The following is a 57,671-nucleotide window of genomic DNA, read 5'->3' as shown; positions in this document are numbered from 1 at the left end:
TTATATTTGAATATAGTTTCTGAGAAACAAACAATAAATCAGGCAGTTTGGGAGAAAAAATGGAAGGATAGTATGATGATTAATAAAAAGCAAAATACTCCTGAATATTTAAATTTAGTTGATGTGTTAAATACAGAAACGAACTGGACTTGTAAAGAATTAGACTCATTAGTTTATAAATTTGACCAGATTATTTTAGACGATCCAGAATCTTCTGAAAAAATTGTTGAATTTATTTGTGGGCGTTATTTATTTGAAAGTATAAAAGTGCCTTATTTCGAGAAAATTACTTATTTCGAAAAAAAATATAACTCCGAGTATATTAAAAAATATCTAAATTTTTGCAGATATGGAATAAGAGAAGAGCCTAAAGATTATTAAAGCTTTATAAATAGCTCAAAATCCCATTAATATTTTCCAATTCCCATAAAGTTCGTTAATCCAAAGTGTATCGTCTGCATCAAAAGCAATGGTTATGATAGAATTGTTCATATTATGTTTACTTTAGTTTTTGTAATTTTCTGCCGACAAAATTCAGTATAAAAAATAAACCAGAAAAGGACATTTGTCCCAACGAATATGTTACGCACGAATCAACCATTTTTAGATTATTTAGAAAAGCTTTATAATAATCAGGATCATAAAGAAAATATTGTATTAAAATCTTTTGAAAAAGGAGATAAAATTCTGACACAAAATGAAATATCCACCAAAATAATGCTTATTAAGAGTGGAATTACAAAGTGTTATTTCGTGGAAGAAAATGACAAAGAATACATCGTTGAATTTCTGGGAAAAGGAGAGATCATCGGTGAAATTGAGGTAATTAAAAATGTTTCCTGTCTTTGCAGCATTGAAGCTATTACAGAAGTGACTGTTTATTCGATGACAATCCCATATTTTCAGTCTTTGATTAAAAGCGATCTTACTTTGAATAATTTATTGCTTGATGTTTTTGCAGAACGTATTGTTAATACTTCAAGCCGTGCATCTTACCAACAGCTTCATACGACAGAACATACACTTTCCCAGCTTTTGGAGGTGAAATCCAAAGAAATGGAAATCTCAAAAGAAGATATGGCGGCTTATCTGGGAATTACGGTGAGAAGCTTAAACAGAGCTTTAAAAGAGCTTGAACTGAAAGAAAATAACGAAGGATAATTCCTTAAAATAAAAAAAATCTTCATGTATCTTTGCAAAAATATTGTTGCAGAAATGTCAGAAATAAAATTCAGGAATGCAAACCTGGAAGATGTACCAAAAATTGTAGAAATTTATAACTCAACCATCCCTTCAAGAATGGTAACTGCCGATACGGAAAATATTTCTGTTGAAAGTAGAATTCAATGGTTTCACGAACATAATTCCGAAACCCGACCACTTTGGATCATTGAAGATCATCAAAACAATGTTTTGGGTTGGGTGAGTTTTTCATCATTTTACGGAAGGCCGGCTTATAACGGAACCGTAGAATTAAGCATTTACATGGATGAAAGCTGTCGTGGGAAGGGTTACGGCAAGAAGGTTCTGCAATATTGTATTGATAGTGCAGGGAAATTTGGAGTAAAAACGTTATTAGGTTTTATCTTTTTGCATAATGAGCCGAGCTTGAAACTATTCAGGCATTTTGGTTTTGAAGACTGGGGAATTTTTCCTGATGTTGCAGTTTTAGATGGTGTGGAAAGGACTTTGGTGATTTTGGGGAAGAGGATTGGCTAGTCGTTGCGAGGAAGCAATTTCAAATAAAGATTATTTATCACAAATATTTATTTTCAGGAGCTATTTCCCGCTTTCCGCTACAATCTTTTTTTTCAAAAAAGGATTTCCACTGCAATCGGGGCTAAGGTATTTGTCATTCTTTTAATGATATGCAATAATCACTCATTTTGTCATTCCGTAGGAATCCAGACAATGATTTTCTACAATCATTTCTAAAAAATAAGCCTAGATTCCTACGGAATGACAAAGTAATAATTAAAAAGACTGCTTCGTGACTTCGTTCCTCGCAATGACCAGATTGAGCTGTTTTTTTAAAAATAAATACTTGAAAATTAAATAGAAAAAAAGCGATCCAAAAAAGACCGCTTTCATATTATAAATTCTGTTTAATTCTCTTTGCAGACATATTCAAAAATCGCTTGACAAGCATCACGGCTGAAATTGTTAATCCCAATCCTAAAGCGATCCACATTCCGAAAGCTCCCATTTTCATGGTTACACAAAGGAAATATCCTAAAGGAACGGTAATCACCCAATAGGCAATAAATGTGTAAATAGAAGGAATTTTCACGTCCTGTAAACCTCTCAATGTTCCCAAAGCAGTTACCTGAATTCCGTCCGATAACTGGAATAGAGCAGCAATGATCATCAATTTTGAAGCTAAAGTTATCACTTCAATTTCTTCTTTTTTAGTAAAGAATGTCGGGAGAATATTTCGTCCTAAAATAAAGACAATCCCACAAATACACATGAATATAAAAGCTATTTTCAAATTGTTGATCCCGACTTTTCTTAATTCGACAAAATTCTGTTCGCCCAGTTTTCTGCCGATCATTACTGTTGAAGCCACACTGAAACCGATACATAAATTAAAGGTAAAAGAAGCCATACTTAGCGCAATTTGGTGTGAAGCAATATCATGAGCCGAAATTAATCCGCAAATAAAAGCTGCACCCGCAAAAGCTGTAACTTCAAAAAACATCTGTAAAGCGGTTGGAAACCCTAATCTTACCATTTTTTCAAACATTTTTTTTGTAAAAACCTGAATTTTCAATGAAAAATCTTTGATATACTGCTTTGTCTTTTTCTCATTCAAAAGAACAAAATATAAGAAAACAACCATGAAAATTCTTGCTATTAAACTTGCTAAAGCAGAACCTTTTACACCCATTTCAGGGAAAATCCAAAGTCCTTTAATGAAAACGTAATTTAAAATGATATTAATTATGTTTGCAATGATCGTTGCTTTCGTCACTCCAATTGTATAAGATAATCCTTCCGAAACTTCTCTCAACGTCTGAAACGCCATAAACGGAACAATGCTTATTGCCATTATCCCTAAAAAATCTACCGTATCAGGAATAATTTTGGCAGGCTGTCCTGAATGATAGAGTAGAGGCAGTCCTAAAAGTAGAATTCCCATTAAAATAATTCCTACTGTCATATTGATTACAAATCCATGACTGAAAACAGAGTTGATCGTTTTATGATCATTTTTAGAATGCGCTTCCGAAACCAATGGCGGAATTGCAAAAGAAAACCCCAATGCCAAAACAAACATGGAGAAAAATACCGCATTTCCCAGCGATACAGAAGCCAATGCGTCGGCTCCCAATAATTTTCCGACAATAATATTGTCGAACAGATTTACCGAGACTTGCCCCACCTGTGTCAACATGACCGGAAGAGCCAGAGTCAGGCATTCTTTGGTATAGTTTTTATTTAAAAAATTCATAATAGTTTAATTCATACAGTTCAAAAAAAAGATTTGCAGTGAGTACTGCAAATCTTTATATATTTAAAATAATAATAAAATTATTTCCTTACAAAACTTGCAACGTCTTCAGCAGAAACAGTGTTTCCTCCTAAAATAATCAGCCTTTCGACAACGTTTCTTAATTCTCTGATATTTCCGGTCCAGGAAAGAGCTTTTAAAGCCTCAATAGCCTTGTCATCAAATTTTTTAACAGCAGTACCATGTTCGTCAGAAATCATTCCTGCAAAGTGATCTACCAATAATTTGATGTCCTCTTTTCTTTCATCCAATGGCGGAACATAGATTTCAATCACAGAAAGTCTGTGATAAAGGTCTTCTCTGAATCTACCCGCTTCAATTTCCACCTGCATATTTTTATTTGTTGCTGCAAGAACTCTTACATCAACTTTAATTTCTTTATCGCTTCCTACAGGAGAAACTTTGCTTTCCTGAAGAGCTCTTAAAACCTTAGCCTGAGCGATTAAGCTCATATCTCCGATCTCATCCAGGAAAATAGTACCTCCGTTTGCCTGTTCGAATTTTCCTTGCTTATCCTTAATTGCTCCTGTGAAAGAACCTTTTACGTGTCCAAATAATTCAGATTCAATAAGTTCTGATGGGATTGCAGCACAGTTAACTTCTATCATCGGACCTCTTGCTCTGTCACTTTGATTGTGAATGGCATGAGCTACCAACTCTTTTCCTGCACCGTTCGGACCTGTGATTAAAACTCGCGCATCAGAAACAGCAACCTTTCCGATCATATCCTGAATCTTTTGCAAACCTGCTGATTCACCGATCATTTGGTATTTTTTGTTAACTTTTTTCTTTAACGTTTTATTTTCGGTTTGAAGATTTTTATTTTCTTTCTTCAAAGTTTCTTTAGCCAAAGCATTTTTTACGCTGGTAATCAATCTGTTGATATCGATAGGCTTGGAAATAAAGTCATATGCGCCATCTCTTAAGCAAGATACTGCTGAATCTATGTCTGCATGTCCCGAAATCATAATGAAAGTGGATTCCGGTTTTAAGACTAAACTTTGTTTTAATAGTTCAGTTCCTGAAAGTTTTGGCATTTTGATGTCTGAAATCACCAATGCGAAGTCTTCTTTTTCTATCTGTTTGTAACCTTCAAGTCCATCTTCGGCGATAACAAATTCATAGTCAGTTAGTTCATCAGAAAGAATACTTTGAAGTACCCCTGAGATTGCTTTTTCGTCTTCTACAATAAGGATTTTTTGCATAGTTGCAAATTTAGATTTTTTGATTGAATTATTAGCAAAAACTATACCTAAACCAACTATTTTGAATAATCTCTTCTTCCGAAAATTGCTGATCCCACTCTTACAGAATTAGCTCCACTTTCAATGGCGATAGGGAAATCATCACTCATGCCCATTGATAATGTTTCAAGTTTTTCTAATTGATTTAATTCATCAAAAAGCTTTTTTAGGAATAAAAATTCCTTCTTTACCTGAACTTTATCGTCTGTAAAAGTTGCCATTCCCATCAAACCGGTAATTTCTACATTCGGAAAGTTGCCATTAATGTATTTGTGAAATAAATCTTTTGCTTCTTCAATTTCCAATCCGAATTTGCTTTCTTCTTCGGCTATTTTCACTTGAAGTAAGATTTTAATTGTACGGTTGTGTTTTGCTGCTTCTTTATTGATTTCCAAAATTAATTTTTCAGAATCCACACTTTGAATGGTGTCAATAAATTCGGCAATATATTTTACTTTGTTGGTTTGTAAATGCCCGATCAGATGCCATTGAATATCTTTAGGAAGGAGAGGGTATTTTTCAATAACTTCCTGAACTTTATTTTCTCCAAAAACTCTTTGCCCCAGATCATAAATCTCCTGAATCGCAGAAACAGGATGCGTTTTTGAAACAGCAACCAATTGTACACTTGAAGAAATTTGACTTTTTATATCGTTATAATTTTCCTGAATACTCATAGTTGCAAATTTCTGAATTTTAAAAGCAAAAAACGAATAAAATGTGAATTTTAGTTAAAAAGCTGTTGATAGAAAATTTGTAAAGATGCTTCGACTTCGCTCAGCTTGATACCTCTGATAACGTTTTGTTTTACAGTAATTTTGTATTGATGTCATGCTGAGCGAAGTCGAAGCATCTAATATTTAAAAGTTTAAAATTAATTCAAAACCTCATTAATCTCCGGATATTCCGAAATTTTCCGGAAAACAAATCGATTACTTTTTTGTAATTTTTCAATAAATAAATCCAATTCATTCACAGAATCCGTATCCGTTAAATACTGATCGTGAGTAAGAAAAACCAGATGTCTTGAAGTTTTTTCGAGATCATTAAAGAAAATGCTGTCTACTTTTTTAAGCATAGCCTGATGATTTCCTTTCAGCTCCATTCTATTGGTAGGTTTCCACTCGAGATCCCAGCCGATTACTTTATAGCCCGCTTTTTTCAGGCTGTTTGCTGCTTCTGTAGAGCTTTTAAGGTCTGTCGCCGTAATATTATTTAGTCTCCAGATATTTCTTCCTGGAGTTCTTGCAATTTTGTCATAGAGTTTTAAACTGTCTTTTGCAGCATCAAAATCCTGAACTACCCCCATTGGATTTTTGTAAAAATCGGTGTATTTATTATTGGCATGAGTAAAACTGTGATTGGCAAGCTCTACCAATTGATCTTTTCTTAATAATTCTAAATCTTCCTGTTGTTTTTTGCTTCCATAAGCGTGTTTTCCGACAAGGAAAGCGGTTGCACAAATATTTCTTTTGTGTAAAATTTTCAGGAGATTTTCGGTTCCTCGATTGGGACCGTCATCAAAAGTGAGATAAATTACTCTTTTATCGGAAGGAACATTTTCATCATCAATTTTTGAGACAATTTTTGCGACGGGATGGTCTTTGGGAATCAGTTTTTCAGATTCTTTCTTGTCTTCTTTTTGACTACAGCTGTTAAATAAAATTGAAGTTGCACTCATCAATGCAAACATCCCGCGAAAAGTCTTGTTTCTAGACTTTCCGGCAAAAGTTTTTGTCATAAAGTTTAATGGAATTTAGTTGTTAAAAATTGTTAATTTTTCTAAATTATTCTTAACAAAAATTATACCGAATTTCATTAAATTTTATTTTTTAAGTTATTTTTAATAAATTTATTTTAAGAAGCTATAATGTCAAGAATTTTCTTTAAGTGCAGTGCGTTTTTAGTGGCTGCCGTTCCCCAAGTATTATTAAAAAAGATAAATGATTTATGTTGTGAATTTTTAATTTTAACAGCTAAATCATCAAGGAATTCTTCAGAATATTCTGATTTATAAAGAACAGGTTTACCATGAAGTCTGTAATATAAAATATCAGGATGACTTACAATAACAGCTTCCGGCAGATTTCCGGGAAAGCTTACACCTGAAAAAACTAAATTATTTTCTTTTAAAATATTAAAAATTTCATCTTGCCACCAGGATTCATGACGGAATTCAATGACATTTAAATAATTAAAATCAATGTTATTAAGAATTAAATCAATATTTTCCTGAGTATTTTTAAATGATGGGGGAAATTGATACAAAAATCCCGAAAGTTTTTCTTTTAAGTTAGACTGAATATGAATGCAAAATTCTGAAATTTCTTCTTTACAATCTTTCAAACGCTTTTCATGAGAAATTGTTTTTGGAATTTTAATGAAAAATTTAAAATCATCAGGCGTTTCATCAACCCATTTTATCAATGTTTTGACCGTTGGTTTTCTGTAAAATGTAGAATTTATCTCCACCGAATTAAATTCCTGAGAATATAAGGTGAGAAAATCTTTACTTTTGGCGTCTTCAGGATATAAAGATCCTTTCCAATCGTTGTTGTAAAAGCCTGAGCATCCGATATAAAGATTTTCTTTTTTCATATTTTTATTTTACATCCAAATCAACCGAATTCAATCGTAAAGAATTTAAAATCACAGATAAAGAACTGAAACTCATCGCAGCAGCAGCGATCATCGGGGATAATAAGATTCCAAAAAATGGATACAATAATCCTGCCGCAACCGGAATTCCCAAAACATTATAAATAAAAGCAAAAAACAGATTTTCCTTAATATTTTTCAGAAGCTTCTCGCTTAATAATTTGGCTTTTGCAACACCAATAATATCGCCTTTTAATAAAGTAATTTCTGCACTTTCAATGGCTGCATCAGTTCCTGTGCCCATTGCAATGCCGATATTAGCCTGAGCCAAAGCAGGGGAGTCATTGATTCCGTCACCGGTCATGGCTACAATTTTTCCTTGTTGTTGAAGTCTTTTTACTTCATTTAATTTATCTTCGGGAAGACAGTTTGCTTTAAAATGTTTAATGCCCAATTCGTCTGCGACAGCTTTTGCGGTATGCTCGTTGTCACCGGTCATCATGATGATGTCAATGCCTTCATTGAGAAGTTGTTGAACGGCTTTTTTAGAACTTTCTTTAATTTTATCAGTAAAACTTATAAAGCCTAAAACTTCTTGGTCCTGAGCGACATAAGAAATTGTGTGCGCTTTGGATTGTACTTCAACAGCTTTTTGTTTCAGACTATCAGGAATTGAAATTTGATGAGATGTCAGAAGATTTTCGTTTCCCAGATAGACTGTTTTTCCGTTGATATTTCCTTTTACCCCTTTACCCGAAATATTTTCAAAATTTTCTACTTTTTCACTCGAAATATTTTCACTTTTTGCTTTTTTGATAACTGCATTTGATAACGGATGTTCTGAGTTTTGATTTAAAGAATAGGCAAATTTTAAAATTAAATTTTGATCATTATTAATCGTTTCGATATGCTCAATTGATGGTTTTCCTTCTGTTAATGTTCCTGTTTTATCGGTGATTAGAACGTTTACTTTATTCATTTGTTCAAGTGCGTCGGCATTTTTAATTAAGATACCGTTTTTTGCACCTTTACCAATTCCGACCATCAAAGACATCGGCGTTGCCAATCCTAGCGCACACGGACAAGCCACGATCAAAACTGCAACGGCATTCACAAAAGCAAACAGACTTTTTTTACCTTCCGGTCCAAAAAACTGCCATAAAACAAAGGTCAGAACAGCAATTAAAATAACAGTTGGGACAAAAACTTTAGCCACTTTATCCGTCAGTTTTTGAATGGGAGCTTTGCTTCGACTTGCTTCATTGACCATTTTAATAATTTGAGAAAGCAAAGTTTCGTCGCCTACTTTTTCAGCTTTCATGATGAAAACCTGATTACCGTTTATAGTGCCGGAAGTCACTTTATCATCAATATTTTTTTCGACAGGAATGGGTTCTCCCGTGATCATACTTTCGTCAACGATAGAATTTCCTTCTGTAATTTTTCCGTCGACAGGAATTTTTTCACCCGGTTTTACTCTTAATAAATCTCCGATTTTAACTTGTGAAAGGAGAACTTTTTTTTCTTCACCATTAATGATCAAGTTGGCTTCATCAGGAGAAAGATTCATTAATTCTCTAATTGCGTTCCCCGTTTTTTTGTGAGCGGCAGCTTCCATTAACTGTCCTAAAATGACAAGCGTTAAAATCACACAGACAGCTTCAAAATATAATGGAATTTCATGATTATGACCACGAATTTCATGTGGAATAAGATCAGGAAAAATCAAAGAAACAATACTGAAAATAAATGCTGCTGCAACGCCCAAAACTATTAAACTGAACATATTTAAGTTCCATGTTTTGAAAGAAATCCAACCTCTTTTCATCAAAAACCATCCTGAATAAAATAAAACAGGAAGTGTCAAAATCAACTCAATAATTCCCTGAATCTGATGTGAAAAAGGAAAATTCATCAACATTCCGCCCATCGAAAGAATAAAAACAGGAATGGTAAATGCCAGTGAAATGATGAATTTTCGTTTTAGAATATTGTAGGTTTCATCTTCTTCACTGTCATCTTTTTCGGGCATTCTGACAAGATCCATTCCGCAGATCGGGCAATCTCCCGGCTCGTTCCGAACGATTTCAGGATGCATCGGACAGGTATATTTTGCTATTTTCTTTTCGGGATATTTCACCAAATCCATTCCGCAAACTGGGCAGCCAACATTGCTGTCATAAGTTTTGTCGCCTTCACAATACATCGGGCAATAATATTTTCCAGCAATTTCATCCGTAAGTTTCGGAGCTTCATGATGATGGTGATGGTTAGAATGATGGTGTGAATGTGTTGTTGAATTTTTAACCAAATCTTCTGTAATTTCCTCCAAATGCATATGGCAAACCGGGCAATCGCCTTTTTCATTATAGATTTTATCGCCTTCGCAAAACATTGGACAATAGTATTTTCCGACATTGTCTTTAAAATTTTCGGGAAGATTTGTTGAAGAAAAAGTAGGTTTATAATTCGGATCTTTGGCATGTTTTTCCTCAATCGGAACCAGATACATATTGCAAACCGGACATCTTTTGCCTTGTTGGAAGTAAACTTTATCGCCCTCACATTCCATCGGGCAATAATAAACTGAGGATGGTGAAACGCGATCTTGTGGTTTTACAAAAGCTTTTTCGGGATTATCGGGATCTTCCAGTTTGTAATTTCCGATTTCTTCTAAAGCTTTATTTAATGTTGTGAGTTCGATCGATTGATCGGAAGTTATTGTCGCTGTGTTGTTTTTAAGACTGATTTCAGCTGTAATTCCTTCTATATTATTGAGTTTTTCTGAGATTTTTTTCTGACAGCCGGAGCAGGTCATTCCCAGAATTTTATATTGTTGTTGCATGATCCTTTAATTTATACTACAAATTTCCAAAATGAAAGTGGAAGGTTGTTATAAATTTAAGGATAATGTTTATAGAATTTGGTTTGAAAGTTTTTTGGGTGGAGTGTTGGAGTGTATTAGGGTTTGAAAGTGAGAGCGTTACAGAGTATAAGAGTTTTGCGTAAAAGAGGATTTTTACACGGATTTTCTGATGTTAAATGTCATAGACGCAATTATTAAAACTCAAAAAAACTCTCAAACACTACAACTCTCAAACAAAATCCAGAGGTTTTCTATTGTGAATTTTCAGTTTTTTGAATTCGGTAGGAGTGAAGCCTGTGCTGTTGCGGAATTGGGATGATAAATGCTGAACGCTTTTATAACCCAGTTTTCCGGCGATTTCTGTTAAAGTAAATTCATTATATAGAAGAAATTCTTTTACTTTTTCAATTTTTTGAAGGATAAAGAACTGTTCTAATGTAACATTTTCGTTTTGTGAGAAAGTTTTCGACAAAGAACTGTAGTCTTTATAAAGTTTTGAACTTAAAAATTCAGACAAAAGAAAATTTTCATCAATATCCAGTTCGCTTATTTTAATGATGATTAAATTTTTAATTTTCTCAATAATTTGACGTGATGAATCTTTTATCCGTTCAAATCCGGTTTGCAGTAAATGATTTTCCAAAGACTCCATATCTTTGTCGGAAACTTCAGATTCTGTTTCGACTTCACCGAGATTGATTGATTTAATTTTGATATTGGTATCATTAAAAATGCTTTCAACAGCAGAAATACACCTGCCACAAACCATATTTTTTATGAAAATCTTCATAATTGATTGTTTAACCTGTCTTTTACGAACTCAACTTTCGTTTTTCCATGGGGAGCCGGGTTTCCGTCCTGACCCAAATTTACCATTACAATTTTGTCAACAGTGATAATTGTTTGATGGGTCATTTTATTTCTTACATCGCATTTTAACGTAAGCGAAGTAGAGCCAAAAGAAGAAACTTCAATACCAATTTCGATAATGTCTCCCTGTTTCGCCGAGCTTACAAAATTGATTTCAGAGATAAATTTTGTGACAATTTTTTTATTTTCCAACTGGATAACAGCATATAAAGCAGCTTCTTCATCAATCCATTGTAATAGTCTCCCTCCAAAAAGTGATTGATTAGGATTTAAATCTTCCGGTTTTACCCATTTTCTAGTGTGATAGTTCATATTTGAAATTTTGTACTGCAAATTTAGCTCTAAAAACTGGCTTTATCAAACGAATCAGATTCAGTTATCGAAAGAGAATTATTTATATTCTCAATTATTTGTTTTTAGATTGTATATTTTCGTTTTTTGCATTTTCTTTTTGAAAAAGGTTACAATTTAAAAACAAAGCAATTTTCAATAATTGCTATGAAATTATTTATTAACCGACGATACATACAGTGTATTAATGAATATGATGCTTATTATAAATAATTTTTTGATAATAATTTATAAACTTCAATTTTCTAATCTGTTTCAAAATTACAAATTCTCATTAATAAACTGATTTTTGACAAATATTCATAAAAATTTCATGATAAATTAATACTTTTTAACGAAATAATATTTTAATTGAAAATTTTACTTAAATATTTTGAAAAAAAGCTTTGATATGAAATTAATAATCGTATCTTGCACCTGTCTTATATCTGGAATCAATATTTGTTCAGTCTTTATGTTGTTTTTCTTTTATAAACCAAATCATTGTTAACATTTTTAATTTTTAACTCAGATGAACATTTTTGTTTCAAACATCAACTACGCAACTAAAGATTATGAGTTGCAGGATCTATTTTCAGAATTTGGAGAGGTTTCTTCTGTAAAAATCATTACAGATAAAGAAACTGGTCGTTCTAGAGGTTTCGGATTTATCGAAATGGAGGACGCTGAAGGACAGCAGGCTATTGAAGCTCTTAACCAAAAAGAATTCAACGGAAAAGAACTTAACGTTTCAGAAGCTAAGCCAAGAGAGGAAAAGCCAAGAAGAACTTTCGGTAACGGAGGTAATGGAGGTAACAGAAGCGGTGGCGGTGGCTACGGTGGAGGTAACAGAAGCGGTGGCGGTGGCTACGGCGGAGGTAACAGAAGCGGTGGCGGAGGTTACAGCGGCGGTGGAGATCGTGGCGGAAACGGCGGTGGAAAACGTTGGTAAAAAATATAAGCGGCTTTTAAGCCGCTTTTTTTATGTCTTTAATTCTCAACAGATCATTTAATTAGTATTTTAAAGGTGAATTTATCATTTTTTTGGCATAATTTTAGAGAAATTTTTAACCAATCAAAACTTAATTAAAATGAAGAAACATTTATTAGTATTGTTAATGATGTTTAGCGGATTATTTTTTAATGCACAAAACATCTACAACGGTCAAAATATTGAACAAAACAAAAAGTACTGGTCGGGTAATAATCAATATTATTTGATTTTTCAGGATGATGGAAATCTGGTTGTTTATAATAGAGCAGAAAGTCTAACTTGGAATTCGAAAACTTCAGGAAGAGGAGTTAGGGCTATTTTCCAGGATGATGGTAATTTGGTAGTTTATGGTCAAAGAAATACTGTGATATTTAGTACAAATACGAATGGAAGACGTGCAAACAGGCTGGCTATTCAGGATGATGGTAATCTGGTTATTTATACTAGATCGGCTTCTATATGGTCTTCTGACGCAGATAATGCTAATAACGGTGGTAATTCAGGATCAAGGGATTCTTCTGTAAATTTGGGATATACGTTCCGTAGAGGTGTTAAAGTTTATTCTTCCAATCGTTCTTATTATTTGTCACTTCAGGATGACGGAAACCTTGTCCTTGCAAAAAATAACGGAGACCCAATATGGAGTTCGTTTACTGATAATAGAGGCAGTAAGGCAGTGTTTCAGAAAGATGGTAATTTTGTAGTGTACGATTCGTATAACAGAGCGATCTGGGCAACAAATACAGCTAATAGAGGTGCTGCAAAATTAACAATCCAAGATGATGGAAATCTTGTGATCTATAGCAGAAATAATTCTCCGGTTTGGAGCTCGGAAACTCAAAGATAATATACCATTAATCAAAATATATAAAGCATTACCTTGTGGTAATGCTTTTATTTTTCCGGATCTTTTTTCTTCTTCTTTTTCTTCTCCTTGTCTTTAGTTTTCTTTTTATCTTTTTTAGGATTTAAAACCTCATTAGCATATTCAAATTCCGGTTCTTTTATATTCGTTGAATTTGTTTCAATATTAATATTAAAGTCTTTTAAATCTTTTTGTGAAATCAGGTTTTCACTAATTAAAAATCCTAAAATTTCTTTCCCTGAATTATTAAAAAAATTGTGTGAAAGTTCTTTTAATAAAAATTTTTTATACTCTTCAAAAGGAACAAGAACATTATATTTAAAAATTCTTCCTTCTTTTTCAGTAGATAAATATCCTTTTTCTACCAATATTTTCAAATAAGTGGAAACTGTATTCTGATGCGGTTTTGGTTCAGGATGCTGCTCCATAATATCTTTTAAATAAAAGGAATCCATTTTCCAGAATAGCTTCATTAAGTTTTCTTCGGCAGATGTAAGATGATTTATTTTCATATTAATTCTTAATGTTGAAATTGTATATTGCAATAAAGGTAAAGAAAAGATACCATAAAAGCAATTCCAGCGCCCATGAACACCTCTTTTGGAGTGTGCCTTTTTAAAATAATGCGGGTAATACCTACCAAAACTGCAATGCCCAACCAAATTAAACCCATTGTCGGATTTAAAGCAAAAAACAAAGCTGCTACAAATATATTAAAGGACGTATGCATGGAACTTTTAATGAAAAGATTACTGATTTGCATAGCAAAAAGAAGAATTAAAACAAACAGCATTACGAAATCAATATATCCGTTTTTGAAATAATTATAAGCAATGTAAGCGATTACACAAGCTGCTATAAAAATATACAAAGTCTTTCTCTGAATACGATTGGATACATCCATATTCGTATATCGTCCCGTTTTTACATTCCAGACCAACCAAATAATTACTGGGATAATAACCATTAATAATATTGGAAGAAAATAGATAACAGAATCGTGTAAAGTGTAATTTTTTACACTCATATAGACGAAAAATATGAACAAAGAAACCAAAGGATTAAAGAAATCTGATATAATTTTTGAAATTTTATGAATAACTGAAGGCTGTTTTTCTTCCATATTTAAGTTTGATAATGTAAATATAATACTATAACCAAAAAAACAATTGGTATGTATACAATAAAAACAAAGTTTTTTTTATAATTTTGCTCAACTATTTCATAATAAATAAGCAAGAGCTCAACACATGAAAGAATTTTCTAAAGAGGTATACCTGAAGTGGTATGAAGATATGACAATGTGGAGAAGGTTTGAAGACAAATGCCGTTCTCTTTATCTAAAACAAAAAATCAGAGGTTTTTTACATTTGTATAACGGTCAGGAGGCTATCCCTGCTGGTTTCACGCATGCAATGGATTTAACTAAAGATAGTATGATCACTGCTTACAGATGTCACATCCATCCAATGGCGATGGGAGTAGATCCTAAAAGAATCATGGCAGAACTTTGTGGTAAAGCTACAGGTACTTCCGGAGGTATGGGTGGATCTATGCACATTTTCAGCAAAGAACATAGATTTTATGGAGGTCATGGTATTGTTGGAGGTCAGATTCCTTTGGGAGCCGGTATTGCTTTCGCGGATAAATTTTTCGACAGAAAAGCGGTAAATATCTGCTTTTTCGGAGATGGAGCGGCTAGACAGGGTTCACTACATGAAACGTTTAACATGGCTATGAACTGGAAATTACCGGTGGTTTTTGTTGTTGAAAACAATCAATATGCAATGGGAACTTCTGTTAAGAGAACAGCTAACCACGAAGATATCTACAAATTAGGATTAGGGTACGAAATGCCTTGTCTTGCAGTAGATGCAATGGATCCTGAAAAAGTAGCTGAGGCTGCTTACGAAGCTATCGAAAGAGCTAGAAGAGGAGACGGTCCAACTTTTATCGAGGCTAGAACTTATCGTTACAGAGGTCACTCTATGTCTGATGCTGAACCTTACAGGTCTAAGGAAGAAGTTGCTATCCATAAAAATGATGACCCGATCGAATTGATCAAACAAAGAATTTTGGCTAACAATTGGGCTACTGAAGAAGAATTGGAAGCTACAGATAACAAATCAAGAGATTTCGTTGAAGAGTGTATTGAATTCATGGAAAACTCTCCATATCCGGATGTAGAGAAAGTATATGAATATGTATATTCTCAGGAAAACTATCCATTCTTAGATAAATTAGAAAACTAATAATAATTTGCTGATAGGATGATATGGTGTGTTATTTTAACTTTCACTTTTCTTATCATCACTTCATCACATTAACAAATTAAAAATTAAATTATGGCAGAAGTTATTACAATGCCGCGTCTTTCCGATACTATGACGGAAGGTAAGGTGGCAAAATGGCATAAAAAAGTAGGGGATAAAGTAAAAGAAGGAGATATTTTAGCTGAAATTGAAACTGATAAAGCTGTTCAGGATTTCGAATCTGAAATTGAAGGTACCCTTTTATACATTGGTGTAGAAGAAGGTGGTGCAGCTGCTGTAGATTTTGTTTTGGCAATTATCGGTAATGAAGGAGAAGATATTTCAGGATTAACTGGTGGAGCTGCTGCTCCGGCTGCAAGTGCTTCTGAAGAGAAAAAAGAAGAGCCTAAAGCTGAAACAACTTCTGCTCCCGAGCAAACTTCTGCGGAAGTTCCTGCCGGAGTAGAAGTGATTACAATGCCAAGACTTTCTGATACAATGACAGAAGGTAAGGTTGCAAAGTGGCACAAAAACGTAGGAGATACAGTAAAAGAAGGAGATCTTCTTGCTGAGATCGAAACAGATAAAGCAGTTCAGGATTTCGAATCTGAATTTAACGGGGTACTATTGAAGCAAGGTGTTGAAGAAGGTGGTGCTGCTCCTGTTGATTCGGTGTTGGCAATTATAGGACCTGAAGGAACAGACGTTTCTGCGGTTGGTGCTGCAAAACCTGCGACTCAGTCTCCAGAAAAACCTGCTGAACAAAAAACTGAAGCTAAAGCAGAAGAAAAAGCTGCTCCGGCTGTAAGTTCTTCATCATCTGACAGAGTTGCAATTTCTCCGTTAGCAAAGAAAATAGCTCAGGAAAAAGGGGTTGACATTCACAGTGTTCAAGGTTCTGGTGAAAACGGAAGAATCGTTAAAAAAGATATTGAAAATTATCAGCCATCTGCAAAACCTGCTGCTTCAGCTCCGGCTGCAAGTCCTGCTGCTCAGGTTGCATTAAGCTTTGTTCAGGGTGAAGATACAGAGACTCCAAACTCTCAGGTAAGAAATATCATTGCGAAACGTCTTGCTGAAAGTAAATTCTCTGCCCCTCACTACTATCTAATGGTAGAGATCAATATGGATAAAGCAATTGAAGCTAGAAAAGAGATCAATTCTTTACCGGATACTAAAATTTCTTTCAACGATATGATTATTAAAGCGACTGCAATTGCTTTAAGAAAACATCCGCAGGTAAATTCAAGTTGGGCAGGAGACAAGATCATTCACAGAGGAAACATCAATGTTGGAGTAGCGGTTGCGATTCCTGACGGATTGGTAGTTCCTGTACTTAAGAATACAGATCAGATGAGCTATACTCAGATTTCTGCAGCTGTGAAAGATATGGCTGGAAGAGCGAAGTCTAAAGGTCTTAAAGCTAACGAAATGGAAGGTTCTACATTCTCGATCTCAAATTTGGGTATGTTCGGAATCGAAACATTTACAAGTATCATCAATCAACCAAACTCTGCAATCCTTTCAGTAGGAGCAATTATCGAGAAACCGATTGTTAAAAACGGTCAGATCGTAGTTGGAAACATCATGAAGCTTTCATTAGCTTGTGACCACAGAGTTGTAGACGGTGCTACTGGTGCTCAGTTCTTACAGACATTAAAAACATATTTAGAAAGTCCTCTAACTTTGTTACTGTAATTTTCTAAAGTTTTAAAATATTGAAAACGCTTCTCGATTTTGGGAAGCGTTTTTGCTTTAAAATTATCTTATGGGTTCAAACCTTAAGGTTAAATTTTAGAATAGAAAATAACTGGCGCAAGTTCCTAGCCCAGATAGAAACGGTTACCCCACAGTAAGCAAGGACAAAAGCTTTAGAGCGAGGAGTAAAAGTGGATAGCTGGAAATAGCTTCTGGAAAAAGAATTTAAGAATATTTTTTTTAACTTGTCAATAATGAAAAATTTAAAAGCAATTCACCCTTCACAATTCACTTTAAAATTATCCAATATTTCAAATCAATTTACTATTTTTGAATCATGATTAAAGCAAGAAATATCCATAAGTTTTATGGGAATTTAGAAGTATTGAAAGGGGTTGACATTCACATCAAAGTAGGTGAAGTTGTATCTATCGTCGGAGAATCCGGAGCTGGAAAATCTACACTTTTACAGATTTTAGGAACCTTGGATCAGCCGAGCACTTCGAATAAATTCGGTACTGAAATTTCTATTGCCGGAGAATCTTTCATCAATATGAATGATAAACAGCTTTCTAAATTCAGAAACCAGAATATTGGTTTTGTATTTCAGTTTCATCAATTGCTTCCGGAATTTACTGCTTTGGAGAATGTTCTCCTACCTACAAAAATTGCCGGAACCAACGAAAAAGAAGCTTTAGAAAAGGCTTATGCTTTATTTGAAGATTTAAAAATCGAACAAAGAGTACATCATAAACCCAATCAATTATCCGGAGGTGAAGCACAAAGAGTGGCTGTTGCAAGAGCTTTAATCAATTCACCGAAAATTATTTTTGCAGACGAACCGACAGGAAATTTAGATTCAAAAAATGCAGATGATTTACACAGACTATTCTTTGATTTAAGAGATAAATACAACCAAACGTTTGTGATCGTGACCCACAATCCGAATCTTGCTGAGATAACCGACAGAAAATTAGTCATGAAAGACGGAATGATTATCGAATAAAATTCCGCCAAATGATGAAATACCTTATTTTTTTATTTCTTTTTTTAATTTCCTGTTCAAAATTTGAATCTCAGGACGCAAATGCTGTTGATTATTTACCAAAATCAAAAATTTTGGAGATAAAGAACTATATTAAATGCAAAAATTATAATCAGAATTTGGCTGTTTTTATCAACTTTAAAATACATTCCGGAAAGTACAGATATTTCGTTTACGATTTGAAGAACGATAAAATAGTACAAAAAGCCATTGTTGCGCATGGTGAAGGTTGTGTTGTTAAAAATTCAGGAGTTTTGCGGTTCAGCAATGTCGACGGTTCACATCAGTCATCTTTAGGAAAATATGAGATTCGCGAAAGTTATAACGGAAAATTCGGTAAAGCTTATCGATTGGATGGTTTGGATGAAACCAATAGTAATGCAAGATCGAGAGCAATTGTCCTTCATTCATATTATTGCATTGAAGATAATGAATCGACAAACCCCGCATGTTTAAGTTTTGGTTGTCCGATGCTTTCAAAAAACGCATTCAACGAAACAGCGAAATACATTGATCAATCAAAACAGCCGATAATCTTATACGCATTTTATTAAACTATCACCTAAAACCTAATTTCTGCTACCTAAAAATATGTCCATTAAATTTCTTGCTGAAGACGACAGACCCAGAGAAAAGTTTTTATCAAAAGGTAAAAACTCGCTTTCTGATTCCGAATTGTTGGCAATTATAATGGGAAGTGGAAACAGAGATGAAACGGCGGTAGAATTAGCAAGAAAAGTTTTAGCTTCTGTAAATAATAATTGGAACCAATTAAGCTTACTTTCTGTTAAAGATTTAATGAAATTCAAGGGAATTGGTGAAGTAAAAGCAATTTCGATTACAACAGCTTTGGAAATCGGAAGAAGAAGAGCCAGCCAGGAAGTTCCGGAGAAACCGGCAATTTCAAAAAGTAATGATGCTTACTTAATTTTAAAAAATCATTTATCAGATCTGCGAACAGAAGAGTTTTGGGCACTTTTTTTAAATCAAAGTAACAAGGTTATTCATATTGCACAATTAACACAGGGTGGAATTAATCAGTCTATTGTTGATGTAAGAGTTTTATTTAAAACCGCTTTGGATCACTTTTCGACGGGAATAATTATTGCTCACAATCATCCATCGGGAAATTTGAAGCCAAGTAGGGAAGATATTGACATTACTCAGAAAATAAAAGAAGCTGGAAATTTTTTAAGTGTTCAGCTTTTGGATCATTTGATTATTACACAGAATTCATATTTTAGTTTCTCAGACGAAGGATTATTATGATTAGAAGATTGAAATATCAAGAAATTGATTTTGAAAGATATACACAATGTTTAGAAAATTCTGAACAGAGAAACTGGTACGCAAAAAAAGAAGTTTTAGATGAGCTGTCAGGAAATTGGGAACTTTTGGTTTATGGAAATTATGAAGCAATTTTACCTGTTCCTTTAAAAAAGAAAATTAGAATTAATTTTGTACTCATGCCGCTTTTTTGCCAGCAATTAGGCATTTTTTCAAATAAAGATAATGTTGAAATCAATGATCAGTTTTTAAAATTTCTGCGTAAAAATTATAAAGTCTTTTTGTACACTTTCAATCAAAAAAATTCCTTTTCTGAAAATCTTGAGAAGAAAAAAAATTATAGTATTCCTATTTCGGATTATGTGATTTTACACAGAAAAAAATATTTTAAGGGGAGAAAATCAACTACAAAATGTGCTCAACACCTTATTTATAAAGAAATTGAGATGAATTCTGAACATATTTATTTTATAGAGAATAATTTTAAAGGTCTTACAAAACAATCTGATATTGAAAAGTTTAAACAATATTTGAGCTTTCTTTATAAGAATAATTCACTGAAACTTTGCGGTGCTTATTTAGAAGAAAAACTAATTAATGTTGCCGTTCTGGTTTCGGAAAATCATGAACTTTCTTTGTTAGCTTTAATTAATGATGAAAATTATAAAAATGAAAACGGACCCTCGTTTTTAATAGATAAAATTCTGAATTATTATATTCACAAAAAGACATTTAATTTTATGGGAAGCAACATTCGTGGGATTGAAGTTTTTTTCAAAAGTTTCGGAGGAGAGCTCCATGAATATGGCTATCTCGAAAGTAAAATTTTAAAGAAACTTTCCTAAAAACCATAAATACATCCGGAAGTTGTACAATCCTATGTTTTTCAACGATAAATTCAGAAAATATTAGTAATTTTGCTACCTCAAATTATGACAAGTTTTTCAGGATATTTACCTTATGCTTTTGCATTAATCATCGCAATACCTTTCCTGGTTTTGCTCAGACAATTTGTATTTACTTACATAAAACTTAAAGAACAGGAAATTAAACTGCTTTCCATGAAGTCAAATTCAGAAAATAAGACACAGTCTTATGAAAGAATGACCCTTTTTATGGAAAGAATGAAACCTGCAAATCTCATTCAAAAGTTTGATAAAGATCTTGCTCCTCATGAATTTATTTTTCTTACGGAAAAATCGATCAATGAAGAGTTTGATTACAATTCTTCGCAACAGCTTTATATCACGAAAAATTCATGGAAAAATATCGTTGATTCGAAAAATGCGATTATCGAAACACTTCACAAAACCTATGAAGGAATTAATGGAAATGCGACTCTTGATGAGTTTAAAACCATTTTTATTATGAATTATATGGAAGATGAAGATTATATTTCCAAGACAATTGAAGATTTAAGAAGAGAAATTTTAATAATAGCTTAACTAAAAAAATAAAAATTTAAATAATGATTCCAAATTTTAAAGCACATCCATGGCATGGGGTTTCTGCAGGAGAAGATGCGCCAAATGTTGTAAACGTTTTCGTGGAGATCGTTCCTTCAGATACTATTAAATATGAAGTAGATAAAGAAACAGGATATTTAAAGGTAGACAGACCTCAGAAATTCTCAAATATTATTCCGGCATTGTACGGTTTTGTTCCAAGAACATACTGCGATAACGAAGTAATGAAATTGGCTGTTGAAAGAGGAGCTACAGACGTTACAACGGGAGATCATGATCCATTGGATATCTGTGTTTTGAGTTCTCACAATATTCACGGAGGTGGGTTGTTTATGGAAGCTATTCCAATCGGAGGTTTTAAAATGATCGACGGAGGAGAAGCTGATGATAAAATTGTTGCAGTAATGATTGGTGACCACGCTTTCGGACATTTCAGAGATATTGCAGAATTGCCTGAAGCTGAAGTGAAACGATTAATGCATTATTTTTTAACTTACAAAAACTTACCGGATGAGCCTGCAAAATGCAGAATTCAGGAGGTTTACGGTGCTGAACACGCTAAAAAAGTGATCATCGCATCTCAGGAAGATTATGCAAACAAATACGGAGGATAATATTCTCTGATTTAATAATATTATAAGGATAAATGAGTTTTTCGTTTATCCTTTTTTATTGGCAAGATTTTAAATAAAAGTATTTACAATCATCTGCATAAATTCGTGAAGAACAATTAAAGATTATCAAAAACAAGTAAAATATTAAAATGAAAGTTATTCATTGGTTAAGCGTTTAACTTTTAATTTTTAAATGGTTATAATATTTTAAAACGATTTCATGAGAATTATTTATTATATTTAATTTTCTATTACCAAAAAAATATTAAACTATGGATCTATTTGTGTTAGTACCAATTTTTGGTGTGATTGCTTTACTGTATACTTTTCTTCAGAGTAATTGGGTAAGTAAGCAAAATGCCGGAAATGAAAAAATGAAAATTATCAGCGGTCATATCGCTGACGGTGCAATGGCCTTTCTAAAAGCCGAGTACAAGGTTTTGACTTATTTCGTAGTTATTGTAGCTATTTTATTAGCTGTGATGGGTATGACGAATACCAATTCTCACTGGAGTATCGGAGTTGCTTTTGTTGTTGGAGCTGTATTTTCTGCTCTGGCTGGGTTTATCGGGATGAGAATTGCTACAAAAGCCAACGTAAGAACAGCAGAAGCCGCAAGAACTTCTCTTTCCAGGGCACTTAAAGTTTCGTTTACAGGAGGCTCTGTAATGGGAATGGGAGTTGCGGGGTTAGCTGTTTTAGGTTTGGGATCACTTTATTTAATCATAAAGCAAATTTTTGCGCCGGATGCAACTGTTGATTCCCATGAAATGGAAAGAACAATCGAAATTCTTACAGGATTTTCTCTGGGAGCAGAATCCATTGCTTTATTTGCAAGAGTAGGTGGCGGTATTTATACGAAAGCAGCAGATGTTGGAGCAGATTTGGTTGGAAAAGTAGAAGCTGGAATTCCGGAAGACGATCCTAGAAACCCGGCGACAATCGCAGATAACGTTGGCGATAACGTTGGTGATGTTGCAGGAATGGGAGCCGATTTATTTGGGTCTTACGTTGCAACGGTTTTAGCAACAATGGTTTTGGGAAGAGAAACAGTTTCAGTTGATTCTTTCGGAGGTTTTGCACCGATTCTTTTACCCATGTTAATTGCCGGAACAGGTATTATCTTTTCCATGATAGGTACTTTATTTGTTAGAATTAATGATAACGAAGATTCTTCTACATCAAGCGTTCAGAATGCATTGAATCTTGGAAACTGGGGGAGTATCGTTATTACAGCCATAGCGTCATATTTTTTAGTTACTTATATTTTACCTGATAAAATGGTTTTAAGAGGTCACGAATTCACAAAAATGGGTGTTTTCGGAGCAATTATGGTAGGATTAGTTGTGGGTACATTAATGAGTATTATCACAGAATATTATACAGCAATGGGTAAAAGGCCTGTTAAAAGTATTGTGAGACAGTCTTCAACAGGTCATGCAACCAATATCATTGGCGGGCTTGCCGTTGGTATGGAATCTACCTTATTGCCAATCATAGTTTTGGCAGGCGGAATTTACGGATCTTACTTATGTGCAGGACTTTATGGTGTTGCCATAGCAGCAGCAGGAATGATGGCTACAACAGCGATGCAATTAGCAATTGATGCATTCGGACCGATTGCAGATAACGCCGGAGGAATCGCCGAAATGAGTGAATTACCAAAAGAAGTTCGTGAAAAAACAGATATTTTAGATGCTGTAGGAAATACAACAGCTGCGACAGGGAAAGGCTTTGCTATTGCTTCTGCAGCGTTGACAGCTTTAGCTTTATTTGCAGCCTTCGTAGGAATTGCAGGAATCGATGGAATTGATATTTACAGAGCCGATGTTTTGGCAGGATTATTCGTAGGAGGAATGATTCCGTTTATCTTTTCTTCATTGGCAATCACTGCGGTTGGACAGGCTGCAATGGCAATGGTGGAAGAAGTGAGAAGACAGTTTCGCGAAATTCCGGGGATTCTGGAAGGAAAAGCACAACCTGAATACGAAAAATGTGTGGCTATTTCTACGGATGCTTCCATTAGAAAAATGATGCTTCCGGGAGCTATTGCTATTATTTCACCTTTATTAATAGGGTTTATTTTTGGACCTGAAGTATTGGGTGGGTTTTTAGCCGGAGCAACGGTTTGTGGAGTTTTAATGGGAATGTTCCAAAATAATGCAGGTGGAGCCTGGGATAACGCTAAAAAATCTTTTGAAAAAGGGGCTGAAATCAACGGACAGACTTATTATAAAGGTTCAGAACCACATAAAGCTTCAGTAACGGGTGATACAGTAGGTGATCCTTTCAAAGATACTTCAGGGCCATCAATGAATATTTTAATTAAATTAATGTCAATTGTTTCATTGGTTATTGCGCCGACTCTGGCTGTTTTGCATAAAGATAAAATTGAAGCGAATAGAAAAGCCAAAATAGAATCGTTAATGGGAGTTACAGGGACTCATATGATTTCAGGAACTACTGTTGCTGCACAGACTTTAGTTCCGGCAGAAATTAAAGGTCATCTGAATGAAAATGGTGATTTTGTTTATGAAACCGGAAATATTCAGGAAATTGAATTGAATGGCGGAAAGAAAATCTCAATTGGGGAAGGTAGTCAGTTGCTGCAGTTGTATAATTCAGTTAAAAATAAAGATCAGGCAGTTTTAGATCCGAATAAATGGTTTACTATTGAAAATCTGTATTTTGAAACAGGATCAAGTGATCTGAAAGCAGGTTCGGATGTTCAGTTATTAAATTTAGTTGAAATTTTAAATGCGTATCCTGATCTGAAAATAAAATTGGGAGGTTACACAGACAACACAGGAAATGAAGAAAGTAATCAGAAACTTTCCAATTTAAGAGCTCAGACTGCAAAACTTAAATTATTGGAATTAGGAGTTGCGGGAGATCGTATAGAAGCGGAAGGTTACGGATCTCAACATCCTGTATGTGAAGCAAATGATACCGATGAATGTAAAGCAAAAAACAGAAGAATTGATGTGAGGGTTTTGACTCTTTAAAATTCAATCAAAAATATTTAAAGCACTGCAAAACGCGGTGCTTTTTTATTTAAATTTAAATTGAACAAGCATAAGTATCAAAAAAATAAAACACAAACATCTGTGAAAATCCGTGGGAGAAAAATTTTTTAAAAAAATTATCATTTTCAACGTAGGAAAAATCTACAAAATATTACTTAAAACACAAAATTGCTTCGTCATTTCATTCCTTGCAATGACCTCAAAGATTCTTTCTCAAATGTTCCAAAGCATCAATGATTAATTCATCTTTTTTAGCAAAACTAAAACGTACATAATCAGAATTTTCCCTTGAATTATAAAAGGCAGAAAGCGGAAGACAAGCCACTTTTTTTTCAATCGTCAGCCATTTTGAAAATTCTACATCCGTCATTGTTTTGGAAATATTTCTGAAATTGGCAATCTGAAATACTGCACCTTCAGCTTTTTGTTCTACAACTAAAGGTGTTTCTATGATTAATTTATTAAAAATATCTCGTTTTTTCTGCATTAAAATTTGATTTTTAGAGGGATCAAATATTTCAAGATATTTTGCAATCGCATACTGACAGGGAGCATTAGCACTAAAAGAAATGTATTGCTGATGACATCGGAATTTAGCAGTCAATTCTTCCGGAGCCAATAAATAACTTACTTTCCAGCCTGTGGAATGAAACATTTTACCAAAAGAAAAAATGCAGAATGTTCTTTTCTTTAATTCAGGATGAAGAAATGAACTGTAATGTTCAATTCCGTCGTAGCAATAGGTATCGTAGATTTCTTCTGAAATCAGATAAATTTCCTGATCTTTTATTAATTCATATAATTGATTCCAGTCTTTTTCAGACCAAATTTTTCCGGTGGGATTTTGCGGTGAATTTACAATAATTGCTTTTGTTTTTTCTGAAATGCAATTTTGCAGTTTTTCCCAGTTTATATTGAAATCATTATCAAGATCATAATAAACAGGAATACCGTTATTTAAAACAATCGATGGACCGTAAGTATAATAAGAAGGTTGGATAATAATAACTTCATCTCCTTGATTTAAAATAGTTTTAAGAGATGTATATAAAGTAAAAGTTGCACATGGAGTAATCGTAACCTGACTTACCTTTAAAGAAATACTGTTTTTTCTTTTTTGATTAAAACGGATAACACTATCAATCAATAAAGGATTTCCTGCAAGTGGTTCATAATTATGGGTATTATGATCAACGGATTCTTTTAAAAACTCTTTTAAACGTACATCAATATCAAAATCTGCCAAGCCTAAAGAAAGATCAAAACTATTATGTTTTGAAGCAAGCTCCGACATTTCCGTAAAAAATGAATAATGAGTGAATCCGTAAACTTTTTGCATATATTTTGCGTTTATATCAAATATAAGAAAATTAGGCATTCGTTATAGATTAAATAAATTTTATTATTTTTAAGCAAATTATTTTATAATGAAAAAACTATTTATTCCACTATTTTCAATAGGTGTATTGATAAGTTGTGGAACAGCAAAAACTTCTTCCGATGCGGCATCTCAAACGTCTTCAAATGTAAAAGGTGATAAAGCATTTCTTTCTGCTTATAAAGAAATTAGCGCAGATGACTTAAAGAAAAACTTATATGTTATTGCTTCTGATGAAATGGAAGGAAGAGACACAGGAAGCCCCGGACAAAAAAAGGCTGGAGTATACATGGTTAATTATTATAAAAATTTAGGAATTTCTTTTCCAAAAGCTCTTGGCTCTTATTATCAGAAAGTTCCTGCAGATTTTATGAAGAAAAGAGGCGGCGGAAATCTTCCTGATTCTGAAAATATCCTTGCATTTATCGAAGGTTCTGAAAAACCAGAAGAAATAGTGGTTATTTCCGGACATTATGATCACGTTGGCGTAAGAAACGGAGTTGTCTACAACGGGGCCGATGACGATGGAAGTGGAACAGTTGCCGTAATGGAAATTGCAAAAGCTTTTCAAAGTGCAAAAAAAGCTGGAAAAGGTCCGAAAAGATCGATTCTTTTTCTTCACGTAACAGGAGAAGAGCACGGCTTGTTCGGGTCTGAATATTATACAGATAATCCCGTTTTTCCACTTGCAAATACGGTTGTTGATTTAAATATTGATATGATCGGTCGTGATGATCCTGAAAATAGAGGGAAACAATATGTTTATGTGATTGGTTCTGAGATGTTAAGCTCTCAGTTAAAAATAATCAATGAAGCAGCAAATAAAAAAACAAATAATCTGGAATTAAATTACAAATACGATGATCCGAGCGATCCTGAAAGATTGTATTACAGATCAGATCATTATAATTTTGCAAAAAATAATATACCGGTTGCATTTTTCTTCGACGGAATTCACGAAGATTACCACAAACCGACAGATGATGTTGAAAAAATTGACTACAATTTGTTAGCAAAAAGAGCACAGCTTGTTTTTGCAACTGCTTGGGAATTGGCAAACAGAACAGAAAGAATTGTAGTTGATAAAAAATAAAATTAAAGCAAATGCTAAATAAAAAGGCAGGTTTACAAATATGCGAATTTGCCTTTTTTTTAATAAAATCTATTATGAACATTCGCGAAGCTCAATTACAGGATATCCCACAAATACAGATTGTTAGAAACTCTGTTAAAGAAAATACTTTATCAGATCCAAATCTCGTCACAGATAAAGATTGTAAAGAATTTCTTTCCGAAAGAGGAAAAGGCTGGGTTTGTGAAATTGATGGTCAAATTGTTGGTTTTTCTATTGTAGATTTAAAAGAAAATAATGTTTGGGCGTTATTTTTACACCCCGATTTTGAAAAACAGGGGATAGGAACAGAATTACACGACCTTATGCTTAATTGGTATTTTACTCAAACCCAGGAAACTGTCTGGCTTGGTACTTCGGCCAATACAAGAGCAGAAAACTTTTACAGGAAATCCGGCTGGAAAGAAATCGGAACTCACGGAAAAGGTGAAATAAAATTTGAAATGACTTACAATAACTGGAAAAATAAACAATTATGAAACAAAAACTTAAATCGATTCGTCCGTTTGTCGGTTCGGAAAACTTTGAAATCAGCAGTAATTTTTATAAAGATCTTGGTTTTGAAGAAATAATTTTAGAGCCAAAATTATCCCTTTTCAGATGGAATGAGATAGGATTCTATCTGCAGGATGCGTATGTGAAAGACTGGATTGAAAATACCATGCTTTTTATTGAAGTTGAGAGTGTTGAAAGTTTCTGGGAAGAACTTTTAAGCTTAAATCTTACTGAAAAATACGAAAATGTAAGATTGACTCCGGTAAGAACAATGCCTTGGGGAAAAGAATGTTTTGTACATGATCCTTCCGGAGTTTTATGGCATTTCGGAGAGTTTTTTAGTAAATAAATTAACGATCAGTTGGTCGCTTACGGTAAAATTTAATTGATGATTTACGCTTTTGACACCTATTATTTTAATGACTATGCCAATACAATTTGTATTGCTTTTGAAGACTGGATCTCTGAAATCGAAAGCGAAATTTTCAGTGAAAAAATACCAATTACTTCCGAATACGAAAGTGGAGCTTTCTATAAAAGAGAATTGCCTTGTATTGTAAGTTTATTAAATAAAATTGTTCTTAAACAAGGAGATATCATTATTGTTGACGGATATGTAACATTGGATGATGAAGGGAAAATAGGTTTGGGCGGCTATCTTTATGAAGCTTTAAATGAAAAAATTCCGGTTATCGGAATTGCAAAAAACGAATTCAACACATCCGATTCTCAAAGGAGAGAAATCTATCGCGGAGAAAGTAAAACACCATTATTCTTAACGGCTAAAGGAGCTGATGTAGACGAAATAAAACCGAAAATTGAACGGATGCACGGTAATTTCAGAATTCCTACACTTTTGAAAAAGCTAGATCAACTGACAAGAATTTAGTTCTTAATTAACTAAATAATGAATTATAAAGGTTTGGCAAAATTTCCAAAAAGTGATAAATATCATTAGGTTGTTATTTTTATTAATTCTAAATAAATATAAATTTGTGCCAACAAAAATATTTAAGAAGACTTAAAGAAAAAACACATATCTAATCATATCCATATCAATTTTTGTTTTTTCCAACCGGCAAGTCATATTTGTCGGTTTTTTATTTTTGATAAAGAGATTTTCTATATTCGATGCCCCATTTTGCGATTTCATCGATGATAGGTTCTATAGTCCTGCCGTATTCGGTTACTTCGTATTCCACAGTCACAGGTTTTGTATTTAAAACAGTACGATTGATAAGATGATTGATTTCCATATCTTGAAGCTCTTTTGAAAGCATTTTTGCCGCAATTCCGTCAATCTCGCGCAACAAATCCATAAAACGCATTTTCTCTCCCTGCATTAATGTTCCCAAAATATGAAACTTCCATTTTCCTGATAAGATTTCCATGGCATCTTTTATGGCGTTCATCCTGTTTTTGCAGATTAAAGTGGTATTTAAATTCGCTTCTTTTCTCATAATTTCAAACCTGTATTGTATGATTCTGTAAATTTAATAAAAAATAGTTACTTGGTTTCATCAAGGAAACTGGTTTCCAAAAGGGAATTCATTACCGAAGTCTGATGATTAAATATTAGTTTTGTATTCAACATCAAATCAAGTATTATAAATCCTTATCATCACCAAAAATGATAAATTACAAAATACTAACATTCTTTTTTCTTACTGCAGCTTTAGGAAGTTGCAGCGGACAAAGTGATAAAAGTAAAAAAATGGAAAATAAATCATCAAATCCACTATTGTGTGATCCTGTTACAGGAATTTGCGAAGTTCCCGGAGATAAAATTGAGATCGGGGATATCAATGTAAAAGTTAATGAAAAACCTGTAAAAGTTATTTACTTTACAGATCCTATCTGCTCATCTTGCTGGGGAATTGAACCTCAGTTGAGAAAACTTAAATTAGAATACGGAAACAATGTAGATATAGAATACAGAATGGGAGGTCTTCTTCCTGACTGGAGCTACAATAGCGGCGGAATCAGCAAACCTTCTGACGTTGCACATCACTGGGATGAAGTAAGTGCATATTATGACATGCCGATCGACGGAGATGTTTGGCTGCAGGATCCTCTGGATTCTTCTTATCCGCCTTCAATTGCATTTAAAGCAGCTCAGATACAGGATAAAACAAAAGCGATTGAATTCATGAGAGAACTTCGTGAATTGGTTTTTTTAAAGAAAAAAAATATCGCAAAATGGGAGAATATTTCCACAGCTGCTAAAAAAGTAGGTCTTGATACGGATAAGCTGAAAACAGATTTCGAAGGAAAAGGAAAAGAACTTTTTCAGGAAGATCTGAAATTGGCAAGAGAAATGGGTGTTCGTGGTTTTCCTACCATGTTTTTTACAAACGGTGACGGAAACAGAGAAACGGTTTATGGTTCAAAGCCTTATGCATTCTATGAAACAGCTATTTTAAAAGTAAATTCAGAAACAAAGAAATCTGAATATTCTAAAAACTGGGAAAGTCTTTTTGCTAAGTATAATTCACTTACAGCAAAAGAATTTTCAGAATTATCAGGAACTCCGAGAAAAGAAAGCGAACAGTTATTAAACGAGCTTTCTTCTAAAGGAAATCTTGAAAAATTCACAACAAAAAACGGTTCAATCTGGACGTTAAAATCTTAATTAATTTCACATTAATATTTAGTAAATTTTTTACCGGAGATTCTAAGAATCCCCGGTTTTTTATTGAAATTAATTGAAAATAACCGTTTAATCAGATAAATAAAAAAAGAGAGCCAAAAAAAGTTCCCTTTTTAATTTTTACATACTTTTATTGTTTCAATTTTGAGCAAAATCACATTCCAGGCCAATATAAAACGTTGAATTTGTGATCATCCGGATCAGAAAAAACAAAAGTATAACCTTTGCCAATTTCATAAGGTTCAGCAAAAAATTTTCCGCCCGCTTTTTTTATGATTTCAGTCCATTCATCTACTTCTTCCTTACTTTTGGCGGAAAGACTGAAGATAATTTCATTTCCGTTTTCTAAATCTGTTATTTCGACTTTAGTATTCTTCTGGAAAACATCTTTCAGAAAAAAATTAATGATAAAATTATTTTCACCGAAAGAAAAGCTTGTCAGCTCATCAGAATTCATAGAATTGTTTGATGTAAAACCTAATTCTGTGTAGAATTTTGTTGTGCGATTGAGATCTGCTACTGCGAGATTCGCCCATATCTGCTTTGTTTTCATATTCTTATATTTTGTTTGTAATTATAATAATGGATTATTTTGGAATGAAATTTTCAGACCATTTTCATTTTGGCTACATCTTTACCCGTTTTGGCAACTTTATCCTTTTTGCTAATCCGCAACTTTGTCCTGTAAAAATTAAACAAGTAAAAAAATGAAAACAATTTTCATCACAGGCGCCTCTACAGGACTAGGAAAAGCAACCGCAAAATTATTTCAAAACAAAGGATGGAATGTCATCGCAACGATGAGAAATCCGGAAGCTGAAACAGAACTTACTCAATTGGAAAACGTTACAGTGCTTCCATTAGATGTTACGAACTTAGAACAGATTAAATCAACAACAAAAAAAGCGTTAGAAATCAGCGATATTGATTTGGTTTTCAATAATGCCGGTTACGGATTAATCGGCCCTTTAGAATCTTTAACGGATGATCAGATCGTGAAACAAATTACGACCAATTTATTAGGAGTTATCCGCGTTACACAGGCATTTATTCCTTATTTCAGAGAAAAAAGACAGGGAATGTTTATTTCTACGACTTCAATTGGTGGATTATTAACCTTCCCGATCAGCTCAATTTATCACGCTACGAAATGGGCTTTGGAAGGATGGAGCGAAAGTCTAGCTTTTGAATTAAATACGTTGGGAATCGATATTAAAACAATTTCTCCGGGTGGAATTAAAACAGATTTTATCAGCCGTTCGTTAGACACAGGAAATCAACCGGAATATGCTGATTTGGTGAATACCATGTTTTCTAACACAGAAAGTATGATGGAACATGCTTCTGCACCGGAACTGATTGCAGATGTAGTTTATGAAGCTGCAACAGACGGTAAAAAACAATTGAGATATGTTGCTGGTGAAGATGCAAAAGCTTTGTATGCGCAACGTATCGAAATGGGTGCTGAAGCGTTCAGAGAGCAATTCGGAAAACAGTTTATTTAAATTTAATTTGGGTTTGAGAGTTTGAGTGCATGTAAATTTTAGAGTTTATTTCTAAGTATTTTACACACTCAAACACGATTACCCTAAAACATAATTTTGTAACTTTAGATCATGGAAAAGAAAGATAATTCTCCGATGAAAATTTCGTCTATTTCAGAACTTCATCAAATTTTGAATCTCCCAAAACCTCTTCATCCGTTAATCAGTTTGGTTGATAATACGAGTATGAGCGTGAATAAAGAAATGCTCAACCGGAGTTTTGTCCTAGATTTTTATAAAATATCCTATAAATTCTCTGAAAATGGGAAAATTGGATACGGACAGGGGTATTACGATTTCAATGAAGGCGGAATGATGTTCACAGCGCCAAATCAGATTCTGTTTACAGAAGAAGATGCTGAATATCATGGTTATACATTACTGATGCATCCAGATTTTATAAGAAATTATCCTTTAGCTAAAAACGTAAAAAAATATGGCTTCTTTTCTTATGATACCAATGAAGCGTTGCATTTATCTGATAAAGAGAAGAATACAGTTGTCGGTTTGTTGAACAATATTCTTGATGAATTGAATAATGCTATCGATGAAGTGAGCCAAGATGTGATTGTATCTTATATCGAAGTGCTATTGAATTATAGTAACAGATTTTATAAGCGTCAATTTATTACCAGAAAAGCCGTCAACAGTGATTTTCTTTCAAAAATGGAAGAGTTGCTGGAAGAATATTTTAATAAACAGGAAACACTGACAAAAGGACTTCCCACAGTAGAATTTCTGGCTTCGGAACTGAATCTTTCAACGCATTATTTAAGTGATATGCTTCGAAATTTAACCGGACAAAATGCGCAGCAACACATTCACGAAAAGTTGATTGAAAAAGCAAAAGAATATCTTACCACAACAAGTTTTTCTGTGTCGGAAGTGGCTTATCAATTGGGTTTTGAGCATTCTCAGTCTTTTAATAAATTATTTAAAAAGAAAACAAATACAACACCTTTAAGCTATAAACAGTCTTTTAATTAGGCAATATAATCTTACATAATACTTACTTTGTAGTCTCAACAGGAGTAAACTCGCACGATTTTCTAAAAGATTTAGAAAGACTTTCTCTTTTAGCGGTCTGAAATTATTACGGTTGTTAAAGAAGGCGTGGTGACTATATATTTGTAAAAAGGAATACGGAGAACGCCATTATTCAAGTGGAATGAAATTTTTGAAAATTTTATTAAAAAGACAGAGGCAGTAATATACTTATAGTGTAGCTGTAATAGGAAAAATATAATAGAAAATTCAATTAATATTTATTGTTGGTACCTCCAAGTATATTGTAGTCTAAATTTAATACATAATTAATGCTGACGTTATCCAAATAAAAAGAGAATCTGATAGTTTCGCAAGCAATAATAAACTATTAAAACACATTAAATTAATCATGATTCAAAGACAAAAACTCCTTGGATGGATGCTTATGCTTGCAGTAACAGGTATCGGATGCCAGAATAGTGAAATTGCTTCGGCTTCAATGGAAGAAGAGCTTTCTTCAAAACTCAACGTCAATAAAGTGGCTACGGACGTAAGTGTCAATGCGTATGTGGATACAAGTACCTACATTAATTCTGGCTTTAGCTTTCTAAACCCATCTCAGATCGATAAAAATCGTCAGGCTATAGGCGGAAATTCTTACACCGAGGTTTATGGGTTCAATATCCCTGAAGAAAACAGAGTAAGAGGAATCCGTTGGAATACCGATGATGAAACTACATCGATCTGGAGACCCCAAGGAATTGCAGGATTTACCAAAGATGGTATTCGTTATCTCTTGGTAAGCTGGTATGCAAAAGATGATGCTGAGTATAAAGGCTCCCGCATTACTCTTATTGACATCAGCCCAAGTTCAAGTACTTATCTGACGTATCGTCATATTCTGTTGGTACAGCCTGATATTCCGGCAAATACAACAACCTATTCACAATATGGTTCTTACGCTCCATTGAATGTACATGCCGGCGGGATTGCCTATTTTAAGGGTAAAATATATCTCAGCAGTACGAATTTGGGTGTTCGGGTATTTGATTTGAATAAAATAATTGAAGTAAGTACAGGTGACACGACCAATGACAAATGTGGTAAAGATCCCAATGGTAATTTATTCGCCTTCAATTACCGTTATATATTACCTCAGATAGGGTATCAAAAAATCAACAATGCCAATCCTTTTTCCACTATTCAGGTCAATGAGGAAGGAACTCAGTTCTGGACGGGGCAATACTATGCAGGCAGTGCGGATGCTGCCATTGTTCCTCAGGTCTTTGGTTTTCCTGTTGACGCGAATGGAACACTTCAAAATACAGGAATTGTCACAGTAATCCCAAAGAATAGTCTTTTTACAGATAATCATGCTCATGGAATACAAGGGGTATTCCGAAAAGGGAACAGAACATGGCTTTCATGTACAGGATCTCCAAGCAATTCTTATGGCTCAAATGCAAGATTAGCCCGTTATACCGATGGAGCCGATGATACTGTACGTTACCGATGGCCGTATGGAGCCGAATCCCTCTACTATGAATCTCAATATGGCTATCTGTGGAGCCTGACGGAATTTGAGCCCAATGCTGGAGCACAGAATGGAAGTCAGGTCAATCGATGCATATTTGCGGTTGACTTTTCTAAATATGAATAGCAGAAATGCATTAACAATACTACTTTTTATTTGTCAAATTATTTTTTCAGTAGGATGTTGCTATACATTAATTACAGTAGCTACCTCTCGGATTAGTACTGCTTCCGCATTGAAACTGATATTTACCTTGCAGATATTTCGGGGTAGGGTTGTCGGTGACTTCAAGTGGAGTCATAGATTGTCCGTTGTAAGAAGGCATTATAATTTGTGCTGTAGAGCCATTACCTAAAGCTACATTTTTGGCATTGGCATTTCCATTGAAGCTGTAATCCATCATGGCATCTAAAAGACGATAGACTCCATAATAATCTAATGCGTCAAAAGCACTGCGGGAACTTGGCATGGCATGATCCGTTACATAATTATATCCGTTAATAGTGGACGATTTAAAATAGATAAAATCTTTTTCAGCGTTGGTAATATTGATGTTTTTAAAAATATCAATTGCCATCCGGTGATCATTTACATCATCTTCGTCATAGACCTGTGTTATCATTTTAGTATTGGCAGGAAAGCTCTGTAATTGCTGTTGGGTGGTCAATGGGCTGTTCCAGTTAAAAGAATACCACGGTGCCATGGTAAAAAGAAAACGGCCATTCTGTCCCCATCCTTTTTCTGTAAATGCTTTATAGGCAAGATCGATGCTTGCTCCACCGCCAAAAGAATGTCCCATAAATCCTACTTTTTGAGTATCAATTATATTGGGATAATCTGCAGCAGCCTTTATGAATCCTTCCCATAGGGTTTGGTAGCGGTGATCAACACTGATATCGATCGTACGGTAGGGTACAAATACGACTGCATAGCCTTTCTTTGCAATAAAATTATACAGCTCTATATTGTAATCCTTATCCTCACCACCAAATGGGTGTGAGAAGAATATGGTAGGTCTGGGAGAAGTGATCCCTTTCGGATAAAAAATTGAAACCTGCGTTCCTGCATATTGGGGATTGTTAAAAGTAACTTCTTCTACCTCATAACTACCATCCGCACCATATCCTGACGTAGGTTTTTGTATAGGTCCCTGAAGGCTGTTACCGGGTCTTGCCTGTAAAGCCGCTTCATCATTATCGTTACTGCTTTGGGAACACGCTGAAGTGGTAATAAAAATGATCATTACCCATGGATATAATATTTTTTTCATTTTCTTTTCTCTTTAAATTTTTGAACCATTTGATCTTTAAGCTCCTGATATTTTTTATATTGTCCTGCATCCAGAATTTGGCTGAGTGCATCAGATTTTTCTTTCTGGAAGGCTTTCAGTTTTTTGAATTTAGCCAGTTTGCCTTCATTACTTTGAATAACGGGGTCGTTTTTTTGAGCATATTGAAGGTTAAGAGCATAGACCTGCTGGACTTGCGTAGTATTTAAGGCTAACTTAGTTTTCATCCACTCGGTCTGCATCTTTGCACGCTGTTCCGGAGTGCTGTCCTTTAATTTTTTTGTTTGTGCCGATAAGCTTGTAAATGCCGTACATAAAAAAGCTGTTACAAGAAGAAGCAATTGTTTTTTTTGTTTTAAAAGCATCTTGGAAAAATTTAGTTTTTAATGAAACAAATGTAGCAATACCTATGATCTCCGTTAAGATAAAAAAAGGTGAACCTGCTAAATTCCGGGGTGAAATTATTATTGATCCAGCCATTTTCTAAACTGCATTGCTTTTGCTTTACTGACAAGTACTTGTTCCTGAGGTAATGGATGTATTTTGACAAGCAGTCTTCCATTAAAAAAATATTCAACGGTATCTATCGCATTTTTGTTGATAATGAACTGGCGGTTAGCCCTGAAAAATGAGGTAGGGTTCAGCTCTCGTTCCAGTTGTTCCAATGTAAATTCCGTTACGTATTGCCTGCCATCTGCCATCTGTACATATACAATCTCGTTAGCGGTATAAAACCAATTGATTTTAGCCGCTTCTATGGGGATAAGCCTACCGCAATAATGGATCAGAAAGGATTTTTTATACTGCTTCGTTGCAGACTGGAGCTGTTGCAGAAGGGCTGCTGTTTTGGTCTGTTCCCTCTTAAAATCAGCAGCAATAAGGGTGTTATATTTAAATAGAGTCCGCTGTATTTCTTCCTTATCAAAAGGTTTTAAAACATAATCAATACCATTGTTCCGAAAGGCCTCAATAGCATAATCATTATATGCCGTAACAAAAATGACAGGCTTTTTGATGTTTATTTGTCTGAATATTTCAAATGATAATCCATCCGAAAGCCGTATATCTGAAAATATCAGATCATAATCACTACTATTATTCGTCAGCCAGTGTACTGATTCTGTTATACTTTGTAATGTTACAATAATTTTAATATCCGGATTAATTTCTTGCAGGATATATTCCAGATTTCTTGCTGTTGCCGCTTCGTCCTCAATGATTATAATATGTAAATTTTGTGTCATAACAGCGGAAGTTTTACCATAAAATATTCTTTGGTCTGATGTATTTCTATCTCATGATGAGTTTGTAACTTGTATCTTTCATTCAGGTTGGCAAGTCCAAGGCCGGTTCCTTCTGTTTCACTGATGGTAAGCTGAAGATTGTTTCGGATAATGAGCCATTCATTCTCTTCATAAATATCTATCATTAACGGATGTAAAATTGTAGCTCTATTATGTTTAACTGCATTTTCTACCAGGGGTTGCAGTGATAAATGAAGAATATGTTTGCCTAAAACACCTTCGTTGATATTGATCTGAATCTGAAAGGTATTTTCGAGCCGCATTTTCACCAACTGAAGATACGACTCCAGATGCTGAATTTCTTTTTCCAAAGATACCAGCTCGTTACCTGAGTGTACCAATGTATACCTGAAAACTTTGGAGAGGTGCAAAATATACGTTTGCGCAAGCCGGGGATCCTCCCTTACGATGGCAGAAAGGCTACTCAGAGTATTGAAAAGGAAATGTGGGTTTAGCTGTTCCTGAAGTAATTGCAGCTGGGCCTGAAGGTAGGAGGTATGCAGCTGTTCGTTGATCAGGTCTTTATTTCGGCTTTCACGCATCAGAAGAATAAGACGGATAACTACGGCAACCATTATGCTGCTGAGTAAAAAGCGTGCAAAATATCCTCTTATCCTGCCTCCTGGAAGCTGGACAGTTCCAAATAGTAAAGAATGGATAACGCTTCCAAGCATAATGGTTGTCACAACCAGCAAGGTGTTGAATGCGTATAGTTTAAACCACTGTCTGTTTTCTCTGAATACATTAAAAAGCTTGCCTCTTGAGAGATTAACATGCAGCAGTACCAGGCAGAAAATCATATTATATAGAAACTGAAAACCATATTCCCAGATATTGAACTGCCAGTAACGGGCAATGATTCCATCGCCATTAAGGGCCATCAGTTTTGCTGAATTGACCACCAGAGTAATCAATAAGGCACTATATAAATATATTTTTCTCTCATTTTTAATCATTGGTACAAAGAAAGGAAAATATTAAATCCGATGATATAATAAAGCGCTGAAACTGGAAAACTAGAGGGTGAAAAAATTTAATATCTAATCAATCTAAAAATGTTTCATAAAGACTATACAAATTTTGTCTCAAAATATTTGCAAGTTGATCATTTTACTTTAATCACCACTTTTCCTTTTGCACGTCCGCTTTCAACATATTCCAATGCTTCATTGGTCCGTTCAAAAGTATAGATCTTATCAATCACAGGTTTGATAAGATCAGCCTCAATAAGCTTAGTGATCTTCTCTAGCTGGTTTCCATTGGCCTTCATAAATAAAAAAAAGAAATCGACATTGTGTTTTTTTGCTTTTCTTCTGATGCTTAAACTAAGTAATGATAATATAATCTTCAAATACCAAGGCAGTCCAATTTCGTTTGCAAACTCCGGCGTTGGCGGACCAGAAATGGAAATTACCTGACCTTCCGGTTTTAATATGTTGATTGACTTTTCTAAAGTTTTGTTATCCTGACTATTGAGTACAACATCGTAATCTTTAAGAATCGTTTCAAAATCCTGCGTTTTGTAATCAATCAGAAGATCTGCGCCTAAAGTCTTCAATAGTTCGAAACTTTTTGCACTTGCGGTAGTTGCGACAGTAGCTCCCAAATGTTTTGCAAGCTGAATCGCGATAGTTCCCACGCCACCTGATCCTGCCTGGATGAATACTTTCTGCCCTTTCTTCAAGTTTACATTTTCAACCAATGCTTGCCAAGCAGTCAATGCCACCAGTGGGATAGAGGCAGCTTCTTCCATCGTTAGGTTTCTTGGTTTGAGTGCCACATCACTTTCATTAATGGCAATATATTCTGCAAAAGTTCCGATGCGAAAATCCGGTACTCTTGAGTAGATCTCGTCACCAACTTTAAATTTCTTCACATGTTTTCCAGCTTGTATAACTATTCCTGCAACATCGTGACCCAAGATCAATGGAAATTTGTAAGGCAACAACAATTTGAACTCTCCCTTTTTGATTTTAGAATCCAGAAGATTTAAACTCGCTGAATGAACCTCTACCAAAACGTCATTGTCACCGACTTTTGGTGTCGGGGCATCTGCAAGCTGGAGACCATCTTTGGTGTATTTGTTTATGATGTATGCTTTCATTTTTAATTTTTTAAAAGTTGATGACTCTGTTTTGGATTAATGATATTAAATGCAATTCCTGGAAAGAATCTATTGATAAAATTAAAGATTTTTGAATCACCCACACGAATGGTGTAATGATCTTTTAACAAACCATTGATAAGCCCTTCGACCATCTTTTCGGAGGTGATCTTCTTATCCTTTCTTTCCGCGGTCATTTCAGTAGCCACAAGTGGCGGGATCAGTTCAAATATTTTCACTTTACTTCCAATGATCTTTAAATGCTCACGAAGTGATGTCGTATAAAATGCAAGCGCAGTTTTAGAAGAAGAATAAGTTGCTTCAATTAATGAGGGAGCCATACTCAATATTGAGGTGGTGTTGATGATAGCCGATTCATTTCTGGATTTAAGCATATCCAGGAAGAGGTTGTTTAGCCTTATCACGCCCAGATAATTGACTTCCATCTCATAGGCTGCACCTTCAAGGTGCTTATCATTTGGAATGCCCAGATTTGATGGTGAAACGAGGACACCTGCATTATTATACAGGATATCAATTCCTCCTAATTCTTTCACTCTGTTAAAAAGGGATTGGGCATCAGCTTCTTTCCCGGCATCGCTTTGTATGGCAGTGATGGATGGAAATGACTTTCTGACCGCATCCAGTTTTACTTGATTTCTCCCCGTAACGATCACTTTAGCACCAATGGCTAAGAACTGTTTGGCAGCTTCAAGTCCGATGCCTGATGCGCCTCCTGTTATCAGGATGGTTTTTCCTTTTAATTTCATAATATTTTGATTTATGTTAAAAAAATTAATAAGTCAATTGTTCTATGATTGGATTGACCAAACTGTGTATTTGTTTGCTGTCTCCAACCGGAAATTAATTTGTTTTTTATAGTAATGTTTATTTAAAAATATACTAAAAAGTATATTTTTAAATAAAAAAATTAAACTCTGTATTGCTCTAATTCTGCTTTAAGACTTTTTATTAATGAATGCATGGGCTTCATAGTATCCATTGTCCGGCACATCACAATACCACCTTCTACAGATGCTACCAGCTTGAATGCAAAAACAACTGGGTCGAGCTTAGAGGAATATTCTCCTTTTTCAATACCATCCTTCAGAATGGTAGTAAGTCTCTCCTGACCAAAACGGATCAATCCTGCCACTTTTTGCTTAATTACCGGAAAATTGTCATCCGCTTCAACAGCAGTGTTGAATATAGGACATCCTCCTGAAATATATGTATTTATCGGGTCTTTATAAAAATCCAGAAAGGCTGAAATTTTCGCTTTGGTGGTCTTGGCATTGAATACTGCCAGACTCATCCGGTCTGAAACTTTTTTCAGCATAAGGTCTACTACTTGATTTGTTAGATCGTCCTTGTTTTCAAAATGACCATAGAGACAGCCCTTTGTCACTTTAGTTTCAGCTAGAACATCATCAATATTGACACCTGAAATACCTTTCTTGTTATATAAAGGTATAGCTGTTTCGAGAATAAATTGTTTGGTCTTTTCTGCTTTTGTTAACATAGCTTGTTAAATTGCATTGCAAATATACTAAAAAGTATATTACATTGCGCTTTAAAAAAAAATATTTTAACCAAAAGAACTAAAACGAGTATATCTATGGACACGTTCATAGATGATTTCGTTCGTTAAGCAAAACAAAACAGGCATTACTAAGCTTTTTTCTAATCTTTGATTTTATATGCCAAGGCAAGCACTCTATTTAAATACTTTAGCACCATGATTGCTTATGGATTTTATAGAACACATAAAACAACAGATTTCACTTTCTCAAATAGCATCTGATAGTTTGACAAAAGCAATTCACAGGAAAAGTTTTGCGAAAAAAGAACTTATACTTCCTGATCTTTTTCAAAATAGCTATCCTCTATTTTTGGAATTTTTTTACCATTGTTCCTGAAACGTTCAAAGTTCTGTCAATGAATTGTGTCTTTTAAAACCGGTTAGAGTGTTTAAGAATAAAATCGAAGTCTTAAATGTTTAGTTTTAAGTAGAAGTCTTCTGATGAAAATCAAAAGACTTCTACTTATTTTTCTACTTAAAGTGAATTTTTTTCTATGCTATTTTCCACTCAAATGAGATGAAATCCGGGTATATTGATCGAACCTTGTCTTAAATTGAAACCATTAAAATTAAGTTTTATGACAATTTTACTTCAATATTTTTTATTTATTAAAACAGTCTTTGATTATTCTGTTACTTGAAAAAATCCTGTAGCTACATTAATGAAAGCTTGTAGTTTTTTAGGTACAGCAAGTTCATCGGCTTTCGACATACTAAGAATTTCATCAGCTTTCTCTCCCTTAGATAAAAGATTTACCCAATTTGGATTGATGATTAGTGCATGTCCGATGGCGACCATAGATAATCCTAAGTTTATTGCTTCAATAGCATCAGGAGCCTGGTAGATGCCCCCGGCAGAAATTACAGGAATTCTTTCACCTACATGATCGAGTATCAATTTGAGTATAGTGGTATCTCCGTTTTCTTCATCAATTGGTTTTTGATACAGCAGGCTGAACAATGAAACGTGCAGATAGTCTATACCTGATTCAATTAATTTGTCAATAAAGGGAAATGTATCTCTTACCCTGTAACTTTCCGGCTCTTCAGGAGATATTCTAAATCCTATCAGAAATGGTCTGTCTGCATACTTTTTGATAACGTCCTGAATTTCTTTAATCACGGCTAAAGTAAAGTTCATACGTTTTTCTGCAGATCCGCCCCAATAGTCAGTTCGTTGGTTATAGTATGGCGAGAAGAAATTCTGTAACAGAAACCCGTGCGCCCCATGCAGTTCTATTCCGTCAAAACCCGCTTCTATAGCTCTTCTTGTAGTTTCTCCGAAAGCTTTTATCATTTCGAGGATTTCATCGTGCGAAAGCTCATGTGACACCACACCACCTTCGTAAAATGCTGATGGTACCAATGCCACGGCGCTTGCACTGACAGGAACATTATCCGGAATAAGTTCCAACACGGCCTTGTTTCCTGCATGATAAATCTGAAGTATCGCCGGAGCGCCGTTTTTCTTTGTAGCAATAGCCAATTTTTTAAGACCGGGTAGAAAAGAGTCATCATAAGAAGCATATTCATTAGGAAACCCAATTCCGTTTGCCATTACCCGGGTACAACCTGTAATCACCATTCCCACGTCTGCACTGCGGACCGCGTAATGTCTGATTTCATCATCCGCCACGGTATAATCATCGTTACTTGCCCAGGTTGTCATTGGTGCCATAGCAATCCTATTTTTGGTTTCTATTCCGTTTTTAAAGCGAAAGGTCTCGAATAATTGTTGTGTTTCTGTATTCATTATAATTTATTTTTAGAGTTCAATATTGTTGATTGTCCTAGATTAAGGCAAATGCATAGCTAACCCCAGTTTCCCGAAGGTTAAAAATGCTTAAAAAATGAATTTAATTTGAACGGTTGTCTTTGAAAACATTAGGCGGAATTCCTACCTCTTTTTTAAATAATCTCGCAAAATAATTTGGATTCTCAAATCCCAAAGAATAAGAGATTTCCGATATATTCATCTTGCCTTCTGTTAAAAGATTTTTAGCTTCTTTAATTAAATGTATATGTATCAGCTCAAGAGCTGTTTTTCCGGTTTCCTGTTTTAAAAGGTCACTCAGATAACGGGGAGATACATTAAATTTTTCTGCCATGTAAGAAACCGTTGGAAGCCTGTATTCATGTACTTTCTTTTCATTGTAATAATCATTAAGCAATTGCTGAAATCTGCTGGCATAAGCGCTGATGGTTTCAATGCGGTTGATAAACTGCCTCTTGTAAAAACGTTGTGAGTATGTAAGCAGAGTTCCAAGATGAGCTAAGAGAATCGGTTTGCTGTAATCATCTGTATTATTGTATGATTCCTTATGCATGGTACGTACAAGATTCCAGATTGTTTCTTCTTCGCTTGGTGCCAGATACAAAGCTTCGTTGGTCTCATAATCGAAGTAACCATAACTTTTAATGTCCTTGAATAAGGCTGTACCAGTTAAAAAATCTTCCTTTATTGTAATCAGAAAGCATCCATCCTCTGATTTTACATTTTTGAAGGTAACGGTCTGATGTGGTTTGAAGAAAATCATTTTGCCACGTTCGTGGTCGAATTCTTTTTTACCGTAAGTAATACTACCTGATATAAATTTCTGAAAAGAAATGATATAAAAATCCGCTGTAAAAATCATATCATCAATACTGCCGTCGCTTTTGTGCCCAAAAGTGATTCCGAACAAAGGATGTTCAGGGATTTCAACTCCAACGTCTCTGCTGAAACTGCTGATATCATTATAATGTTTCATTGCTGACAATTAATTGATTAATAATTTATTTGACAAATTTCTGATTTTAAAACGATAATATACGGATACAAAAGTAGTAGGTAATAGCACATTTTTACGAAAGATGATTTATTGAGACTTATTACATATCTCCAGTTTTTTTAATGATGAGAATAAAAAAAACATGGTTACAAAGGGATGATTGTAAATATTTAGAGTGCCGGTTATTCAAATATTACATAAAAGTATAATATTCATTTGGCGTAGAATTGTATTGAAACCCAAAGCGTTTTAATTTGTGGAATTACTATTTTTTAGGAAAAGTTGATACTTCTATATTTTTTTAATAAAGAAAATTATAATGGCATTTATTAGCTGTAAATTTATGGTAGTGTATCTCAAATTTTAGAATATTTATTTTTTAGTTTATCGGATAGTTTAAGTAAATTGCGATAAATTACTTAAACGATGTCTGATTTTCCAGTGTTTTTCGATTACATAGAAAAAACATCAGGCAAACTGCTTTCAGAAGACGATAAGCGTTTGTTGATGGCACATTTCAAACCTAAAAAGCTTCGAAAACGACAATATTTTTTACAGGAAGGGGATGTATGTAAATACATTGGGTTTATTGTAAGAGGATCTGCCAGAACATTTGCGGTAGATGATAAGGGACATGAACACATACTGAAACTATCTGTGGAAAATTGGTGGCTGGCCGATTTTGAAAGCTTTTACCTGTTAACTCCCAGTCGTTTTAATATTGAAGCACTGGAGCAACTTGAGATATTACAGTCAAGTAATGCTGAAATTGAGCAGTTTCTAAAGCATATTCCCGCCTTTTCAGCGATGGCGAATGTTATCAATCAAAATTACACTATTGCAGCTCAAAAAAGAATGCTGGCCTCAAATAGTTATACGGCTGAAGAGCGGTACGAGGAACTTGTCAGAAGTTATCCTCATTTCCTACAACGGTTTCCACAGAATATGATCGCTTCATATCTGGGTTTATCACCGGAAACTTTGAGCAGGATAAAGAAAAACTTTTTAAAATAATTTCTTTTTATAAACGTATAACTCATAATGAATGGCGACTAATAAAATTAAAGGTTATATATCAGCTTTTTCCCTGAATGAGAACTTTTTATAATAATCAGCCAGGAAACCACGTAAAACATAGCAATTCTAAATTCATCAATCTTTATCAATCATATTCATGGGTTTTCATATTAAACCTATTGGTTTTTCAATTTGCTTTCTCTGCCAATTTCCTACCTAAAAAACGTTTTGCTCGAATAGAATATTTGGTCTATAAGTAATTTTATGCAGTTTTGATATTGACAGTTTCTGTTTCCTTAGTTTTCCAATACTATCTTAATTTACAATATTACAATTAGTTATCAGATCAATTTGATTTACGTCACCAACCTGACTTGATCCATATCAAGCCTACTTAATGATGTATGTCAAATAATATTTCATCACAGGGTTGCATCTTTGTACAAGTTTCAGAACAAAAATCTGAAGAATATTAACGGACAAAAATAGTCATAAAAAAATGAGTAAATTAAAAAACAAAGTAGCAGTAGTTACAGGTTCATCACAAGGAATAGGTGCATCTATTGCCAAACACTTTGCAGCAGAAGGTGCAAAGGTTGTTGTAAATTATGCTTCAAGCAAAGAGAATGCTGATAATGTAGTGAAATCTATAACAGATAATGGTGGCATGGCCATAGCTGTACAGGCTGATGTATCAAAAGAAGCCGATGTAATAAGACTGTTTGAAGAAACAAACAAGGCTTTCGGAACCTTAGATATTTTGGTAAATAATGCAGTTGCCCAAGGATATGCACCTATTGAGCAAATATCGATAGAAGCTTTTCATCAGAGTTTCAATGTTAATGTGTTAGGGCCTATATTGACAATCCAGGCGGCTTTGAAATTGTTTGGCGATAAGGGTGGCAATATCATTAATATCAGTTCAGGCGCAAGCAAATATCCTCTTCCGAATGCCTCTTTGTATTCTTCAACTAAGGCGGCATTGGATGCCTTCACCATTGCATTATCGAAAGAATTAGGTTCAAAGAATGTTCGTATCAATTCTATTTTGCCGGGTGCTACAGAAACAGAGGGTGCGACAAGTGCAGGCGTTACCAAGGGAAGTGATTATGAAAAAATGTTTGTTGCCAATACACCACTTGGCCGTAGAGGTCAGCCCGAAGATATTGCGAAAGCTGCGGTATTTTTGGCTTCTGATGATGCAGCCTGGATTACAGGAGAACAAATTAGCGTCTCTGGCGGTATGTTTGGTTTTTAAAAAACATTGAAAAACTGAAGCTATTGGTATGTTATAGCATAACACTAGCCACTAATCGATTCTTAAATATTTAACTATGGATACAATAGGAATTCTTGGAGCGGTTAATATTGGCAGGGCAGTAGCATCACAGTTGTTGGTGAATGGTTTTCAAGTTCTGATATCAGTAACAGTAAATAAAAATGGCTCCATTTTAATCTAAAATTGAGCCATTTTGCTGTTTGTGGTCCCACCAAGAATCGAACTTGGATCTAAAGTTTAGGAAACTTCTATTCTATCCATTGAACTATAAGACCATAGTCATCCAAAGTTATTAATTTAGTTGTGAAAATATTAGAAATAATGAGAGATGAAAGAATCTGCTCTTTAGGAGCAGATTCAGTAGATAAATACATCTCATTTTTTTAATTAGACAACAATAAAAAAGCACAGCCGACAATGCTGTGCTTAAATTTTTATAAATTTAATTGCAATTTCAAAGCTGAAAAAAGCAAAAATTGATTTCATTTCAGATTTATTACATAGTAAATGTAGGAATAAATTTCTTACCAACAATGAATTAAATGTTAAAATTCACAAGTTATTAACAATTTTTTGTGGATAACTTTTATTTGAATATTTACCGAATAAATTACTTGTAAAATATTAATAATTAAGTTCCTGCAAAATAATTAGTTATATAAAGGAAAATTCTTATCTTTAAGTCATTAAAATCTCTTTATAAATATTATCCAATAATTCAGGCATAATTCTATTGCTTGAAACTTAAGGTTCAAATTCATGAGCCTGAACAATCTACTATTTTAAATTAAAAAATCAAAAAGGCAAAATTGTCGTTTTGAGATTTTTCAATCAATTATAAAGAGAATATTATGAAAACAAATAGAATTGCCGTAATAGGCGGAACAGGGAAATCGGGAAAATATCTTGTTCAAAATCTTTTAGATAAAAATTACCCAATCAAATTATTATTAAGAAATCCCGAGAATTTTATACTTAAAAATCCCTTGATACAAATAGTTAAAGGAGATGCAAGAGATTATGAATCAATCGATAATTTAATTAAAGACTGCACTGTTGTCATAAGTACTTTGGGACAGCCAAAAGGGGAGGAATCTATCTTTGGTGATGCTTCAAAAAACATTATTAAAGCAATGGATTTTTATGGGATTAAAAGATATATTGTTACAACAGGTTTGAATGTAGATACACCATTTGACCACAAAAATGAAAAAGTAAAAATGGCAACAGACTGGATGTATCAAAACTATCCGAAAACAACAGCAGACAAACAAAAAGAATATGAAATTCTCACAGAAAGTGACTTAGACTGGACTTTGGTAAGGCTTCCAATGATTAATTTAACCCCGGAAAGTTTTCTGACAGAAACAAACCTGGAAGATTGTAAAGGAGAAAATATCAGTGCAACAGATCTTGCGGAATTTTTGGTTTCCCAAATTGATGATGAAACTTTTATTCAAAAAAGTCCGTTTTTGTATACTATTTTTTAAACACTAATGTCACAAATACTTTTTACAAATTTAAGATCGTGCTATTCGTGTAAAAATTAATATAATTTGTCTTTAAACAAAACAAAAAAGAGAGTCAATTTTGACTCTCTTCTTATTTTAATTCACCAGCTTTTCTTTAATATACTTCGCTGTATGAGATTTTTTATTTTTTGCTAAATCTTCAGGAGTTCCTGTAAAAACAACTTCTCCACCATATTTTCCGGCTTCAGGACCGATATCGATAACGTAATCGGCGGATTTTATAATATCCGGCTGATGTTCAATAACAATCACAGAATGTCCTAAATCTATCAATGCCTGCAAAGATTTCAATAATTTCTGAATATCATGAAAATGCAGTCCGGTTGAAGGTTCATCAAAAATAAATAAAGTTTTATCCGTCGTAACACCTTTTACAAGGAATGAAGCCAGTTTTACACGCTGTGCTTCACCGCCGGAAAGGGTAGAAGAACTCTGTCCCAGCTGTAAATATCCCAAACCAACATCCTGTAAAGGTCTTAATTTGGTCACAATTTTATCTTCCTTATTATCTTTAAAAAACTCTAAAGCTTCATCAACAGTCATGTGAAGAATGTCCGAAATGTTCTTCTCATCAAATCTCACCTCCAGAATTTCATTTTTGAACCGGGTTCCTTTACAAACCTCGCATTCAAGCTCGATATCTGCCATGAACTGCATCGAAACATTGATCACACCTTCACCTTTACACTCATCACATCTTCCGCCATCAACATTGAAAGAGAAATGTTTTGGCTTATATCCCATCATTTTTGATACTTTCTGTTTTGCAAAAAGATCTCTGATGTCGTCGTAAGCTTTTAAATACGTTACAGGATTCGAACGGGAAGATTTTCCGATCGGATTTTGGTCTATCAATTCAATATGTTTGATGAGCTTTTTAGGAAATTCCACAGAATCATAATCACCTTTTTTTCCGCCCATTCCCAATTGAATCTGGATGTCATTCGTAAGAATTTCTTTCATTAAAGTAGATTTCCCACTTCCGGAAACTCCTGAAATTACCACAAGATTTTCCAAAGGAACATCTACATCAATATTTTTAAGATTATTTTGACGGGCTCCTCTTATGTTGATCCATTCTTTTGCCTTCCTACGCTTTGCCGGAACTTCGATTTCCAATCTGCCTGTAAGATATTTTGAAGTTAAAGTATCTGCATTTTTCAGTTCTTTATAATCACCTGAAAAAACCAATTCACCACCTAGATAACCCGCTTCCGGACCGATATCAATGATATAATCTGCGGCTTTCATCACGTCTTCATCGTGTTCTACAACGATTACCGTATTTCCAAGATCGCGAAGGTTTTTTAGCACACCAATTAAGTTTTCCGTGTCTCTTGAGTGAAGACCGATTGAGGGTTCGTCCAAAATATAAATAGAACCCACCAAAGAACTTCCAAGACTCGTTGCTAAGTTAATTCTCTGACTTTCACCACCTGAAAGGGTATTTGAGGTTCTGTTCAATGTTAAATATCCTAAACCTACCTTTAATAAAAACTCAAGGCGGGTTGTGATTTCATATAATAATCTTTTGGCAATTTCCTGATCGTGAACAGATAGTTTTAAGCTGTTGATTAGAGGGAAAAGCTCATCCAAAGGAAGCTCGATCATCGACTGGATATTGTATCCGTCAATTTTCACCCAAGTCGTTTCTTCACGCAGTCTTAAACCTTCGCAAGTCGGACAGAGCGTTTTTCCGCGATAGCGTGAAAACATGACACGATACTGTATTTTGTATAAATTTTCCTCAAGCATTTTGAAGAAATTATCAATTGACGGGAATGTGCTTTTTCCGTCTCCTTTCCAAAGGTATTTTTTCTGTTCTTTGGTTAATTGATGATAAGGCTTATGAATAGGGAAGTCTTTCGCTTTTTTAATGAAATCTTTCTTCCATTCGCTCATGCTTTCACCTTTCCATGATGCAACGGCATCTTCGAAAATAGACAATGTTTTATTCGGAATTACCAAATCTTCATCAATTCCGATCACTTTTCCGTAACCTTCACAAGTCGGACAAGCTCCGTAAGGATTATTAAAACTGAAAAAATGAACATTAGGTTCCAGAAATTCTATTCCGTCAAGCTCAAATTTATTGGAAAATTCTTTGGTTTTTCCTGTCTCAGCATCTTTTAATGAGCAATATCCACGACCTTCATAGAAAGCCATCTGAATAGAATCTGCCAGACGTTGAAGGAAACTCTCATCTTCTTCATAAGAAAAACGGTCGATTACCAGATTGATTTCCATTCCCTTTTCCGGTGTGAAACCAAAACTCTCTAAATCTTCGATTCCGGCAACATTTCCATTGATTTCCAATCGTGTGAAACCGGCAAGCTTTAAAATATTTAGATTTTCCCCAAAATTGGCAGCATCATATTCCAACGGCGCTGTCAATAAAAATGAAGTATCTTTTTTAGACGCTTTAATGAAATCTACCACATCAGTCACCGAATCTTTTTTCACTTCTTCACCCGAAACAGGAGAAAATGTTTTCCCGATTCTCGCAAAAAGAAGCTTCATATAGTCATAAATTTCCGTCGAAGTTCCCACAGTTGATCGTGGATTCGAAGAAATTACTTTCTGCTGGATAGCGATGGAAGGTGCCAAACCTTTAATATCATCAATTTTCGGTTTTTCTAATTTTCCCAAAAACTGACGGGCGTAAGAGCTTAAACTCTCAACATATCTTCTCTGTCCCTCTGCATAAATGGTATCAAAAGCCAATGAAGATTTTCCGCTTCCGGAAACTCCTGTAATGACGATGAGTTTATTTTTCGGGATAAGAACATCTATGTGTTTCAGATTGTTAAGATGTGCATTCTTAACGAAAATCTGCTTTTTAATATCTATATCTGTTGTATTAGCCATAGTAAAATTAAGACTAACAAAATTACGAATTTTTAGTGGATTTTTTATGATTTAAGTTAGATGAAATTTGAGTGATTAATATTTTCATTTTGGACTTAAAAATATTAAGATTTGGCTTTGCTTTTTGGGTTGAATAAATATGATTTTATTAATTATACTTAGAGCCTGTTTAAATTTTATATTACAAATTTTTGTAATCTTATTTTAAATCTGCTTTTTATATTTCTTGAAAATGAAGGCTTTTGTATTGAAAGACTTAAGACCTCTTTCAAGCGTAATCCGCTATTCTTTTTAACGCAAAGATTATATTTACATTCCGCATCATTTTTAGAAGGCAAAGGCAAATAAAATTTGCTTCGCGAAACATGAAAACAGTACTTCATCAAACCAACTTGTTGATTCATCTTTGCTCACTTTATACTAAGTGCTGTTGAATAAATCTTTGCGTTAAAAAATCAGCAGTAAATTTTAAAATGTTTGAATCAAATTTAAACATACTCTTAAAGGTTTATTTTATCGAAAGGTTTATTTTTCAATATAAACATTACAAATATGCTTTATAATTAATACAAAATTGTTAAAATTTAAAATGTTTTTAAAGACTTGCAATCGGTCTTTTATAGACAAAAAATTAAACAATATTTTGGTTTGAAAATGAAAAACTCGTATTAATGATAATTTAATACTGTGAAAATTTAAACAGTTATTAATTTGAAAATATTATTCATCGCATATGACTGATTCTCAATGTTAAATTTTATGATTTTTATGTTTTTTTAAGTTCGAAGTATTGTTTTGTATTTTAAAATTTGTTAAAATTGTATTCATAAATATGTAATAAAGAAATGAGAAAATTATTCAGAGATCTTGTTACACATTTAATGAGAAAAAGATAACGAAATTACTCCCAGGAAGATGCAGCCGAAAACTGCATCTTTTTTTATGACAACTATCATTTGTATGTCTTCCCGAACTCCACTACTTTTGGGTTCACGAAACTAACTGAGAATAATTCTGATAAATATGATTAAAAAAGTAGGAAGCATCTTTTTCCTTGGAACATTGTTTTTTGCACACGCACAGGAAAAATCAACTGATATTGACAGTATTGAGATCCAGGGAAAATTAATTTCTATTCCTTATAAAATTGCCAACCAAAACATTACCGTTATTACAAGAGAAGAAATCGAAAATTCTCCTGCAAAAAGTATTGACGAGATCCTTCAGCAAGTTCCGGGAATGGATATCAGAAGGAGAGGAGCAAACGGTGTTCAAAGTGATATTGCTTTTCGCGGAAGTTCTTCTGAGCAGGTTCTTTTACTTTTAAACGGAATCAGAATGAGTGATTCTCAAACAGGTCACAATTCTATGAATTTGCCGATCGATCTTGAAGATGTTGAAAGAATAGAAGTAATAAAAGGTCCTGGAGCAAGACGTTTCGGACAGAATGCTTATGCCGGAGTAATTAATGTCATTACAAAAACTCATATCGGAAAAAGAATAAAAATAAGCGCAGAAGGCGGAGATTATGAAACCTATGGTTTTGGATTGAATGCTCAATTAGGAAATGAAAAATTTTCAAATTCTCTTCAGGCAAATTCCAATTCGTCTCAGGGGTATATGTACAATACGGATTATGAGATCAGAAATATTTTTTATCAGAGTAAATTAAATATAAAAGACGGAGACATCAGATTGCAGGCTGGTTTCTCAGAGAAAAGATTTGGTGCAAACGGATTTTATTCCTCTCCGAAAGCTGTGGATCAATATGAGGAAACACAGGCTTCTGTGGTGAGTCTGGCGCATCAGCAGACGTTCGGAAACCTGAAAATTCACTCTAATGTATATTGGAGAAGAGGGCAGGATATGTATTTGTACAACAGAGAAAAACCTGAAATCTACAGAAATATGCACATTGGAAATAATGTAGGCGGAGAAGTGAATTCCAGTTATCAATGGGGATTGGGAACGACAGGAGTTGGTGTGGAACTGAGAAAAGAATTTCTGGCAAGTAATAATTTAGGAGACAGAAATCGTTTTGTTTCGCAGGTTTTCTTTGAACATCATTTTTCTTTATTCGACAAAAAATTAAACATCAGTCCAGGAATTTCATGGGCAAATTATTCTACTGTAGGAAACTTTTTTTATCCAGGTTTAGATGTTGGCTATAACTTTAACCAAAACAATAAAATTTACGGAAATATTTCCAGAGTTTCCAGAGTTCCTACTTTTACCGATCTTTATTATAAAAGTAATACTGAGGTTGGAAACCCAAATTTATTGCCTGAAAATGCAGTTTCTGCAGAAATTGGATATCAATATCAGAGTAAAAATATTTTAGCTAAAGTAAGTGGTTTTCTGAGGGACTCTCATAATTCTATAGACTGGACAAAAATATCGTTGAATGATCCTGTTTGGTATGCTCAGAATATTGGCGATACAAGCAGTAAAGGAGTTGAATTTGAACTTAATCACCGACTCAATAATTGGTTAAAATATTCGATCGGATATACTTATTTGGATAATAAATTAAATTCTGTCGGCGAATTTGCTGCAAGATATCTCTTGGATAACCTGAAGCATCAGTTTATTGCAAAATTAGAAACAAAATTCCTCAAAAACTTTACCAACGAACTTGTTTACCGATATAATCAGAGGATGAATAACGGAAGTTATAATCTGTTGGACGAAAAATTAAGTTTTGTTAAAAAAGAAATTTCAGTATATGTTTTAATTAATAATGTAACAAATACTTCATATACAGAAACTTTTGGAGTTGCAATGCCGCAAAGATGGTTCCATATTGGGTTTTCTTACAATATTAATATTAAGTAAATGTTAATGAATAATGAATTAAAGTTAATATTACGAAATTGTTAATTCATTTACATTTGCAAAAATTTTTTTAGATGAAACTGTTTTTAAGCTTAAGCTTACTTTTGAGTATTACATTTTTCAAGGCACAGGAACATATTTCCGGATTTGGTGCGGTAACTTTAACTTATAAGTTTCATCCGAAATTTTTCCTTTATGCTGAAGGTCAAATGAGAAGTATTGAAGAATTTACTTATCCTGATTATTATGAAATAAAAGGTGGATTAGGATATTATCTTACCAAAAATCATAAACCTTTTATCGGTTTGGGAAGATATGCAACTTATAAAGAGCATGCAATCAACAAAGAAGAATTCAGAGTTTGGCTTCAGGATGTAATCGATATTAAAAAAGGTATTGTAAAATTTGAAAACCGTCTTCGTGCAGAGAAAAGTTGGTTCTACGAGCCTCAGACGGATAAAAGTTCACAAAGAATGCGTTACCGTTACCGTTTGAATGTAAGTGTACCTTTAAACGCAAAAGAAGTGAAAAAGGGAACTATTTTCGCGAACGTATATGATGAGATTTTCCTTGTAAGTCCGATGAAGCCTACTTTCGCGAGAAACAGAGTTTATGCGGGAGGAGGTTATCAGATCGATAATAGTGTTGGAGTTGCAGCAGGATATCTTTGGCAAAGAGAATTTAATGCATCCTCAAACCAAAATTTTCATTTCCTATATGTTGCTTTAAACATCAATATCGATGGTACAAATCACCCTGTGAAAACGTATGATTATCCAGGTGCAGATTAAGAAACAATTCTCTTATAATCATTTCTAAAAATAAAAATAAACCTTCCTAAAATCAATCTGATTGAAAGAAGGTTTATTTTTTTTAATACTTATCAATCAGATAATGATAAGCTTTTAAATATTTATTGAATCTTTTGATGTCTTTTGGCGTTAATTCCCGGTTCACTCTTCTCAAGTCCATATTATCACGAAGATCATTTAATTTTACGGCAACAGCAAGAGGAGAACGTTCTGTTCTTTTTACAAAATCATCATATTCTTCATCGGGATCGAATTTTGTAAGACAGCTTATTGCGAAAATGATATACTCAGGAAAACCTTCACCCCTTAAATAATCCAGACTGAATTCTACAGGATGATCTTCCACAACATCGTGTAAAACGCCTACGATTTTTTCATCCAATGTTTTACCATATTCCATGACCCGCATTACGTGGGCGATGTATGGAACGTGATATTTGTCGGTTTGACCTTTGTGTGCCTTATCGGCTATTTTTATTGCTCTGTGGAGCATTTCGTCTTTTGTCATTTCATGTAAAAGTAGATCACAAAAGTAAAAAATATCTTCCATTCTTTTTCCTAAAAATTTTCTGTTATGATGTTTTTCTTTAAATAAATTTCAGCAAGTGAAAAATTTTATATTTCAATAAAATGAGATTTTTATTCGTAAAAAGTATTGGTATTAAAAAAAATCTTTATTTTTGACTTTAACAATAAAACAAAATAACTATGAAATGGTATTTAAAAGTATTAAAGCAGTACGCTGATTTTGATGGAAGAGCAAGAAGAACAGAATACTGGATGTTTTTGTTATTCAATATGATTTTTGCAATTATAGCAGCAATACTGGATAATGTTTTAGGATTGAAGTTTACACCGGAAGTCCCTTACGGATTTATTTATTTGCTTTATGCATTGGCTACTTTTATCCCTGGTTTAGCGGTATTCGTTAGAAGAATGCACGATATTGATAAAAGTGGATGGTGGTTTTTCATAGGTCTTATTCCGATTATTGGTGGAATTTGGCTATTGGTACTTTGTGCTACTGAAGGAACACCGGGAAGAAATCAATATGGAGTAAATCCTAAAGAAAATTATAACGAAATAAATGAAATTGGAGAAAAGCAATTGTAATTTCAAAAAAAATCCCGAAAGTAAATTTCGGGATTTTTTGTTTCAGAAATCTGTTTCAGTATAAATGAAACGCTTTCATTAAATTATTTTAGTAATGTCCTTTTTCAATATAATGTGCAGCAACTTTTTCAGTTAACGCCACTACATTCGGACTATTTGTATATTTCGTAAATCTTCTTAATCCTGAAAGCATCATTCTTTGTTCGTCTCCTTCCGCAAAAGAAACAATTCCTTCTTTTGCAGCAGCAATAATTTTATCAATGGCTTTGTAAAGGTTTAGTTGAGCCATTGCAGCTTCCACAGAATCAGCAGAGAAATGTTTTTCTGCTCTTAAAATTGCAGATTCTGCCATGTAGATCTGGTTAAGAATTTCAGATGCATTCAATAATAAATGTTGCTGTTTTTCAATATCCATCATATATTTTTGAAGAGCAGCACCGGAAACCATTAAGAAAACTTTCTTAAGATTAGCAATAATTGCTTTTTCTTCGCTCATAAATGCTGAATAATCAGGAACTTCGAATGACGGAATTCCCATCAATTCTTTGCTAATCGCCATTGCTGGAGATAGAAGGTCTAATTCTCCTTTCATTGCTCTCTTGATTAACATTCCAACTGCTAGAAGTCTGTTGATTTCGTTGGTTCCTTCGTAAATTCTTCCGATTCTGGCATCTCTCCACGCAGATTCCATTGGGGTATCTTCAGAGAATCCCATTCCACCATAGATCTGAATTCCTTCATCTGCTGTATTTTGAGTTAAGTCTGAAACAAAAACTTTAAGAATAGAAGCTTCTACTGCAAATTCTTCAACACCTTTTAATTCAGCTTGTTGATGATCCATTCCTCCGGCAACCAATTCTGCAATTTTATCTTCAACATTTTTTGCTAAACGGTAAGATCCTGCTTCACTTACAAAAACTCCTGTTGACATTTCAGCAATTTTCTTTCTGATCGCTCCGAAAGTTGAAATAGAAACACCAAACTGTTTTCTTTCATTTGAATACTGAATAGAGTGGTTTAAAATTCTTCTCTGTCCGTCAAGGTTTGCCGCAGCTAATTTAATTCTACCGACATTTAAAGCGTTTAAAGCGATTTTGAAACCGTTATTTCTTTCACCCAACATATTCTCTACAGGAACCTTCATATCATTGAAGAAAACCTGACGCGTAGAAGAGGAACGAATTCCTAATTTATGCTCTTCCTCACCAAAAGTCAAACTGTTTGGATCTTCTAATTCTGAACGGTTGATTACAAAACCAGTAATATTTTTATCATCATCAATTTTTGCAAATAAAGTGAAAGTATCTGCAAAACCTGCATTTGAAATCCACATTTTTTGTCCGTTGATGATGTAATGTTTCCCATCTTCAGATAATCTTGCTCTTGTTTTTCCTGAGTTTGCATCAGAACCAGCATCCGGCTCTGTCAAACAATACGCTCCGAATTTTGTTCCTGTCGCCAAATCCGGAAGATATTTCTTTTTCAATTCTTCACTTCCGTAAAGAAGAGTAGGAAGAGTCCCGATTCCGGTATGAGCTCCGTAAGCAGTGGCTAATGAACCGTTTCCTCCTGAAACGTAATCACAAGCCAACATTGTGCTCACGAATCCCATTCCAAGACCGCCGTATTCTTCAGGAACGGTGATTCCAAGAAGTCCCATTTCTCCTAATTTACGCATTGTTTCTTCAGTCAGTGCATAATCTTTTTTCTCAAAACGATCGTGTTGCGGAACAACTTCTCTATCAATAAATTCTTTTGCTGAATCACGAAGCATTTTTTGCTCTTCAGAAAGTTCTTCAAGACTGAAAATTTCGTTTGCAGGAATTTCCTTGATCAGGAATTCTCCTCCTTTTACTATATTTCCCATTTAATATTTAATTTTTTTCTTATTAAGGAAACCTTCAAGGTTTTAAAAACCTTGAAGGTTTAGTTTTATTCTATTATAAAAGCTCAAAAATTGAAGCTGCTCCTTGTCCAGTTCCTACACACATAGAAACCATTCCGTATTTGTTTCCGCGTTTTCTCATTTCGTCGAGAAGTTGAACCGTTAATTTCGTTCCTGTACATCCAAGTGGGTGACCAAGAGCGATTGCACCTCCGTTTACATTCAAAATATCAGGATTTAAACCTAATTCTTTTTTGATGGCAACAGACTGTGATGCAAATGCTTCGTTTAATTCAATTAATTCAATATCTTTTAATTCTAAACCTGCTTGTTTCAAAGCTTTTGGAATTGCGTAAATTGGTCCCATTCCCATAATTCTAGGTTCAAGACCTGCTGCTGCATAAGCCACTAATCTTGCTTCTGGTTCCAGTCCTAATTCTTTTACCATTTCCTCGCTCATTACCATTACGAAAGCTGCTCCGTCACTCATTTGAGAAGAGTTTCCGGCAGTTACACTTCCTCCGTTGGCGAAAACTGGCCTTAATTTAGCCAAACCTGCTAAAGAAGTATCTGCTCTTGGACCTTCATCCACTGAAAAATCAAACTTTTTAGTCTGCATTTTCTGGTTTTCATCCAAAAAATTATACTCGACAGGAATCGGTACAATCTGATTGGCAAATTTACCTTCTGCATTAGCTTTTAAAGCCTTCATATGAGATTCAAAAGCGAACTGATCTTGTTCTTCTCTTGTAATATTATATTGTTTTGCAACTTCTTCGGCAGTGTAGCCCATTCCCCAATAATAATCAGGATTTGTTTTTGCAATTTCCGTTTCAGGAACCGGTTTGTAACCACCCATCGGAATGTAAGACATTGATTCTGTACCTCCCGC

55 protein-coding genes and 1 tRNA gene (2 of these 56 cut by a window edge) are annotated in these 57,671 nt (G+C 34.1%); 29 read left to right on the top strand and 27 right to left on the bottom strand.

The genetic code is table 11. From position 1 onward, the window contains the following. From ABD745_RS07495 to ABD745_RS07485, 3 genes are all read left to right on the top strand, one after another. Positions 1 to 381: the 3' portion of a hypothetical protein gene (locus ABD745_RS07495; protein WP_344827530.1), read on the top strand. Its footprint begins 366 nt before the window's first position; the window shows 381 of its 747 coding nt (coding positions 367-747); its start codon lies beyond the left edge, outside the window; its stop codon occupies positions 379 to 381. A 198-nt stretch (positions 382 to 579) separates the two neighbouring features. After that, positions 580 to 1,161, top strand: coding sequence for a Crp/Fnr family transcriptional regulator (locus ABD745_RS07490; RefSeq protein ID WP_344827528.1), 582 nt, complete (start codon positions 580 to 582; stop codon positions 1,159 to 1,161). A 54-nt stretch (positions 1,162 to 1,215) separates the two neighbouring features. Further along, positions 1,216 to 1,719 carry a GNAT family N-acetyltransferase gene (locus tag ABD745_RS07485; protein WP_344827527.1) on the top strand — a complete coding sequence of 168 codons (504 nt, stop codon included), beginning with the start codon at positions 1,216 to 1,218 and terminating at the stop codon, positions 1,717 to 1,719. Between the two features lie 373 nt (positions 1,720 to 2,092). Here ABD745_RS07485 and ABD745_RS07480 read toward each other — a convergent pair whose 3' ends face one another. The 8 genes from ABD745_RS07480 to ABD745_RS07445 form a co-directional block, all read right to left on the bottom strand. After that, positions 2,093 to 3,454, bottom strand: coding sequence for an MATE family efflux transporter (locus ABD745_RS07480; protein WP_344827525.1), 1,362 nt, complete (start codon positions 3,452 to 3,454; stop codon positions 2,093 to 2,095). A gap of 80 nt (positions 3,455 to 3,534) precedes the next feature. Further along, complete coding sequence (locus ABD745_RS07475; RefSeq protein WP_344827523.1) at positions 3,535 to 4,719, bottom strand: sigma-54-dependent transcriptional regulator; 1,185 nt, start codon at positions 4,717 to 4,719, stop codon at positions 3,535 to 3,537. Positions 4,720 to 4,775: 56 nt separating this feature from the next. Beyond that, entirely contained in the window at positions 4,776 to 5,435 is a 660-nt protein-coding gene (locus tag ABD745_RS07470; RefSeq protein ID WP_344827521.1) for a YggS family pyridoxal phosphate-dependent enzyme, read from the bottom strand. A 197-nt stretch (positions 5,436 to 5,632) separates the two neighbouring features. Continuing rightward, positions 5,633 to 6,499 carry a polysaccharide deacetylase family protein gene (locus ABD745_RS07465; protein ID WP_344827520.1) on the bottom strand — a complete coding sequence of 289 codons (867 nt, stop codon included), beginning with the start codon at positions 6,497 to 6,499 and terminating at the stop codon, positions 5,633 to 5,635. Between the two features lie 116 nt (positions 6,500 to 6,615). After that, the gene (locus ABD745_RS07460) at positions 6,616 to 7,356 is read right to left on the bottom strand and encodes a DUF72 domain-containing protein (protein ID WP_344827518.1); all 741 of its coding nucleotides are present in this window, start codon (positions 7,354 to 7,356) and stop codon (positions 6,616 to 6,618) included. 4 nt (positions 7,357 to 7,360) lie between these two features. Further along, the gene (locus ABD745_RS07455) at positions 7,361 to 10,201 is read right to left on the bottom strand and encodes a heavy metal translocating P-type ATPase (RefSeq protein WP_344827516.1); all 2,841 of its coding nucleotides are present in this window, start codon (positions 10,199 to 10,201) and stop codon (positions 7,361 to 7,363) included. A gap of 250 nt (positions 10,202 to 10,451) precedes the next feature. Next, complete coding sequence (locus ABD745_RS07450; protein WP_344827513.1) at positions 10,452 to 11,012, bottom strand: helix-turn-helix domain-containing protein; 561 nt, start codon at positions 11,010 to 11,012, stop codon at positions 10,452 to 10,454. After that, positions 11,009 to 11,404, bottom strand: a complete 396-nt coding sequence (locus ABD745_RS07445) for an acyl-CoA thioesterase (protein WP_344827510.1) — start codon at positions 11,402 to 11,404, stop codon at positions 11,009 to 11,011. The genes ABD745_RS07450 and ABD745_RS07445 overlap by 4 nt, the downstream gene beginning before the upstream one ends. A 550-nt stretch (positions 11,405 to 11,954) precedes the next feature. On the opposite strand from ABD745_RS07445, the gene ABD745_RS07440 reads away from it, so the two are divergent. Together ABD745_RS07440 and ABD745_RS07435 are read left to right on the top strand one after the other, a co-directional pair. Further along, the gene (locus tag ABD745_RS07440) at positions 11,955 to 12,374 is read left to right on the top strand and encodes an RNA-binding regulator (protein ID WP_344827507.1); all 420 of its coding nucleotides are present in this window, start codon (positions 11,955 to 11,957) and stop codon (positions 12,372 to 12,374) included. A gap of 139 nt (positions 12,375 to 12,513) precedes the next feature. Beyond that, positions 12,514 to 13,263: a hypothetical protein gene (locus ABD745_RS07435; RefSeq protein WP_344827504.1), complete on the top strand. Its 750-nt coding sequence runs from the start codon at positions 12,514 to 12,516 to the stop codon at positions 13,261 to 13,263. Positions 13,264 to 13,310: 47 nt separating this feature from the next. On the opposite strand, the gene ABD745_RS07430 is transcribed toward ABD745_RS07435, so the two are convergent. Both ABD745_RS07430 and ABD745_RS07425 read right to left on the bottom strand, forming a co-directional pair. Then, positions 13,311 to 13,793 (bottom strand): BlaI/MecI/CopY family transcriptional regulator, encoded by a 483-nt coding sequence (locus ABD745_RS07430; RefSeq protein WP_344827501.1) that lies wholly within the window; start codon positions 13,791 to 13,793, stop codon positions 13,311 to 13,313. Between the two features lie 8 nt (positions 13,794 to 13,801). After that, the gene (locus tag ABD745_RS07425) at positions 13,802 to 14,404 is read right to left on the bottom strand and encodes a phosphatase PAP2 family protein (RefSeq protein WP_344827498.1); all 603 of its coding nucleotides are present in this window, start codon (positions 14,402 to 14,404) and stop codon (positions 13,802 to 13,804) included. A 127-nt stretch (positions 14,405 to 14,531) separates the two neighbouring features. On the opposite strand from ABD745_RS07425, the gene pdhA reads away from it, so the two are divergent. The 9 genes from pdhA (at position 14,532) to ABD745_RS07380 (ending at position 24,648) form a co-directional block, all read left to right on the top strand. Further along, entirely contained in the window at positions 14,532 to 15,533 is a 1,002-nt protein-coding gene (gene pdhA, locus ABD745_RS07420; RefSeq protein ID WP_047402133.1) for a pyruvate dehydrogenase (acetyl-transferring) E1 component subunit alpha, read from the top strand. 93 nt (positions 15,534 to 15,626) lie between these two features. After that, positions 15,627 to 17,231: a 2-oxo acid dehydrogenase subunit E2 gene (locus tag ABD745_RS07415; protein WP_344827494.1), complete on the top strand. Its 1,605-nt coding sequence runs from the start codon at positions 15,627 to 15,629 to the stop codon at positions 17,229 to 17,231. A gap of 337 nt (positions 17,232 to 17,568) precedes the next feature. Continuing rightward, positions 17,569 to 18,237: an ABC transporter ATP-binding protein gene (locus ABD745_RS07410; RefSeq protein ID WP_344827491.1), complete on the top strand. Its 669-nt coding sequence runs from the start codon at positions 17,569 to 17,571 to the stop codon at positions 18,235 to 18,237. A gap of 11 nt (positions 18,238 to 18,248) precedes the next feature. Then, the gene (locus ABD745_RS07405) at positions 18,249 to 18,830 is read left to right on the top strand and encodes a murein L,D-transpeptidase catalytic domain-containing protein (RefSeq protein WP_344827488.1); all 582 of its coding nucleotides are present in this window, start codon (positions 18,249 to 18,251) and stop codon (positions 18,828 to 18,830) included. 37 nt (positions 18,831 to 18,867) lie between these two features. Continuing rightward, positions 18,868 to 19,545 (top strand): RadC family protein, encoded by a 678-nt coding sequence (gene radC / locus ABD745_RS07400; RefSeq protein ID WP_344827485.1) that lies wholly within the window; start codon positions 18,868 to 18,870, stop codon positions 19,543 to 19,545. An 8-nt stretch (positions 19,546 to 19,553) separates the two neighbouring features. Next, positions 19,554 to 20,408, top strand: coding sequence for a hypothetical protein (locus ABD745_RS07395; protein ID WP_344827483.1), 855 nt, complete (start codon positions 19,554 to 19,556; stop codon positions 20,406 to 20,408). Positions 20,409 to 20,495: 87 nt separating this feature from the next. After that, entirely contained in the window at positions 20,496 to 21,008 is a 513-nt protein-coding gene (locus ABD745_RS07390) for a DUF7935 family protein (RefSeq protein WP_344827480.1), read from the top strand. A 23-nt stretch (positions 21,009 to 21,031) separates the two neighbouring features. After that, the gene (locus ABD745_RS07385) at positions 21,032 to 21,643 is read left to right on the top strand and encodes an inorganic pyrophosphatase (RefSeq protein ID WP_344827477.1); all 612 of its coding nucleotides are present in this window, start codon (positions 21,032 to 21,034) and stop codon (positions 21,641 to 21,643) included. Positions 21,644 to 21,915: 272 nt separating this feature from the next. Continuing rightward, positions 21,916 to 24,648: a sodium-translocating pyrophosphatase gene (locus ABD745_RS07380; protein WP_344827475.1), complete on the top strand. Its 2,733-nt coding sequence runs from the start codon at positions 21,916 to 21,918 to the stop codon at positions 24,646 to 24,648. Between the two features lie 220 nt (positions 24,649 to 24,868). Here the strand turns inward: ABD745_RS07380 and ABD745_RS07375 are convergent, their stop codons facing one another. Further along, complete coding sequence (locus tag ABD745_RS07375; RefSeq protein WP_344827472.1) at positions 24,869 to 26,008, bottom strand: aminotransferase class I/II-fold pyridoxal phosphate-dependent enzyme; 1,140 nt, start codon at positions 26,006 to 26,008, stop codon at positions 24,869 to 24,871. A gap of 88 nt (positions 26,009 to 26,096) precedes the next feature. Here ABD745_RS07375 and ABD745_RS07370 point away from each other — a divergent pair, with 88 nt between their 5' ends. The 4 genes from ABD745_RS07370 to ABD745_RS07355 all read left to right on the top strand — a co-directional run bounded on the left by ABD745_RS07370 (position 26,097) and on the right by ABD745_RS07355 (position 28,563). Further along, positions 26,097 to 27,140 (top strand): M28 family metallopeptidase, encoded by a 1,044-nt coding sequence (locus ABD745_RS07370; protein ID WP_344827469.1) that lies wholly within the window; start codon positions 26,097 to 26,099, stop codon positions 27,138 to 27,140. Between the two features lie 74 nt (positions 27,141 to 27,214). Further along, entirely contained in the window at positions 27,215 to 27,658 is a 444-nt protein-coding gene (locus tag ABD745_RS07365) for a GNAT family N-acetyltransferase (RefSeq protein ID WP_344827467.1), read from the top strand. Continuing rightward, a complete protein-coding gene (locus ABD745_RS07360; RefSeq protein WP_344827464.1) occupies positions 27,655 to 28,023 on the top strand; it encodes a VOC family protein in 369 nt (122 codons plus the stop codon). The genes ABD745_RS07365 and ABD745_RS07360 overlap by 4 nt, the downstream gene beginning before the upstream one ends. A 39-nt stretch (positions 28,024 to 28,062) precedes the next feature. Beyond that, complete coding sequence (locus ABD745_RS07355) at positions 28,063 to 28,563, top strand: endonuclease V (protein WP_344827462.1); 501 nt, start codon at positions 28,063 to 28,065, stop codon at positions 28,561 to 28,563. A gap of 211 nt (positions 28,564 to 28,774) precedes the next feature. Here ABD745_RS07355 and ABD745_RS07350 read toward each other — a convergent pair whose 3' ends face one another. Beyond that, on the bottom strand, positions 28,775 to 29,134 hold the full coding sequence (locus ABD745_RS07350) for a winged helix-turn-helix transcriptional regulator (protein WP_344827459.1): 360 nt from the start codon (positions 29,132 to 29,134) through the stop codon (positions 28,775 to 28,777). A gap of 254 nt (positions 29,135 to 29,388) precedes the next feature. Between ABD745_RS07350 and ABD745_RS07345 the strand changes: the two genes are divergently transcribed. Beyond that, positions 29,389 to 30,306: a ClpXP adapter SpxH family protein gene (locus ABD745_RS07345; protein ID WP_344827827.1), complete on the top strand. Its 918-nt coding sequence runs from the start codon at positions 29,389 to 29,391 to the stop codon at positions 30,304 to 30,306. 172 nt (positions 30,307 to 30,478) lie between these two features. Here ABD745_RS07345 and ABD745_RS07340 read toward each other — a convergent pair whose 3' ends face one another. Further along, entirely contained in the window at positions 30,479 to 30,877 is a 399-nt protein-coding gene (locus tag ABD745_RS07340; RefSeq protein WP_344827456.1) for a VOC family protein, read from the bottom strand. Positions 30,878 to 31,031: 154 nt separating this feature from the next. On the opposite strand from ABD745_RS07340, the gene ABD745_RS07335 reads away from it, so the two are divergent. The 3 genes from ABD745_RS07335 (at position 31,032) to ABD745_RS07325 (ending at position 34,515) form a co-directional block, all read left to right on the top strand. Then, the gene (locus ABD745_RS07335) at positions 31,032 to 31,829 is read left to right on the top strand and encodes an SDR family oxidoreductase (protein WP_344827454.1); all 798 of its coding nucleotides are present in this window, start codon (positions 31,032 to 31,034) and stop codon (positions 31,827 to 31,829) included. Positions 31,830 to 31,940: 111 nt separating this feature from the next. Beyond that, entirely contained in the window at positions 31,941 to 32,855 is a 915-nt protein-coding gene (locus tag ABD745_RS07330; RefSeq protein WP_344827451.1) for a helix-turn-helix domain-containing protein, read from the top strand. 409 nt (positions 32,856 to 33,264) lie between these two features. Beyond that, positions 33,265 to 34,515 carry a hypothetical protein gene (locus ABD745_RS07325; protein WP_344827448.1) on the top strand — a complete coding sequence of 417 codons (1,251 nt, stop codon included), beginning with the start codon at positions 33,265 to 33,267 and terminating at the stop codon, positions 34,513 to 34,515. Between the two features lie 67 nt (positions 34,516 to 34,582). On the opposite strand, the gene ABD745_RS07320 is transcribed toward ABD745_RS07325, so the two are convergent. The 9 genes from ABD745_RS07320 to ABD745_RS07280 form a co-directional block, all read right to left on the bottom strand. Continuing rightward, entirely contained in the window at positions 34,583 to 35,659 is a 1,077-nt protein-coding gene (locus tag ABD745_RS07320; RefSeq protein WP_344827445.1) for an alpha/beta hydrolase family protein, read from the bottom strand. Continuing rightward, on the bottom strand, positions 35,656 to 36,042 hold the full coding sequence (locus ABD745_RS07315) for a hypothetical protein (protein ID WP_344827442.1): 387 nt from the start codon (positions 36,040 to 36,042) through the stop codon (positions 35,656 to 35,658). Before ABD745_RS07315 ends, ABD745_RS07320 begins: the two co-directional genes overlap by 4 nt. Positions 36,043 to 36,141: 99 nt before the next feature. After that, entirely contained in the window at positions 36,142 to 36,921 is a 780-nt protein-coding gene (locus ABD745_RS07310) for a LytR/AlgR family response regulator transcription factor (protein WP_344827439.1), read from the bottom strand. Next, positions 36,918 to 37,862, bottom strand: a complete 945-nt coding sequence (locus tag ABD745_RS07305; RefSeq protein WP_344827437.1) for a sensor histidine kinase — start codon at positions 37,860 to 37,862, stop codon at positions 36,918 to 36,920. Before ABD745_RS07305 ends, ABD745_RS07310 begins: the two co-directional genes overlap by 4 nt. Positions 37,863 to 38,086: 224 nt before the next feature. Beyond that, positions 38,087 to 39,085, bottom strand: coding sequence for an NADP-dependent oxidoreductase (locus ABD745_RS07300; protein ID WP_344827434.1), 999 nt, complete (start codon positions 39,083 to 39,085; stop codon positions 38,087 to 38,089). A gap of 2 nt (positions 39,086 to 39,087) precedes the next feature. Further along, positions 39,088 to 39,855: an SDR family oxidoreductase gene (locus tag ABD745_RS07295; protein ID WP_344827430.1), complete on the bottom strand. Its 768-nt coding sequence runs from the start codon at positions 39,853 to 39,855 to the stop codon at positions 39,088 to 39,090. 161 nt (positions 39,856 to 40,016) lie between these two features. Beyond that, positions 40,017 to 40,607: a TetR/AcrR family transcriptional regulator gene (locus ABD745_RS07290; protein ID WP_344827428.1), complete on the bottom strand. Its 591-nt coding sequence runs from the start codon at positions 40,605 to 40,607 to the stop codon at positions 40,017 to 40,019. Positions 40,608 to 41,292: 685 nt separating this feature from the next. Beyond that, positions 41,293 to 42,420, bottom strand: a complete 1,128-nt coding sequence (locus ABD745_RS07285; RefSeq protein ID WP_344827425.1) for an NADH-dependent flavin oxidoreductase — start codon at positions 42,418 to 42,420, stop codon at positions 41,293 to 41,295. A gap of 103 nt (positions 42,421 to 42,523) precedes the next feature. Next, on the bottom strand, positions 42,524 to 43,417 hold the full coding sequence (locus ABD745_RS07280; protein WP_344827423.1) for a helix-turn-helix domain-containing protein: 894 nt from the start codon (positions 43,415 to 43,417) through the stop codon (positions 42,524 to 42,526). Positions 43,418 to 43,864: 447 nt separating this feature from the next. On the opposite strand from ABD745_RS07280, the gene ABD745_RS07275 reads away from it, so the two are divergent. From ABD745_RS07275 to ABD745_RS07265, 3 genes are all read left to right on the top strand, one after another. After that, positions 43,865 to 44,452: a Crp/Fnr family transcriptional regulator gene (locus tag ABD745_RS07275; RefSeq protein ID WP_344827420.1), complete on the top strand. Its 588-nt coding sequence runs from the start codon at positions 43,865 to 43,867 to the stop codon at positions 44,450 to 44,452. 502 nt (positions 44,453 to 44,954) lie between these two features. Further along, on the top strand, positions 44,955 to 45,713 hold the full coding sequence (locus ABD745_RS07270; RefSeq protein WP_344827417.1) for an SDR family NAD(P)-dependent oxidoreductase: 759 nt from the start codon (positions 44,955 to 44,957) through the stop codon (positions 45,711 to 45,713). Positions 45,714 to 45,789: 76 nt separating this feature from the next. Beyond that, complete coding sequence (locus ABD745_RS07265) at positions 45,790 to 45,915, top strand: hypothetical protein (protein WP_344827415.1); 126 nt, start codon at positions 45,790 to 45,792, stop codon at positions 45,913 to 45,915. 22 nt (positions 45,916 to 45,937) lie between these two features. On the opposite strand, the gene ABD745_RS07260 is transcribed toward ABD745_RS07265, so the two are convergent. Further along, positions 45,938 to 46,009 (bottom strand) — tRNA-Arg (locus tag ABD745_RS07260). 576 nt (positions 46,010 to 46,585) lie between these two features. Between ABD745_RS07260 and ABD745_RS07255 the strand changes: the two genes are divergently transcribed. Further along, complete coding sequence (locus ABD745_RS07255; RefSeq protein WP_344827412.1) at positions 46,586 to 47,224, top strand: NAD(P)-dependent oxidoreductase; 639 nt, start codon at positions 46,586 to 46,588, stop codon at positions 47,222 to 47,224. Positions 47,225 to 47,341: 117 nt separating this feature from the next. On the opposite strand, the gene uvrA is transcribed toward ABD745_RS07255, so the two are convergent. Further along, entirely contained in the window at positions 47,342 to 50,134 is a 2,793-nt protein-coding gene (gene uvrA, locus ABD745_RS07250; protein ID WP_344827409.1) for an excinuclease ABC subunit UvrA, read from the bottom strand. A 1,023-nt stretch (positions 50,135 to 51,157) separates the two neighbouring features. Here uvrA and ABD745_RS07245 point away from each other — a divergent pair. Beyond that, complete coding sequence (locus ABD745_RS07245) at positions 51,158 to 52,969, top strand: TonB-dependent receptor plug domain-containing protein (protein WP_344827406.1); 1,812 nt, start codon at positions 51,158 to 51,160, stop codon at positions 52,967 to 52,969. Positions 52,970 to 53,043: 74 nt separating this feature from the next. Next, on the top strand, positions 53,044 to 53,760 hold the full coding sequence (locus ABD745_RS07240; protein ID WP_344827404.1) for a DUF2490 domain-containing protein: 717 nt from the start codon (positions 53,044 to 53,046) through the stop codon (positions 53,758 to 53,760). An 82-nt stretch (positions 53,761 to 53,842) separates the two neighbouring features. Here ABD745_RS07240 and ABD745_RS07235 read toward each other — a convergent pair whose 3' ends face one another. Continuing rightward, complete coding sequence (locus ABD745_RS07235) at positions 53,843 to 54,289, bottom strand: phosphohydrolase (RefSeq protein WP_344827824.1); 447 nt, start codon at positions 54,287 to 54,289, stop codon at positions 53,843 to 53,845. Between the two features lie 200 nt (positions 54,290 to 54,489). On the opposite strand from ABD745_RS07235, the gene ABD745_RS07230 reads away from it, so the two are divergent. Then, the gene (locus ABD745_RS07230; protein WP_344827401.1) at positions 54,490 to 54,894 is read left to right on the top strand and encodes a DUF805 domain-containing protein; all 405 of its coding nucleotides are present in this window, start codon (positions 54,490 to 54,492) and stop codon (positions 54,892 to 54,894) included. Between the two features lie 88 nt (positions 54,895 to 54,982). Here the strand turns inward: ABD745_RS07230 and ABD745_RS07225 are convergent, their stop codons facing one another. Both ABD745_RS07225 and ABD745_RS07220 read right to left on the bottom strand, forming a co-directional pair. After that, a complete protein-coding gene (locus ABD745_RS07225) occupies positions 54,983 to 56,761 on the bottom strand; it encodes an acyl-CoA dehydrogenase family protein (protein WP_344827398.1) in 1,779 nt (592 codons plus the stop codon). Positions 56,762 to 56,834: 73 nt separating this feature from the next. After that, a protein-coding gene (locus ABD745_RS07220; RefSeq protein WP_344827395.1) for an acetyl-CoA C-acyltransferase crosses the window boundary here: on the bottom strand, positions 56,835 to 57,671 show its 3' portion. Its footprint extends 345 nt past the window's final position; only the last 837 of its 1,182 coding nucleotides appear in the window; the start codon falls outside the window, past its right edge — the gene reads right to left on this strand; it ends in the stop codon at positions 56,835 to 56,837.

The sequence above is a fragment of the Chryseobacterium ginsenosidimutans genome (genome assembly GCF_039536845.1).
In the GTDB taxonomy this organism is placed as follows: Bacteria; Bacteroidota; Bacteroidia; order Flavobacteriales; family Weeksellaceae; genus Chryseobacterium; species Chryseobacterium ginsenosidimutans_B.
This window is presented reverse-complemented; position numbering and strand designations above follow the sequence as displayed.

Coding starts and splice junctions, on each gene's coding strand:
- ABD745_RS07435 (WP_344827504.1), top strand. CDS start 12,514: ATGAAGAAACATTTATTAGTATTGTTAATGATGTTTAGCGGATTATTT.
- pdhA (WP_047402133.1), top strand. CDS start 14,532: ATGAAAGAATTTTCTAAAGAGGTATACCTGAAGTGGTATGAAGATATG.
- ABD745_RS07275 (WP_344827420.1), top strand. CDS start 43,865: ATGTCTGATTTTCCAGTGTTTTTCGATTACATAGAAAAAACATCAGGC.
- ABD745_RS07265 (WP_344827415.1), top strand. CDS start 45,790: ATGGATACAATAGGAATTCTTGGAGCGGTTAATATTGGCAGGGCAGTA.
- ABD745_RS07325 (WP_344827448.1), top strand. CDS start 33,265: ATGATTCAAAGACAAAAACTCCTTGGATGGATGCTTATGCTTGCAGTA.
- ABD745_RS07470 (WP_344827521.1), bottom strand. CDS start 5,435: ATGAGTATTCAGGAAAATTATAACGATATAAAAAGTCAAATTTCTTCA.
- ABD745_RS07425 (WP_344827498.1), bottom strand. CDS start 14,404: ATGGAAGAAAAACAGCCTTCAGTTATTCATAAAATTTCAAAAATTATA.
- ABD745_RS07305 (WP_344827437.1), bottom strand. CDS start 37,862: ATGGCCCTTAATGGCGATGGAATCATTGCCCGTTACTGGCAGTTCAAT.
- ABD745_RS07480 (WP_344827525.1), bottom strand. CDS start 3,454: ATGAATTTTTTAAATAAAAACTATACCAAAGAATGCCTGACTCTGGCT.
- ABD745_RS07455 (WP_344827516.1), bottom strand. CDS start 10,201: ATGCAACAACAATATAAAATTCTGGGAATGACCTGCTCCGGCTGTCAG.
- ABD745_RS07405 (WP_344827488.1), top strand. CDS start 18,249: ATGATGAAATACCTTATTTTTTTATTTCTTTTTTTAATTTCCTGTTCA.
- ABD745_RS07290 (WP_344827428.1), bottom strand. CDS start 40,607: ATGTTAACAAAAGCAGAAAAGACCAAACAATTTATTCTCGAAACAGCT.
- ABD745_RS07430 (WP_344827501.1), bottom strand. CDS start 13,793: ATGAAAATAAATCATCTTACATCTGCCGAAGAAAACTTAATGAAGCTA.
- ABD745_RS07335 (WP_344827454.1), top strand. CDS start 31,032: ATGAAAACAATTTTCATCACAGGCGCCTCTACAGGACTAGGAAAAGCA.
- ABD745_RS07450 (WP_344827513.1), bottom strand. CDS start 11,012: ATGAAGATTTTCATAAAAAATATGGTTTGTGGCAGGTGTATTTCTGCT.
- ABD745_RS07365 (WP_344827467.1), top strand. CDS start 27,215: ATGAACATTCGCGAAGCTCAATTACAGGATATCCCACAAATACAGATT.
- ABD745_RS07295 (WP_344827430.1), bottom strand. CDS start 39,855: ATGAAATTAAAAGGAAAAACCATCCTGATAACAGGAGGCGCATCAGGC.
- ABD745_RS07460 (WP_344827518.1), bottom strand. CDS start 7,356: ATGAAAAAAGAAAATCTTTATATCGGATGCTCAGGCTTTTACAACAAC.
- radC (WP_344827485.1), top strand. CDS start 18,868: ATGTCCATTAAATTTCTTGCTGAAGACGACAGACCCAGAGAAAAGTTT.
- ABD745_RS07410 (WP_344827491.1), top strand. CDS start 17,569: ATGATTAAAGCAAGAAATATCCATAAGTTTTATGGGAATTTAGAAGTA.
- ABD745_RS07225 (WP_344827398.1), bottom strand. CDS start 56,761: ATGGGAAATATAGTAAAAGGAGGAGAATTCCTGATCAAGGAAATTCCT.
- ABD745_RS07300 (WP_344827434.1), bottom strand. CDS start 39,085: ATGAAAGCATACATCATAAACAAATACACCAAAGATGGTCTCCAGCTT.
- ABD745_RS07475 (WP_344827523.1), bottom strand. CDS start 4,719: ATGCAAAAAATCCTTATTGTAGAAGACGAAAAAGCAATCTCAGGGGTA.
- ABD745_RS07255 (WP_344827412.1), top strand. CDS start 46,586: ATGAAAACAAATAGAATTGCCGTAATAGGCGGAACAGGGAAATCGGGA.
- ABD745_RS07330 (WP_344827451.1), top strand. CDS start 31,941: ATGGAAAAGAAAGATAATTCTCCGATGAAAATTTCGTCTATTTCAGAA.
- ABD745_RS07230 (WP_344827401.1), top strand. CDS start 54,490: ATGAAATGGTATTTAAAAGTATTAAAGCAGTACGCTGATTTTGATGGA.
- ABD745_RS07385 (WP_344827477.1), top strand. CDS start 21,032: ATGATTCCAAATTTTAAAGCACATCCATGGCATGGGGTTTCTGCAGGA.
- ABD745_RS07490 (WP_344827528.1), top strand. CDS start 580: ATGTTACGCACGAATCAACCATTTTTAGATTATTTAGAAAAGCTTTAT.
- ABD745_RS07440 (WP_344827507.1), top strand. CDS start 11,955: ATGAACATTTTTGTTTCAAACATCAACTACGCAACTAAAGATTATGAG.
- ABD745_RS07375 (WP_344827472.1), bottom strand. CDS start 26,008: ATGCAAAAAGTTTACGGATTCACTCATTATTCATTTTTTACGGAAATG.
- ABD745_RS07315 (WP_344827442.1), bottom strand. CDS start 36,042: ATGCTTTTAAAACAAAAAAAACAATTGCTTCTTCTTGTAACAGCTTTT.
- ABD745_RS07280 (WP_344827423.1), bottom strand. CDS start 43,417: ATGAAACATTATAATGATATCAGCAGTTTCAGCAGAGACGTTGGAGTT.
- ABD745_RS07270 (WP_344827417.1), top strand. CDS start 44,955: ATGAGTAAATTAAAAAACAAAGTAGCAGTAGTTACAGGTTCATCACAA.
- ABD745_RS07390 (WP_344827480.1), top strand. CDS start 20,496: ATGACAAGTTTTTCAGGATATTTACCTTATGCTTTTGCATTAATCATC.
- ABD745_RS07345 (WP_344827827.1), top strand. CDS start 29,389: ATGGAAAATAAATCATCAAATCCACTATTGTGTGATCCTGTTACAGGA.
- uvrA (WP_344827409.1), bottom strand. CDS start 50,134: ATGGCTAATACAACAGATATAGATATTAAAAAGCAGATTTTCGTTAAG.
- ABD745_RS07360 (WP_344827464.1), top strand. CDS start 27,655: ATGAAACAAAAACTTAAATCGATTCGTCCGTTTGTCGGTTCGGAAAAC.
- ABD745_RS07285 (WP_344827425.1), bottom strand. CDS start 42,420: ATGAATACAGAAACACAACAATTATTCGAGACCTTTCGCTTTAAAAAC.
- ABD745_RS07445 (WP_344827510.1), bottom strand. CDS start 11,404: ATGAACTATCACACTAGAAAATGGGTAAAACCGGAAGATTTAAATCCT.
- ABD745_RS07380 (WP_344827475.1), top strand. CDS start 21,916: ATGGATCTATTTGTGTTAGTACCAATTTTTGGTGTGATTGCTTTACTG.
- ABD745_RS07415 (WP_344827494.1), top strand. CDS start 15,627: ATGGCAGAAGTTATTACAATGCCGCGTCTTTCCGATACTATGACGGAA.
- ABD745_RS07320 (WP_344827445.1), bottom strand. CDS start 35,659: ATGAAAAAAATATTATATCCATGGGTAATGATCATTTTTATTACCACT.
- ABD745_RS07340 (WP_344827456.1), bottom strand. CDS start 30,877: ATGAAAACAAAGCAGATATGGGCGAATCTCGCAGTAGCAGATCTCAAT.
- ABD745_RS07355 (WP_344827462.1), top strand. CDS start 28,063: ATGATTTACGCTTTTGACACCTATTATTTTAATGACTATGCCAATACA.
- ABD745_RS07465 (WP_344827520.1), bottom strand. CDS start 6,499: ATGACAAAAACTTTTGCCGGAAAGTCTAGAAACAAGACTTTTCGCGGG.
- ABD745_RS07310 (WP_344827439.1), bottom strand. CDS start 36,921: ATGACACAAAATTTACATATTATAATCATTGAGGACGAAGCGGCAACA.
- ABD745_RS07235 (WP_344827824.1), bottom strand. CDS start 54,289: ATGACAAAAGACGAAATGCTCCACAGAGCAATAAAAATAGCCGATAAG.
- ABD745_RS07370 (WP_344827469.1), top strand. CDS start 26,097: ATGAAAAAACTATTTATTCCACTATTTTCAATAGGTGTATTGATAAGT.
- ABD745_RS07350 (WP_344827459.1), bottom strand. CDS start 29,134: ATGAGAAAAGAAGCGAATTTAAATACCACTTTAATCTGCAAAAACAGG.
- ABD745_RS07240 (WP_344827404.1), top strand. CDS start 53,044: ATGAAACTGTTTTTAAGCTTAAGCTTACTTTTGAGTATTACATTTTTC.
- ABD745_RS07485 (WP_344827527.1), top strand. CDS start 1,216: ATGTCAGAAATAAAATTCAGGAATGCAAACCTGGAAGATGTACCAAAA.
- ABD745_RS07245 (WP_344827406.1), top strand. CDS start 51,158: ATGATTAAAAAAGTAGGAAGCATCTTTTTCCTTGGAACATTGTTTTTT.